General features: G+C 65.4%; 57 protein-coding genes (2 of these 57 cut by a window edge). 27 read left to right on the forward strand and 30 right to left on the reverse strand.

The annotated features are described in order from the left end of the window. Positions 1 to 779: the 3' portion of an MgtC/SapB family protein gene (locus tag GRS80_RS17710; RefSeq protein ID WP_160048704.1), read on the forward strand. 478 nt of this gene lie to the left of the window's left edge; only the last 779 of its 1,257 coding nucleotides appear in the window; its start codon lies off the left edge, out of view; the stop codon is at positions 777 to 779. Between the two features lie 175 nt (positions 780 to 954). Here the strand turns inward: GRS80_RS17710 and GRS80_RS17715 are convergent, their stop codons facing one another. Beyond that, entirely contained in the window at positions 955 to 1,710 is a 756-nt protein-coding gene (locus GRS80_RS17715) for a metallophosphoesterase (RefSeq protein ID WP_160048705.1), read from the reverse strand. A 258-nt stretch (positions 1,711 to 1,968) separates the two neighbouring features. Here GRS80_RS17715 and GRS80_RS17720 point away from each other — a divergent pair, with 258 nt between their 5' ends. The 3 genes from GRS80_RS17720 (at position 1,969) to GRS80_RS17730 (ending at position 5,057) form a co-directional block, all read left to right on the forward strand. Continuing rightward, the gene (locus GRS80_RS17720; protein WP_160048706.1) at positions 1,969 to 2,754 is read left to right on the forward strand and encodes an alpha/beta hydrolase; all 786 of its coding nucleotides are present in this window, start codon (positions 1,969 to 1,971) and stop codon (positions 2,752 to 2,754) included. Positions 2,755 to 2,853: 99 nt separating this feature from the next. Then, complete coding sequence (locus GRS80_RS17725; RefSeq protein WP_343161637.1) at positions 2,854 to 4,146, forward strand: AMP-binding protein; 1,293 nt, start codon at positions 2,854 to 2,856, stop codon at positions 4,144 to 4,146. Between the two features lie 131 nt (positions 4,147 to 4,277). Further along, positions 4,278 to 5,057 carry a type 1 glutamine amidotransferase gene (locus GRS80_RS17730; RefSeq protein ID WP_160048707.1) on the forward strand — a complete coding sequence of 260 codons (780 nt, stop codon included), beginning with the start codon at positions 4,278 to 4,280 and terminating at the stop codon, positions 5,055 to 5,057. A gap of 165 nt (positions 5,058 to 5,222) precedes the next feature. On the opposite strand, the gene GRS80_RS17735 is transcribed toward GRS80_RS17730, so the two are convergent. The 12 genes from GRS80_RS17735 to GRS80_RS17790 all read right to left on the reverse strand — a co-directional run bounded on the left by GRS80_RS17735 (position 5,223) and on the right by GRS80_RS17790 (position 18,235). Next, positions 5,223 to 5,582, reverse strand: a complete 360-nt coding sequence (locus GRS80_RS17735) for a hypothetical protein (protein ID WP_160048708.1) — start codon at positions 5,580 to 5,582, stop codon at positions 5,223 to 5,225. Between the two features lie 105 nt (positions 5,583 to 5,687). Continuing rightward, positions 5,688 to 6,947, reverse strand: coding sequence for a threonine synthase (thrC, locus tag GRS80_RS17740; protein WP_160048709.1), 1,260 nt, complete (start codon positions 6,945 to 6,947; stop codon positions 5,688 to 5,690). 470 nt (positions 6,948 to 7,417) lie between these two features. Further along, complete coding sequence (argF, locus tag GRS80_RS17745) at positions 7,418 to 8,329, reverse strand: ornithine carbamoyltransferase (RefSeq protein WP_160048710.1); 912 nt, start codon at positions 8,327 to 8,329, stop codon at positions 7,418 to 7,420. Beyond that, on the reverse strand, positions 8,326 to 9,396 hold the full coding sequence (locus GRS80_RS17750; RefSeq protein WP_160048711.1) for a [LysW]-lysine hydrolase: 1,071 nt from the start codon (positions 9,394 to 9,396) through the stop codon (positions 8,326 to 8,328). The genes argF and GRS80_RS17750 overlap by 4 nt, the downstream gene beginning before the upstream one ends. Next, positions 9,393 to 10,547 (reverse strand): aspartate aminotransferase family protein, encoded by a 1,155-nt coding sequence (locus tag GRS80_RS17755; RefSeq protein ID WP_160048712.1) that lies wholly within the window; start codon positions 10,545 to 10,547, stop codon positions 9,393 to 9,395. Before GRS80_RS17755 ends, GRS80_RS17750 begins: the two co-directional genes overlap by 4 nt. Further along, positions 10,544 to 11,398 (reverse strand): acetylglutamate/acetylaminoadipate kinase, encoded by an 855-nt coding sequence (locus GRS80_RS17760; RefSeq protein ID WP_343161638.1) that lies wholly within the window; start codon positions 11,396 to 11,398, stop codon positions 10,544 to 10,546. The genes GRS80_RS17755 and GRS80_RS17760 overlap by 4 nt, the downstream gene beginning before the upstream one ends. 114 nt (positions 11,399 to 11,512) lie before the next feature. Next, positions 11,513 to 12,595: an N-acetyl-gamma-glutamyl-phosphate reductase gene (gene argC / locus GRS80_RS17765; protein WP_160048713.1), complete on the reverse strand. Its 1,083-nt coding sequence runs from the start codon at positions 12,593 to 12,595 to the stop codon at positions 11,513 to 11,515. Then, positions 12,595 to 13,473 carry a lysine biosynthesis protein LysX gene (gene lysX, locus GRS80_RS17770; RefSeq protein ID WP_343161639.1) on the reverse strand — a complete coding sequence of 293 codons (879 nt, stop codon included), beginning with the start codon at positions 13,471 to 13,473 and terminating at the stop codon, positions 12,595 to 12,597. The genes argC and lysX overlap by 1 nt, the downstream gene beginning before the upstream one ends. A 61-nt stretch (positions 13,474 to 13,534) precedes the next feature. Beyond that, entirely contained in the window at positions 13,535 to 13,699 is a 165-nt protein-coding gene (gene lysW / locus GRS80_RS17775) for a lysine biosynthesis protein LysW (RefSeq protein WP_149079790.1), read from the reverse strand. Between the two features lie 183 nt (positions 13,700 to 13,882). Further along, positions 13,883 to 15,439: an argininosuccinate lyase gene (gene argH, locus GRS80_RS17780; RefSeq protein WP_160048714.1), complete on the reverse strand. Its 1,557-nt coding sequence runs from the start codon at positions 15,437 to 15,439 to the stop codon at positions 13,883 to 13,885. Positions 15,440 to 15,441: 2 nt separating this feature from the next. Then, the gene (locus GRS80_RS17785) at positions 15,442 to 16,626 is read right to left on the reverse strand and encodes an argininosuccinate synthase (protein WP_160048715.1); all 1,185 of its coding nucleotides are present in this window, start codon (positions 16,624 to 16,626) and stop codon (positions 15,442 to 15,444) included. Between the two features lie 352 nt (positions 16,627 to 16,978). After that, positions 16,979 to 18,235 carry a hypothetical protein gene (locus tag GRS80_RS17790; RefSeq protein ID WP_160048716.1) on the reverse strand — a complete coding sequence of 419 codons (1,257 nt, stop codon included), beginning with the start codon at positions 18,233 to 18,235 and terminating at the stop codon, positions 16,979 to 16,981. Positions 18,236 to 18,475: 240 nt separating this feature from the next. Between GRS80_RS17790 and GRS80_RS17795 the strand changes: the two genes are divergently transcribed. Further along, positions 18,476 to 18,976 (forward strand): 2'-5' RNA ligase family protein, encoded by a 501-nt coding sequence (locus GRS80_RS17795; protein ID WP_343161640.1) that lies wholly within the window; start codon positions 18,476 to 18,478, stop codon positions 18,974 to 18,976. 49 nt (positions 18,977 to 19,025) lie between these two features. On the opposite strand, the gene GRS80_RS17800 is transcribed toward GRS80_RS17795, so the two are convergent. After that, complete coding sequence (locus GRS80_RS17800) at positions 19,026 to 21,200, reverse strand: ATP-dependent DNA helicase (RefSeq protein ID WP_343161641.1); 2,175 nt, start codon at positions 21,198 to 21,200, stop codon at positions 19,026 to 19,028. A 135-nt stretch (positions 21,201 to 21,335) separates the two neighbouring features. On the opposite strand from GRS80_RS17800, the gene GRS80_RS17805 reads away from it, so the two are divergent. The 3 genes from GRS80_RS17805 to GRS80_RS20990 all read left to right on the forward strand — a co-directional run bounded on the left by GRS80_RS17805 (position 21,336) and on the right by GRS80_RS20990 (position 23,065). Next, on the forward strand, positions 21,336 to 21,743 hold the full coding sequence (locus GRS80_RS17805) for a hypothetical protein (protein WP_160048717.1): 408 nt from the start codon (positions 21,336 to 21,338) through the stop codon (positions 21,741 to 21,743). A gap of 181 nt (positions 21,744 to 21,924) precedes the next feature. Further along, positions 21,925 to 22,449, forward strand: coding sequence for a metallophosphoesterase (locus tag GRS80_RS17810; protein ID WP_160048718.1), 525 nt, complete (start codon positions 21,925 to 21,927; stop codon positions 22,447 to 22,449). A 484-nt stretch (positions 22,450 to 22,933) separates the two neighbouring features. Next, positions 22,934 to 23,065 (forward strand): hypothetical protein, encoded by a 132-nt coding sequence (locus tag GRS80_RS20990; RefSeq protein WP_255455301.1) that lies wholly within the window; start codon positions 22,934 to 22,936, stop codon positions 23,063 to 23,065. A 75-nt stretch (positions 23,066 to 23,140) separates the two neighbouring features. On the opposite strand, the gene GRS80_RS17815 is transcribed toward GRS80_RS20990, so the two are convergent. Beyond that, the gene (locus GRS80_RS17815) at positions 23,141 to 24,436 is read right to left on the reverse strand and encodes an MFS transporter (RefSeq protein ID WP_160048719.1); all 1,296 of its coding nucleotides are present in this window, start codon (positions 24,434 to 24,436) and stop codon (positions 23,141 to 23,143) included. A 180-nt stretch (positions 24,437 to 24,616) separates the two neighbouring features. Continuing rightward, a complete protein-coding gene (locus GRS80_RS17820; RefSeq protein WP_160048720.1) occupies positions 24,617 to 25,639 on the reverse strand; it encodes a GntG family PLP-dependent aldolase in 1,023 nt (340 codons plus the stop codon). 250 nt (positions 25,640 to 25,889) lie between these two features. Here GRS80_RS17820 and GRS80_RS17825 point away from each other — a divergent pair, with 250 nt between their 5' ends. Continuing rightward, positions 25,890 to 26,501, forward strand: a complete 612-nt coding sequence (locus GRS80_RS17825; RefSeq protein WP_235019801.1) for a class I SAM-dependent methyltransferase — start codon at positions 25,890 to 25,892, stop codon at positions 26,499 to 26,501. A gap of 39 nt (positions 26,502 to 26,540) precedes the next feature. On the opposite strand, the gene GRS80_RS17830 is transcribed toward GRS80_RS17825, so the two are convergent. Further along, entirely contained in the window at positions 26,541 to 27,188 is a 648-nt protein-coding gene (locus GRS80_RS17830; RefSeq protein WP_160048722.1) for a helix-turn-helix domain-containing protein, read from the reverse strand. 85 nt (positions 27,189 to 27,273) lie between these two features. On the opposite strand from GRS80_RS17830, the gene GRS80_RS17835 reads away from it, so the two are divergent. The 4 genes from GRS80_RS17835 to GRS80_RS17850 all read left to right on the forward strand — a co-directional run bounded on the left by GRS80_RS17835 (position 27,274) and on the right by GRS80_RS17850 (position 30,642). Further along, complete coding sequence (locus GRS80_RS17835) at positions 27,274 to 28,299, forward strand: DUF6176 family protein (protein ID WP_200840418.1); 1,026 nt, start codon at positions 27,274 to 27,276, stop codon at positions 28,297 to 28,299. Between the two features lie 76 nt (positions 28,300 to 28,375). Next, complete coding sequence (locus GRS80_RS17840) at positions 28,376 to 28,609, forward strand: hypothetical protein (protein WP_160048723.1); 234 nt, start codon at positions 28,376 to 28,378, stop codon at positions 28,607 to 28,609. Between the two features lie 100 nt (positions 28,610 to 28,709). After that, a complete protein-coding gene (locus GRS80_RS17845) occupies positions 28,710 to 29,819 on the forward strand; it encodes an aminopeptidase (RefSeq protein ID WP_160048724.1) in 1,110 nt (369 codons plus the stop codon). Between the two features lie 406 nt (positions 29,820 to 30,225). Next, positions 30,226 to 30,642, forward strand: a complete 417-nt coding sequence (locus GRS80_RS17850; RefSeq protein WP_160048725.1) for a universal stress protein — start codon at positions 30,226 to 30,228, stop codon at positions 30,640 to 30,642. Between the two features lie 33 nt (positions 30,643 to 30,675). Here GRS80_RS17850 and GRS80_RS17855 read toward each other — a convergent pair whose 3' ends face one another. The 4 genes from GRS80_RS17855 to GRS80_RS17870 are packed head-to-tail and all read right to left on the reverse strand — an operon-like array spanning position 30,676 to position 33,226. Then, entirely contained in the window at positions 30,676 to 31,203 is a 528-nt protein-coding gene (locus GRS80_RS17855) for a hypothetical protein (protein ID WP_343161642.1), read from the reverse strand. 57 nt (positions 31,204 to 31,260) lie between these two features. After that, positions 31,261 to 31,980, reverse strand: coding sequence for a dienelactone hydrolase family protein (locus tag GRS80_RS17860; protein WP_160048726.1), 720 nt, complete (start codon positions 31,978 to 31,980; stop codon positions 31,261 to 31,263). Next, the gene (locus GRS80_RS17865; RefSeq protein ID WP_160048727.1) at positions 31,977 to 32,600 is read right to left on the reverse strand and encodes a VOC family protein; all 624 of its coding nucleotides are present in this window, start codon (positions 32,598 to 32,600) and stop codon (positions 31,977 to 31,979) included. The genes GRS80_RS17860 and GRS80_RS17865 overlap by 4 nt, the downstream gene beginning before the upstream one ends. Positions 32,601 to 32,605: 5 nt before the next feature. Further along, a complete protein-coding gene (locus tag GRS80_RS17870; protein WP_149079773.1) occupies positions 32,606 to 33,226 on the reverse strand; it encodes an NAD(P)/FAD-dependent oxidoreductase in 621 nt (206 codons plus the stop codon). A 429-nt stretch (positions 33,227 to 33,655) separates the two neighbouring features. Here GRS80_RS17870 and GRS80_RS17875 point away from each other — a divergent pair, with 429 nt between their 5' ends. Next, complete coding sequence (locus GRS80_RS17875) at positions 33,656 to 34,792, forward strand: glutamate--cysteine ligase (RefSeq protein WP_160048728.1); 1,137 nt, start codon at positions 33,656 to 33,658, stop codon at positions 34,790 to 34,792. A 23-nt stretch (positions 34,793 to 34,815) separates the two neighbouring features. Here the strand turns inward: GRS80_RS17875 and GRS80_RS17880 are convergent, their stop codons facing one another. Next, complete coding sequence (locus GRS80_RS17880; protein WP_160048729.1) at positions 34,816 to 35,997, reverse strand: C45 family peptidase; 1,182 nt, start codon at positions 35,995 to 35,997, stop codon at positions 34,816 to 34,818. An 83-nt stretch (positions 35,998 to 36,080) separates the two neighbouring features. After that, positions 36,081 to 39,398, reverse strand: coding sequence for a thermonuclease family protein (locus GRS80_RS17885; protein ID WP_160048730.1), 3,318 nt, complete (start codon positions 39,396 to 39,398; stop codon positions 36,081 to 36,083). 247 nt (positions 39,399 to 39,645) lie between these two features. Between GRS80_RS17885 and GRS80_RS17890 the strand changes: the two genes are divergently transcribed. The 5 genes from GRS80_RS17890 (at position 39,646) to GRS80_RS20520 (ending at position 41,441) form a co-directional block, all read left to right on the forward strand. Further along, positions 39,646 to 40,098 (forward strand): DUF5810 domain-containing protein, encoded by a 453-nt coding sequence (locus tag GRS80_RS17890; RefSeq protein WP_160048731.1) that lies wholly within the window; start codon positions 39,646 to 39,648, stop codon positions 40,096 to 40,098. Between the two features lie 48 nt (positions 40,099 to 40,146). Continuing rightward, the gene (locus GRS80_RS17895) at positions 40,147 to 40,557 is read left to right on the forward strand and encodes a DUF5809 family protein (RefSeq protein ID WP_160048732.1); all 411 of its coding nucleotides are present in this window, start codon (positions 40,147 to 40,149) and stop codon (positions 40,555 to 40,557) included. A 142-nt stretch (positions 40,558 to 40,699) separates the two neighbouring features. Beyond that, positions 40,700 to 40,876, forward strand: coding sequence for a hypothetical protein (locus GRS80_RS17900; protein WP_160048733.1), 177 nt, complete (start codon positions 40,700 to 40,702; stop codon positions 40,874 to 40,876). Further along, positions 40,873 to 41,034: a hypothetical protein gene (locus tag GRS80_RS20515; protein ID WP_200840420.1), complete on the forward strand. Its 162-nt coding sequence runs from the start codon at positions 40,873 to 40,875 to the stop codon at positions 41,032 to 41,034. The genes GRS80_RS17900 and GRS80_RS20515 overlap by 4 nt, the downstream gene beginning before the upstream one ends. Positions 41,035 to 41,303: 269 nt before the next feature. Continuing rightward, a complete protein-coding gene (locus tag GRS80_RS20520; protein ID WP_200840421.1) occupies positions 41,304 to 41,441 on the forward strand; it encodes a hypothetical protein in 138 nt (45 codons plus the stop codon). Positions 41,442 to 41,524: 83 nt separating this feature from the next. On the opposite strand, the gene GRS80_RS17905 is transcribed toward GRS80_RS20520, so the two are convergent. Then, a complete protein-coding gene (locus tag GRS80_RS17905) occupies positions 41,525 to 42,010 on the reverse strand; it encodes a PaaI family thioesterase (RefSeq protein ID WP_160049072.1) in 486 nt (161 codons plus the stop codon). A gap of 370 nt (positions 42,011 to 42,380) precedes the next feature. Here GRS80_RS17905 and GRS80_RS17910 point away from each other — a divergent pair, with 370 nt between their 5' ends. Further along, a complete protein-coding gene (locus GRS80_RS17910; protein WP_160048734.1) occupies positions 42,381 to 43,835 on the forward strand; it encodes a serpin family protein in 1,455 nt (484 codons plus the stop codon). Positions 43,836 to 43,845: 10 nt separating this feature from the next. Here GRS80_RS17910 and GRS80_RS17915 read toward each other — a convergent pair whose 3' ends face one another. Beyond that, positions 43,846 to 44,775: a hypothetical protein gene (locus GRS80_RS17915; protein WP_160048735.1), complete on the reverse strand. Its 930-nt coding sequence runs from the start codon at positions 44,773 to 44,775 to the stop codon at positions 43,846 to 43,848. Positions 44,776 to 44,844: 69 nt separating this feature from the next. Here GRS80_RS17915 and GRS80_RS17920 point away from each other — a divergent pair, with 69 nt between their 5' ends. The 3 genes from GRS80_RS17920 (at position 44,845) to GRS80_RS17930 (ending at position 47,017) form a co-directional block, all read left to right on the forward strand. Then, positions 44,845 to 45,636 carry a lipoate--protein ligase family protein gene (locus GRS80_RS17920; protein ID WP_235019780.1) on the forward strand — a complete coding sequence of 264 codons (792 nt, stop codon included), beginning with the start codon at positions 44,845 to 44,847 and terminating at the stop codon, positions 45,634 to 45,636. A 48-nt stretch (positions 45,637 to 45,684) separates the two neighbouring features. Then, positions 45,685 to 46,281, forward strand: coding sequence for a hypothetical protein (locus GRS80_RS17925; RefSeq protein WP_160048736.1), 597 nt, complete (start codon positions 45,685 to 45,687; stop codon positions 46,279 to 46,281). Positions 46,282 to 46,369: 88 nt separating this feature from the next. Beyond that, complete coding sequence (locus GRS80_RS17930; RefSeq protein ID WP_160048737.1) at positions 46,370 to 47,017, forward strand: hypothetical protein; 648 nt, start codon at positions 46,370 to 46,372, stop codon at positions 47,015 to 47,017. Between the two features lie 19 nt (positions 47,018 to 47,036). On the opposite strand, the gene GRS80_RS17935 is transcribed toward GRS80_RS17930, so the two are convergent. Next, on the reverse strand, positions 47,037 to 47,795 hold the full coding sequence (locus GRS80_RS17935) for a DUF5806 family protein (RefSeq protein WP_160048738.1): 759 nt from the start codon (positions 47,793 to 47,795) through the stop codon (positions 47,037 to 47,039). Positions 47,796 to 47,937: 142 nt separating this feature from the next. On the opposite strand from GRS80_RS17935, the gene GRS80_RS17940 reads away from it, so the two are divergent. Both GRS80_RS17940 and GRS80_RS17945 read left to right on the forward strand, forming a co-directional pair. After that, entirely contained in the window at positions 47,938 to 49,074 is a 1,137-nt protein-coding gene (locus tag GRS80_RS17940; protein ID WP_160048739.1) for a thiolase family protein, read from the forward strand. Positions 49,075 to 49,147: 73 nt separating this feature from the next. Further along, entirely contained in the window at positions 49,148 to 49,486 is a 339-nt protein-coding gene (locus GRS80_RS17945; RefSeq protein ID WP_160048740.1) for a hypothetical protein, read from the forward strand. 15 nt (positions 49,487 to 49,501) lie between these two features. Here GRS80_RS17945 and GRS80_RS17950 read toward each other — a convergent pair whose 3' ends face one another. After that, positions 49,502 to 49,834 (reverse strand): hypothetical protein, encoded by a 333-nt coding sequence (locus GRS80_RS17950; protein WP_160048741.1) that lies wholly within the window; start codon positions 49,832 to 49,834, stop codon positions 49,502 to 49,504. 1 nt (position 49,835) lies between these two features. Continuing rightward, positions 49,836 to 50,177: a winged helix-turn-helix domain-containing protein gene (locus tag GRS80_RS17955; RefSeq protein ID WP_343161643.1), complete on the reverse strand. Its 342-nt coding sequence runs from the start codon at positions 50,175 to 50,177 to the stop codon at positions 49,836 to 49,838. A gap of 105 nt (positions 50,178 to 50,282) precedes the next feature. Here GRS80_RS17955 and GRS80_RS17960 point away from each other — a divergent pair, with 105 nt between their 5' ends. Then, positions 50,283 to 52,436 carry a serine hydrolase gene (locus tag GRS80_RS17960; RefSeq protein WP_160048742.1) on the forward strand — a complete coding sequence of 718 codons (2,154 nt, stop codon included), beginning with the start codon at positions 50,283 to 50,285 and terminating at the stop codon, positions 52,434 to 52,436. 62 nt (positions 52,437 to 52,498) lie between these two features. Here the strand turns inward: GRS80_RS17960 and GRS80_RS17965 are convergent, their stop codons facing one another. Further along, complete coding sequence (locus tag GRS80_RS17965) at positions 52,499 to 54,187, reverse strand: aldehyde ferredoxin oxidoreductase C-terminal domain-containing protein (protein ID WP_160048743.1); 1,689 nt, start codon at positions 54,185 to 54,187, stop codon at positions 52,499 to 52,501. 160 nt (positions 54,188 to 54,347) lie between these two features. Here GRS80_RS17965 and GRS80_RS17970 point away from each other — a divergent pair, with 160 nt between their 5' ends. Further along, on the forward strand, positions 54,348 to 54,917 hold the full coding sequence (locus GRS80_RS17970) for a DUF2391 domain-containing protein (protein WP_160048744.1): 570 nt from the start codon (positions 54,348 to 54,350) through the stop codon (positions 54,915 to 54,917). A 389-nt stretch (positions 54,918 to 55,306) separates the two neighbouring features. Here the strand turns inward: GRS80_RS17970 and GRS80_RS17975 are convergent, their stop codons facing one another. Further along, positions 55,307 to 55,585 carry the 3' portion of a PIN domain-containing protein gene (locus GRS80_RS17975; RefSeq protein ID WP_160048745.1) on the reverse strand. The gene runs 138 nt beyond the window's last position, so only the last 279 of its 417 coding nucleotides appear in the window; its start codon lies off the right edge, out of view; the stop codon is at positions 55,307 to 55,309.

Below are 55,585 nucleotides of genomic sequence, written 5' to 3' on the forward strand. Positions count from 1 at the left end.
TCTACCCCCTCCTGCCCGACGAGACGATGGGGCCATGGGACGCGATCCAGCCACGGGTCATCTGGACCCTGGTGATCGCGATCAGCGCCATCGGCTTCGTCAACTACATTCTCGTCAAACGCTACGAGGGACGAGGAATCGCATTCACCGGCTTCTTCGGCGGCCTCGTCAACTCGACGGCCGTCATCGCCGAGATGGCCAAACGCGCCACCCGTGATCCGTCGCTGACCGGTCTCGCCGTCGGCGCAATCTTGCTCGCGAACGCGGCGATGGCGCTTCGAAATGCCCTCGTCGTCGCCGTGTTCATCCCCTCGGAAATCGTGACCGTCGGCTTACCGCTCGGCGCGATCGCGGTCACCGGCGTCGTCCTCTCGATGATCACGAGCGACTGGGGGGCGGATCTCGAGACGGACCTTCAGTCACCCTTTAGTCTACGAAACGCGCTGACGTTCGGCGCGCTGTTTCTGGTCGTCCTCCTGGCGTCGGCGGGAGCCCAGGAGTTCCTGGGTGCGGGCGGATTTATCGCCACGACGTTCTTCGCCGGACTCGTCTCCTCCGGAACGGCGGCGACGACGGCGGTCACCCTCGTCAGCACCGGCCAGATAACTCCCGAGACAGGGGTGCTCGGCGTCATCGCCGGAACGACCGCCTCGATCTGCGTGAAAGTGTTTTTCGCCGCAACCATCGAACGGTCGCTGATCAAACCCGTCGTAATCTACAACTTCGTGCTCATCTGCGTCGGCGTCGGCTTCGGTGTCGTCTCGATTTTCGTCCTGTGATACGGTTTGCTGTACCGATTTACCGGTACAACCACAGGACGTGTCGCGATCGCATCGGAAATATCTTCAGCAGTCCGGATAACCGCTCGAGACCACACCGACTACCAGCCTCCGTATTTCGTCGTTTCGTCCGACCTGTGCCAGTTCTCCCTCGATTCGTTCGATAGAGTCGATCTCAGAACTCGTAGCGTCTGACGAGTTCGTCGTCGACCTTGACCGTGACGTCGACGGTGTCGTCGATCACGACCTCGGCGTACGTGCCGGTGATCGGCTTCTCCCTGGTCTCCTTGCTGAAGGCGTTGAGTGTGACGTGTTCGATCCCGCGATAGTTCGTGAGAACGTTCTCGTGGGTGTGACCGTTGATCGTTCCTTTGACCAGTTTCGGGTCCAGTGCGTCGGTCACCCGCTTTTTGTTTCCGCAAAACGCCCGTTCCGGATAGGTCGACCACCAGTAGGAGTTCGAAACGTCGTAGTAGTGGATCGGATGGTGGACGAAGATCGTAAACGGCTCTCCCTCAGCCGACTCCTCGCGGAGCATCGCGAGCTGGTCGTCGCTCACCTCGCCGCGCGCACCGTCGAGCCACGGCGACGACGTGTTCAGGAAGACCAGTTTCTCGTCGCCGATCCGCTGGGTTCCCCACAGTTCGTTGCCAAATACCTCCTCGAGCCGGTCGTGTGTGAGCGTCTCGGAGTCGTGGTTACCGGCGAGAAATCGGACAGGACAGTCGAACGCGAGCGTTTCGGCGACGAGTTCGATGTGTTCGACGTCGGTCCGCTCGTCTTCCTCCTCGATGACGTCGCCGAGGGCGACGACCAGGTCCGGATCGAACCGCCGGAGATGCGAGACGGTCGACTCGAGGAGATCTCGAATGTCGGATCGATGGGCGCTTCGCATGTGAATGTCGGGAATTACGCCAATACGCGCTGTCATGTCACATCGTGTCGTGGAGAGGAGGATCAACCCTTCGATCGATCTCTCCGATCGACGCCGGGAGTCCGGAGTCACGCCCCATGGAACGATTCCGAGCTCTTCGAACACTCGCATGGTTTCGCCCTCAAGCGACGGGGCTTCCCGCTTCTACGACACAAATACTCGCGGCGAGTGGCCGTCGTTCGTGCCGGTTCTGGGCGCGTTCTACGGTCGGACCAAACCGAAACCGTCGTCTCGCTCCGTCCGGTCGTCTCGAGTATGCCGACTGCCACGAACGGCTCCGTCTCGTTGTACTACGACCGCGAGGGAGACGGCGACCCCGTCGTTTTCGTTCCCGAGGCCGGCCTCGGCGGCTGGTCGTGGGGCTGGCAACACGCCGGTCTCGCCGGCCCCTACGAGGCGATCGTCTGGGATCTCCGGGGCACCGGTCGCTCCGACGCCCCGCGCGGCCCTTACTCCCTCGAAGACCTCGTCGCCGACCTCGAGGCGGTGCTTGCCGATTGCGGCGTCCGAAACGCCCACCTCGTCGGCTGCGGCCTCGGCGGTGCGATTGCCCTGCGGGCCGCCCGGACCTCGAGTCGCGTCGCGACGCTCTCGCTCTTTGGCACCGCGGCCGAGGAACCCGCGTTCGACCTCGAACCGCTGTTCGCACCGCCGGACGACCGCGAGGCGCTTCACGATTCGCTCTCGGCGGGGCTCTCGGCCGACTTCCGGGAGTCCCACCCCGACGTCTGTGAGGGAATCGTCGACTGGCGGGTCGACGGCGACGCCGACCGCGCGGGCTGGGAGGCCCAGGTCGCGGCGCTCGAGGGGGTCGACGCGACCGACTCGCTGACCGACGTGACGCAGCCGACCCGCGTCTTCCACGGCACCGAAGACGACCTCGTCCCCGTCTCCGCAGGCGAAGACCTCGCGAGAGGACTCCCACGGGGCGAGTTCGTTCCCCTCGAGGGGGCGGGCCACCTCGCGTTCGTCGAACAGTCGCGCGCGGTGAACGATCTACTCGCGGGCTTTCTCGAGGCCCAATCGGGGGATACCCCGTAGCGGTTCTGTTCGGTTCGTCACCAAAATGCGCTTGTATTCGGCCCCATCCTTGCGAGCGAGCGCCGACAGCCTACGGACTCGAGCGTCGTACCGCTCTTCGTGACCCTCTCGCTGGCTCGACGGGCCGAGCGGTTTCCCGACCGGACGGCGGTCGTCGACATCTCCGAGGAGCGGCTGGACGCGCCCGACGAGATCACCCACGAGGAGTCCGTCTCCTACGGCGAACTCTCCCGGCTGGCGGACGACCTCGCGAACCGCCTCTCGGCGCTCGGCGTCGACCCCGGCGACACCGTCTGTCTGGTGACGCGAAACCGGGTCGTCTCGCTCGGTCTGCTGTTCGCCTGCCGGCGCCTCGGCGCGACGTTCGTGCCGATTTCGCACCTGCTGACCCCGGTGACGGTCGAACGCCCGTTCGAGGTGCTCGAGCCCGCACTCGTGGTCGCCGAGTCCGCCCAGCGCGATCTCGTGCGATCGATTCCGTTCGACCGCCCCGTGACGCTCGAGCAGTTGGCGGACGTCGACCCCGGCGACGCTGGGGGCGATTCGACCGCCCCACGGTCCGAAGACGAATTGCGCCCAGGACTGGAATCCGACGCTCGAGACCGGCCTCTCCTGGCGCTCCACGCCGAGGAGGGACGGCCGATTGCGACGTTTACCGAGCGCACCCTCGAGTGGAACTGCATCTCGGCGCTCGTCGCGTGGGGGCTCTCGAGCGAGGACGTCGCACCGCTGGTTACGCCGCTTTCCGTCCCCGATAGCCTCCTCCGAGTCGCGCTCCCGATACTGTACGTCGGCGGGCGACTCCTGCTCGACCGAGCGTTCGACCCTGGTGATGCGCTAACCGCGATCGAAGGCGAGAACGCGACGGTGCTCGCCGGCCGAAAGATCGCGTTTCGAAATCTCGCCGCGGAGACGTCGTTCGCCACCGCCGTCGACTCGCTCGAGCTGGCGATTCCCGATCGATCCGTCTCGGCCGAAATTCTCGAGCCCTATCGCGATCGCGGGATCCATATCTCTCGAGCGTACGGCCGACTCGAGTGTCCGACCGGGCTCTGCCAGCCCACGGATGCGATCTCCTCGCTTCGGGACGATCTCCCTACCGATGCCGGAGAGATCGGACTCCCGCTTCCCGACTGCCGTGTCCGGCTGGTCGATGGGCACGGTGACGTCCTTGAGAGCGCTACGACGGGACGGCTTCAGGTGTCCGGACCGGTCGTCGCGGACGGCTACGTAAATGCTGCCGATTTTGTCGACGACGAGGTCGACGTCGCTGCTGACGCGGATCCGACCCGGGCGGACCCCGACGTCGAGGCCGGCCGGTTCGTCGACGGCTGGTTCGACACCGGTGAGACGGCCCATCGCGACGATCGAGGGTACTACACACTCGAGTAGGATCTCCGGATTCGCCAGCTCGAGCGCGCACTGGGATCGAACCGCCTCGACCGTGGGAGCGTCGTCCGCGCTCGCGGCAACGTCCGCGACGTGCGGAAAGGCTATCAGTCCGCGGTGGCCAGTAGCCGACGATGAGTCAACTGCGTATCGCCGTCCTGAACGCAACCCAGCGGGACGACAACACGACGCGGAACTTCCGGCGCGAACTCGACGCCTCGCTGTCGGAGTTCGACGTCACCGATGGCTCGCTTCCCGACGGATACGAGTTCGACGGTGCCGTCGTCACCGGTTCGCGGACGTCCGTCTACTGGGACGAGCCCTGGATCGAGACGACCAAGCAGTGGGTCGCCGAGGCGACCGACCGCGGGGTTCCGTTTCTCGGCGTCTGTTGGGGTCACCAGCTACTCGCCGACGTTCTCGGGGGGACGGTCGAGGACATGGGCGTCTACGAGGTCGGCTACAGCCAAATCGAGCGAACGGCAGTCGATTCCTCGCGGCTCCTCGAGGGCATCGCCGAGGAGTTTACTGCCTTTACGAGCCACTCCGACGCGGTAACGGAGCTTCCGCCCGGTTCGACGCCGCTGGCGGAAAACGAGTACTCGAACCACGGGTTTCGCAAGGACCGCGTCTTCGGCGTCCAGTTTCATCCCGAGTACGACCGCAAGACCGCCCGCGAACTCGTCCATCGGAAAGAGCTCACCGACGAGCGTCGCGACTCGATACTCGCGGCGATCACCGCGGAGAACTACCGTGCGGCCTGCGAGGCAAAGCTCGTCTTCGATAACTTCCTCGAGTTCGTCCGTGAGGATGGTGTGACTGCGCGCGCGACGAACGCGGATGCGGAGACGGCCACGAAGAGTACCGAGGGGGCTTCGACGGAGTCGCGTGCGAGCGTCGGCGGCTCGGACTGATACGGTCCGTTGTCGTTCTTTACCGGTGATCGACGTTCCCGTCGGAGCGATCACCGGTAAAACGCTACAACAATCCGTATGAGACGGGCTGTCGTAAACCGGTTTCCGCCCACCCGCGATACGTCCGCGGGCGGACCGGAAACTCACCGCAGTAACCCGTATAACTCAGCGCCAACCGTCGAGCAGTCGCCCGAGCGGGCCCTCGGACGGCTGGTCCCCGTCCTGACTGCTCGCGTCCGCTCGCCAGTTCTCGAGGATTCGTTCGTACTGCTCGATGACGTCCTGTCGTCGCCGTTCACTCGCCTCGAGTTCGGACTCGAGGGCGGCGACTCTGGTACGGAGATACGTTCGTTCGATCCGGGCGGGGAGCGACTCCCCCGAATCGGCGGCCTGGCCCGACGCCGCCGGTTCGGTGCTCGTGTTCGACGTGCTGGATTGGAATGCGAACTCGACGCCCGACCGCGGATCGAGTGTCTGTTCGGTCCTGGAGGGAGTATCGTCAGCGGGCTGTTGCTCGGCGGACATGAGCCGAAAACTGATACGACGTAGACGGGCAAAAAGCTCAGTCAGTCGGGCGTCAGACTGTCTGACGTGGGTCGTGCGTCCGTCGTTCGAGTTCGAATTCGGATTTCAGGATCGCAGGTGCTCGAGAACGCCCTCCGTATCGGCCGGCACCGGCTCCGGATCGTTGCCCGCGGCGGCGGCCGCGTCTGGGTCCTTGAGCAGGTGGCCCGTCGTCAGGCAGGCGACGCGCTCGTCGTCGCCGACGATTCCTTCGGTGCGTAGCTTTCGCAGGCCGGCGACGGACGCTGCGGAGGCCGGCTCGACGCCGATTCCTTCACCGGCGAGATCGCGCTGTGCGTCGGTGATCTCCTCGTCCGTGACCGAGATCGCGGTGCCGCCGGTCTCGCGGATGCCGGGGAGGGCCTTCGGCGCGTTGACCGGGTTGCCGATCCGGATCGCCGTCGCGCGCGTCTCGACATCGTCCCAGCGCCGTACCTCGTCTGCGCCGTTTTCGATCGCTTCGACCATCGGCGCGGCACCCTCGGCCTGGACACCGGTCAGTTTGGGCACCTCGCTCTCCGCGAGTTCGCCCGCCTGGACGAGTTCGCGAAACGCCTTGTACAGCGCCGAGGTGTTGCCCGCGTTGCCGACCGGGAGGACGATCCGGTCGGGAACGGCGTCGTAATCTGCGAGGAATCCTTCGAGGATCTCGAGGCCGATCGTCTTCTGGCCCTCGAGTCGGAACGGGTTCAGTGAGTTCAGCAGGTAGGCCTCGCCGCCTGCGGCGAGTTCCTGGACGATGTCCAGACAGGCGTCGAAGTTGCCGTCGACCTCGAGGATTCGCGCGCCATGCAAACTGGCCTGGGCGATCTTGCCCGCCGCAACCTTGCCGGCCGGTAACAGAACGAGCGTCTCCATCCCGCCGCGAGAGCCGTAGGCGGCGAGGGCGGCGCTCGTGTTTCCGGTCGATGCACAGGCGAGTCGGTCGACGCCGAGTTCCTTCGCGACGGCGACGCCGACGGTCATGCCCCGATCCTTGAACGACCCCGTCGGGTTCATTCCCTCGTGTTTGATCCGTAAGGCCTCGACGCCGACCGACTCCTCGAGTCGGGGAACTTCGTACAGCGGCGTCGCACCCTCCTGGGTCGTGACGCCTTCGGAGAGCGGGAGCGCGTCCGCGTAGCGCCAGACGCCCTCGCCCTCGAAGTCGTCGAACGTCGGGAGGTCGGTGTAGCGAACCTCGAGCAGTCCGTCACACTCGTCGCAGGTGTAGCGGACGTCCTCGAACGGTGGGAAGGTTTCGCCACACTCGATACACTCGAGCCAGACGCCGTCGTCGGCGTCGTCGGGGACCGCCGGTTTCTCGGCGGAGAGACTGAGACTCATTATCAGCCGAGAGGGAGGCGAGGGAGAAAAAGTGCGTGGATTGGGCGGCGAGCGCCGTCCCGTCTGATCTGCCCTGCCACGATTGTGTCCCACCCGATCCGCCCTGTCACGACTGTACCTCGCCCGTGATGGGGATCGACAGACCTGCGCGGCGATCCCTCTCATGCAGTTGTTGTCGGCGATTTTCAGCGATCGATACCCCCGTTTCGCTCGCTCACGCGACGATCAGCGCGATCATTGCCGCTGGCCCCGCCAACAGCAAGATTGCGGCGACGACGATTCTGAGCCACATGCGTTCGCCCCTATCCGAACGGGTCATATAACCACGAACGACCGTTCGGTTCGCTGAACGGAACCCGTCGAAACGAAATTGAGAATTTATGGGCGAAAGCTGCTGTTGGGTCGTGGTAGACGCCGTTTACCGTCGATATCGTCCCGCCGGATCAGCCGGTGAAGTTCTCGAGTGTAGGTTACTCGAGCAGCCAGCTCAAAAGCGCCTTCTGTGCGTGCAGTCGGTTCTCGGCCTGGTCGAAGACGATCGACCGATCGCCCTCGACGACGGCGTCGGTGATCTCCTCGCCGCGGTGGGCGGGTAGACAGTGCATAACCGACGCGTCGGGGACGTGTGAGAGCAGTTCGTCGTTTACCTGGAACCCCTCGAAATCGTTCATTCGAACGTCGCGTTCGTCCTCCTGGCCCATGCTGATCCAGACGTCGGTGTAGATGACGTCCGCACCGTCGACCGCCTCGACGGGGTCGGCCGTCGTCGCCGGCTCGCCGCCGAGTTCTCGAGCGCGCTCTCTGACGGCGTCGTCGACTTCGTAGCCCGCCGGCGTCGCCACGGTCAGGTCGATACCGGCGAGTGCGGCCCCGATCGCGAACGACTGGGCGACGTTGTTGCCGTCGCCAACCCAGGCGACCGACACATCTTCAAACCCGCCGTTGTGCTCGCGGATCGTCAGCAGATCCGCCAGCGTCTGGCAGGGGTGGGCGTCGTCGGTGAGCCCGTTAACGATCGGCACCGAGGCGTACTCGGCGAGCACCTCGATGTTGTGGTGTTTGAACACGCGGGCCATCACTGCGTCGACGTACCGCGAGAGCGTCCGCGAGGTGTCTTTCAGCGGCTCGCCGTGGCCGAGCTGGATGTCGTCCTCGCCGAGGAAGACCGCGTGGCCGCCGAGCTGGGTCATCCCCGTCTCGAAGGAGACGCGGGTCCGGGTGCTCGGCTTCTGGAATATCATTCCGAGGGTCTGACCCTCCAGATCCTCGTGATCCTCACCGTTTTCCTGTGCGTCCTTGTACGTCTCCGCGCGGTCTAGGACCGCGAACAGTTCGTCTCTCGAGAGGTCGTCGATCTCGAGGAAGTGGCGTGGCTGTGTCATGCGTCGTCACCTCGTAGCGTCTTCGCCACTCGCTCGAGGATCTCGACCGACCGGTCGAACTCCGCAAGCGAGAGGCGTTCGTCGGGAGCGTGGTCGAGCTCGGAGTTGCCCGGCCCGTAAGTCACCATCGGACAGTCCCACGCCCCGGCGTAGATGTTCATGTCGCTGGTGCCGGTCTTTCGGACCAGGCGCGGATCGTCGCCAACCGCTCGGATTGCGACGCGGAAGGCCCGTGCGACCTCCGTTCGCGGGCTCATCATCACGGGCGGGACCTTGTCCTTCCAGGTGACGGTCCCGACCTCGAGTTCGGCCTCCGCGGCCTCGCGGACGGTCTCGACGTCGAGAGTGGGCGGGACCCGAAGCTGGACGGCCATCGTCGTCTCGACGGAGAGCCCGTCCTCGCTGATGCCGCCTTCAATGTCGACGGGCTTGGTCGTCACCTGCTCGAAGACGGGTTCGTACTCGCCGGCTTCGAAGTGATCCTCGACGGCCGACCACCAGCTGACGGCGTGTTGAATCGCGTTCGGGTCCGGGCGAGAGGTGTGACCGGATTCGCTCGTCGCGACGTACGTGCCGGCGATCAGTCCACGATACCCCAGCGTAATCCCGTCGGCCCCGGAGGGTTCGCCGTTGACGACGGCCGCCGGCGCGGTGTCTCGATCGTCGACCAGATAGCGCGAGCCACGCGAGTCGATCTCCTCGCCGACGACGCCGACGAACGAGACGCCCGTGCGGACGGCAGCCGCTGCCATCGCGACGAGTGGCCCCGTCGCATCGACGCTGCCACGGCCCCAGAGGATCTCGTCGTCGCCCGTCTCTTCGACCTCGACGGGAATCTCACCCGGAACGGTGTCGACGTGTGAGGTAAGTAGGACGGAGTCGTCTGCCGGCGCGCGGACGTTTCCGACGGCGTCGATCCAGACCTTGCGGTCGTGGGCCTCGAAGAAGTCGACCAGCCGTTGTGCCGCCTCGCGTTCCTCGCCCGACGGCGAGGGGATCGAGACGAGATCGACGAGCAACTCGCGGGCGTCCTCGAGCGAAACCTCTCCTTCCATCGTCGCGCTCATTGGTCGGCGTTCGTGTCAGGTGCGATGACCGCACTCAGTGCCTCGATGAGCTGATCTGCGTGCGATTCGTCGATCACGAGCGGCGGGAGCAATCGCAGGACGGTCCGTCCCGCGGGCAGCGCCAGTACCTGGTGTTCGAGCGCCAGGTCGCGGGCGATGCGGTTCGCGCCGCGTTTCAGTTCGATGCCGATCAACAGCCCCTCACCGCGGACCTCGCGGATCTCGTCGCCGAGTGCAGCCTCGAGTTCCGTCGTGAGGTACTCGCCTATCTCGGCGGCGTTTGCGGGAACGTCCTCCTCGACGAGCGTCGAGATGGTCGCGTGGACGGCCGCGGTGACGACGGGCCCGCCGCTGAACGTGGCGTTGTGGGAAGCCGCGCCGTCGGCGATCCAATCCTGTACTGCGACCGCGCCGACGGGGAGGCCGTTACCCAGCCCCTTCGCCGTCGTGAGGATGTCGGGCGTGACACCCGCGTTCTCGCAGGCCCACATCGAACCCGTCCGGCCCATGCCGGTCTGGACCTCGTCCAAGACGAGCGCCGCGCCCGCCTCGTCGGTCAGTTCGCGGGCAGTCTCGAGGTAGCCCGTCGGCGGGACGTTGATCCCGCCTTCGCCTTGGATCGGCTCGAGGATGACCGCAGCCGTCTCCTCGTCCACCGCGTCGGCGAGTTCCTCGCTATCGCCGTAGGGGACAAACTCGACGTCGCCGGCCAGGGGCTCGAAGGGTTTCTTGTACGTGTCCTTCCAGGTGGCCGCGAGCGCACCCATCGTCCGCCCGTGGAACGAGCGGGTGGCGGCGACGATCTTCGACTCGCCGGTCGCCGAGCGCGCGAACTTCAGTGCAGCCTCGTTGGCCTCGGTCCCGGAGTTACAGAACCAGGCCGACTCGAGTTCGTCGGGCGTCGCTGCGACGAGGGAAGCGTAGGCGTTCTCGCGTGCCTCGACGGGGAACGAAGAGTCGACGAACGTCAGCTTCTCGACCTGTTCCTGGACGGTCTCTACGACCGCGGGATGGGAGTGACCCAGCGGCGTACAGGCGAAACTCGCCCCGGCGTCGACGTACTCGGTGCCGTCGCCGGTGTAGAGAGACGCCCCCTCGCCGCGTTCGATGGGAATGGGCTTGCCGCCGGAGACGAAATCGTGGTCGCTCATTGGGTTACCTCCGTTTCAGTATCTAACACGCCGGGCTCGAGCGTCGTTCCCTCGCCGGCGAGCGCGCTCGTGATCGGGTCGTCGGCGTTCGCCGTCGCGACGGTGACCGACGCCGCGCCGCCCTCGAGGGCTTCCTCGGCGGCCATGACCTTCTTCGTCATGAAGCCTTCTGCAGCCTCCTCGACGGCTGCGAACTCCTCGGGCGTCGCCGCCGAATCGATCTTCGTCGACTCGTCGTCGGGATCCTCGTAGATTCCCGAAACGTCCGTGAGGACGACCAGATCTGCCTCGAGCGCCCCTGCAATCGCCGCAGCGGCGCGGTCGGCGTCGGCGTTGACCGCGGTGTACTCGCCGTCTTTCTCTTGGCCCAACACGGGTACCGAGACGACGGGCGTGTACCCGCCCGCGAGGACGGTCTCGAGCAGGTCCGCGTTGACCGACTCGATCGTACCCGAGTGGTCGCCACGCTTGATCTTCTTCTTGCCGTCTTCTTTCACGCGAACGGCGGATTTGCGCTTGCCCTCGAGTAACTTTCCGTCCGTACCCGAGAGACCGACCGCGTTCACGCCCTCGTTCTGGAGCGACTCGACGAGGTCCGTGTTGAGTTTGCCCGGCATGACCATCTTGAAGACGTCCATCGTCTCCTCGTCGGTGAATCGCCCGACGACGCCGCCGGGGGTCTCGACGTAGGTCGGTTCCTGACCGAGCTCCTCGAGCGTCTCGTCGACAGCGGTCGAACCGCCGTGGGTCAACACGACGTCCTCGCCGTCTTCGACGAGGCTCGCGACGTCCGCGAGTGCACCTTCGGGGTCGACGGCGCGAGCGCCGCCGATCTTGACGACCACGGTCACTCCGGACACCTCCGTTCCCTGTCTGCTCGCGGGCGAAGCCCGCTCGCACGGCTCGAGGGACGCGTGCGTCCCTCGTTGCTTTCGATCGCGTTCGCTCTCGAAAAGACCGCCATTTCAGGGTGCCCCCACGGGGTGGAGTCCCGTAAACTCGAGTCCGGCTGTCTCCTCGAAACCGAGCGCGATGTTGGCGGCGTGGACCGCCTGCCCGGCCGACCCCTTCATCATGTTGTCGATCGCCGAGAAGACGACGACGCGCTTGTTGCTCGGGTCGAGTTCGAATCCGACCTCCGCTACGTTGGTCCCGGCGACTGCCTTCGGCTCCGGATAGCGGTAGACGCCGGATCCGCCGGCAGCCATGCGGACGAACGGTTCGTCCTCGTACGCGCCGCGGTAGGCTTTCCAGAGGTCGCCCTTCGAGACCGGCCCCGACGGGAAGACGTGGCTGGTCGCGCTCGCGCCGCGAACCATGTCTACGGCGTGGCACGTGAATGCCACCGAGGTGTCGAGGAACTGTTCGATCTCGGCCTCGTGGCGGTGGCCCGTCGGTGCGTAGGGGCGGACGACGCCCGACCGTTCCGGGTGCGAGGAGGCGTCGCCGCCGCCGGCCCCTCCTTCGGAGGAGCCGACTTTCACGTCGACGACGATCTGCTGGTCGCCGTCGACGATACCCGCCTCGACGAGCGGGTAGAGTCCGAGAATGGTCGCGGTAGCGTTACAGCCGCCACCGGCGACGAGCTCGGCACCCTCGAGGTTCTCTCGATTGATTTCGGGGAGCGCGTACTCCGCCTTCGCTAAGTACTCGGGTGCGTCGTGGCCGTCGTACCACTCCTCGTACTGCGCTTCGGTGTTCAGCCGGAAGTCCGCCGAGAGGTCGACGACCGTATCCGCAACGTCGAAGAAGTCGTCGATCTGGCTCATCGAGACGCCGTGGGGCGTCGCGGCGAACAGCACGTCGACGCTCTCAGGGTCGTCTGGTTCCGTAAACCGGAGGTCCGTCCCGCGAAGCGGCGGATGGACGGAGCCGACGCTCTTGCCGGCTTTCGACCGGCTCGTGACCTCGGCGATCTCGACGTTGGGGTGGCTCGCGAGGAGCCGAAGCAGTTCGCCGCCCACGAAGCCGGAGCCGCCGATGATGCTCGCGGTGACTGTCTCGCCGCCCGTAGCGTCGGACCCATCGGCGTCGGTGTCGACGGCCATCAGGTGGTCACCTCGAGTTCGCCGTCGGCCGCGGCGGTTGCTTTCTTCTCGAGCCAGTCGACGACGGTGGCCGCGACGTCGGTCTCGACGGCGCTATCCAGCGCTTTGAACTCGACGGTGTGGTTGACCTCGTGGACGGTGTAATCGTCGCCCGTCTCCATGAGGTCGATGCCGAGCAATCCGCCGCCGACGGCGTCGCTCGCCGTCTCGACGAGTTCCCTCGCGCGGTCGTCGAGTTCGAAGACGTCCGTCTCGGCGCCTTTCGCGGCGTTCGTGATCCAGTGGTCCGAGGATCGGACCATCGCGGCGATCGGCTCGCCGTCGGTCGCGACCACGCGGATGTCACGACCGGGCTTCTCGACGAACTCCTGGATGTAGAACACCTTGTGCTCGTAGTGGCCGAGCGTCGCCTTGTGCTCTAGGATCGCTTCGGCGGCGTCTGGCGAGTCGATTTTCGCCATCAGGCGTCCCCAGGAGCCGACGACGGGCTTGAGGACGCAGGGATACCCGAACTCCTCGATGGCGTCCATCGCGGTCTCTTTCGTGAACGCGACTTTCGTCGCGGGTGTCGGAACGCCGGCTCGCTCGAGCGCGAGGCTATTTTTCACCTTGTCCGCACAGATCTCCGCGGTCTCGTGGCTGTTGACCACGGGGATGCCGTACGCCTCGAGGAACTGCGTGGCGTAGAGGCTCCGACTCGTGGCGAGACAGCGGTCGACGACGACGTCGAGGTCGACGAACTCCTCGGGGACCTCGCCGATGTCGAAGCCGTGTTTGCGGACGTCGATCTTCTCGACCTCGTGGTCGCGCTCGCGAAGCTCGTTCAAAAGGAGCTTCTCGTCCTTGCGGATTCGGGAGTAGAGTATTCCTACCTTCACTCGAACCACCCCTGGTGTCCGGAGTGTCTACGGGGGATGTGTACTGTGACCGTCTGCAAGGTCACTCACCCCAGTCCTCTTCGAGCTCCGGGGCTCGCTCGAGGACTGGCGGCTCGGTATCGACGACTTCCAGCTCGGCGCCACACGTGGTACAGTCAACGATCTCTCCACTCTCCAGATCGTCGTGCAGGGACACCTCGGCCCCACACTCGACGCATTCGGTCATTGTACTCGCAACTGAGAGCCCGGTGTCCTTAAAGGCTTCGAACTTAACAGCAAAGTTATACTATCTGCACTCCGCTCTAACGGACCGCTGACGCCATTTCACCGCAGTTCTACTTTGACATATCATTTAGAATTTGTATTGTCCCCTCGCGGGGGTCGTCGCCGCGGTCGTGGACCGACGAACTCACACATAGCCGTTCACCTCGGCACGAAGCGTCTGATGGGCTGCCTCGAGTGCTTCGGCTCGCGTCTCGAGGGCGGTTTCGTCGGCCGTGAGATCCTCGCGGGTGCCGGCGAGTTGCGACTCGACCTCGTCGGGTGCTGGTCCGCCACGCGAGTTGCGACTCGCGACGCTCTCGACGGGATCGAGGGCGGTCTCGACCGCCTCGAGGTCGACGACCGACTCGAGCGGTTCCTCGAGGACCGTTCCCGCGGCCGCCGCGATGGCGTCGAGATCCGATTCGTCGGTGTCGTCGTCTTCGAGTCGTTCGGCCGCGCTCGCGACGATCTCGTGGGCCGTCCGGAACGGGAGTCCGTTCGCGGCCAGCAGGTCGGCGACGCCGGTCGCCGTCGAGAACCCGTCGCCGGCCTCGGCCGCGAGCGCCGCGTCTTCCCACTCGGCCGTGGCGACCGCGCCGGCCGCGACGGAACTCGCTTCCGCCACCTCGTCGACGGTCTTCCAGGCGTGGGGCGTCGCCCGCTGGAGGTCACGGTTGTACGCACGTGGGAGTCCCTTGAGCGTCGTCGTCAGCCCCTGGACCTCGCCCGCCGCATCGCCCGCGACGGCGCGGACGAGCTCAAGCGTGTCCGGATTCTTCTTCTGGGGCATGATCGACGACGTCGAGGAGTAGTCGTCCGAGAGGGAAACGAAGCCGCGGTTCGCGAAGACGATCACGTCCTCGGCGAGCCCCGACAGGGTCGTCGCGTGTGTCGACAGCGCCTGGGTCGTCTCGAGCAGGAAATCCCGGCTCGAGGCGGCGTCCATCGAGTTCTCGACGACCCCCTCGAAGCCGAGCAACTCGGCCGTGCGTTCGCGGTCGACGTCGAACGTCGTCCCCGCGAACGCGGCCGCGCCCAGCGGCGACTCGTTGATCCGCTCGTAGGCGTCAAGCAACCGTTCGGTATCGCGGCGAACCGCGGACTCGTAGGAACTGGCCCAGTGAGCGACCGTCGTCGGCTGGGCCGGCTGGAGGTGTGTGTAGCCGGGCATGATCGTCTCGGTGTGCGCTGTGGCGGTCTCGAGTAGCGCCTCGCGGAGCGCGAGCGTCGCCTCGATCGCCGCCAGGACGTCCTCGCGGAGGCGATACCGGATACACGCGGCGACCTCGTCGTTTCTCGAGCGTGCGGTGTGCATCTTCCCACCGTCGGCACCGATCCGTTCGATAACCCCGGTCTCGATCGCCTCGTGGACGTCCTCGCCGTCGGGCAACGAGCCGTGGCCGTCGACTTCGATCGCGTCGAGTGCGGTCAGGATCTCGCCGGCGACGTCGTCGTCGACGATCCCCTGCTCGGCGAGCATCACGACGTGTGCACGGTCGACCTCGAGGTCCGCCTCGAAAATTCGTTCGTCGGCTGCGAGCGAGGAGAGAAAGCTCCGAGCGGGGCCGCCGCTGAACCGGTCCCGACGGACGACGCCGTCGTGGTCTCCGCCGTCGGTCGCGATCCGACGGCTCGTCTCGCTGTCGGTCGCAGTTGTTGGTTCGAAACCGGCCCCTCCATCGTGAGCGCTCTCCTCGGTCATCGTTACTCGTCCCCGTCGATCACGCTGTTCGCGAGACGGCGCTGGAAGCCGTGGTACTTCGCGACGCCCGTCGCATCCTCCTGATCGATCTTGCCGACCGACTCCGTGTCGAAGGAGGCGTGTTCGGCCGAGTACGCGGCGTACTCGCTGTCGCGGGCGACCGCACGAGCCTGGCCGCCTTCGAAGCGGATCGTCACCGTGCCGGTGACGCGTTTCTGGGTCTCGTCGATGAACCCCTCGAGTGCGCTCACGAGCGGTGCGTCGACCAGTCCTTCGTAGCCTTTCTTCGACCAGCGCTGGTCGATCAGCTGTTTGAACTCGCGTTCCTCCTGGGTGAGGACGAGCCCCTCGAGTGCCTCGTGGGCGTTGAGCAGCGTCGTCGCCGCGGGGTGTTCGTAGTTCTCACGAACTTTGAGCCCGAGCATGCGGTCTTCCATCGAGTCGGTCCGACCGACGCCGTAAGCGCCAGCGACCTCGTTCAAGTGCTGGATGAGCGCGACCGGCTCCATCTCCTCGCCGTCGACGGCGATCGGATACCCCTCCTCGAAGCTGATCTCGATCTCCTCGGTCTCGCCGGATGGGTCCTGAGTCCACTCGTAGATCTCGGCCGGCGGGACGTAGTTCGGATCCTCGAGTTCGTCGCCCTCGACCGAGCGACTCCAGAGGTTGGTGTCGATCGACCAGTCGCCGCCGCTTCCCCCTTCGACGGGGAGGTCGCGCTCGTCGGCGTACTCCTGTTCCCACTCGCGGGTGAGACCGAGTTCGCGCACCGGCGCGATGACCTCGAGATCCGAGTCGCGCCAGACGGCCTCGAACCGGAGCTGGTCGTTTCCTTTGCCCGTACAGCCGTGAGCGATGCCGGTACAGTCCTGTTCCTCGGCGACCTCGAGGATCGCCTTCGCGATCACGGGACGTGCAAGCGCCGTGCCAAGTGGGTAACCCTGGTACGTCGCGTTCGCGCGCACGCCATCGAGACAGAGATCCGCGAACTCGTCTTTGGCGTCGACAACGTAGTGTTCCAGATCGAGTGCTGCCGCGGTCTCTTCGGCCTCGTCGAACTCTTCGGCTGGCTGTCCAACGTCCACCGTCACGCCGATAACCTCGTCGTATCCGTACTCCTCCTCGAGCAATGGGACACAGACCGTCGTATCCAGTCCGCCCGAGAACGCAAGTGCCACGCGTGTCATGTCGTACTCGAGTGAAACGCCAGGACGGTATTAAGTTCGTTGGTTTGAGTTTAGAATTTTAATGTTAGAGCGGTTGCTGGTTGAAAATTAGCCACTTTCCGAAATCGTGGAAACGATCGAACGAACGACGATGGAGAGGTATGTAGTACGGGCTCAACGAGCCCGCCGCCGCGGTCGCCGCGATCGCGGTGGAGAGACGGTCCCGTCGGTATCCACACCGGCAGATACGGTTCCGACGGGCCGGACCATTGTCGACGGGTTGTAAACGGGGCGTATTAAATCCTGTTATCCGGAGTCCACCAGGAGTTTCGATTCGGTGGTGGCCATTCGTGTGATGGCGAACGGGGTGAGGTCAGTTCACTTCCTCATCGTCCGGAAGCGAGAGGACGTTCTCCCGGCCGATCCGGAAGACCTCGACCTCGTCGTCCTCCCGAAGCCCGCTGACGACCTGGCTCGTTTTCGCCTCGGTCCAGTCAAGCTCGGCGACGATCTCCTGTTGTTTGATCCGCCCGCCACGTTGCTCGAGCAGCCGGAGCACGCGCTCTTCGTTGCTCAGCAGTTCGTCCGGCGGGCCGGCTGTTTGACTGCCGGGCTCGTCGGACTCGACCGGCACTCTCGCCTGCTGTGCTGGACCGTTGCCCGGTGAGTAGCTGACTCCGTCCGCCCGGTGTCTGATCGCCCAGCCAATCGCGGCGGCGGCCACCAACAGCGCGAGCGCACCCGCAACTGCGAGCCACGGCATCGATGGGCTCTCTTCGGGTTCGACCGGTTCCTCCGTTCCTTCCGCGTTCTCGATGAGCACGATCAGTGGCTGTTCGTCGGTGAATTCGGTGCCGTCGCCGTCCCAAAAGATCGACCCCTCCGGCGGATCGTCCGGCGAGGGATCGGCCTCTCGAACGACGTATCCGTCGGGCCAGAAGAACTGCAACGTCGTGTCGTCGACGAGCGTAAAGCCGGCGAGTGCGTCCCCCGCTTCGATACGGTTGATCTCGACGTGGGAGAACGACGACCACTCGAACGTAAACTCGACATGACCGAGGTTCCGCGGTGCCGAACTGGTATCCGTCTCGACCTCGACGTTCGAGATCTCCATCTCCCGGTCGGTCCGGTTTTGTCCTTCCTCGAGAATGTCGTTCCAATCGGAGTGTTCGTTCGACGCGTACTCCTCGGAATTCTCCTCGACGTCGTCCCGAAGGCGCTCCCAGTTCTGCGTCGAGTCGTTCTCGAAGCGGTAGTCGACGACGAACGTCGCCGAGGTGTTCTCGTGGAGGAAGACGTCGATGTGTACCTCCTCGGCACTATCGAGCTGGGCGCTCTCGTTGAGGCCGTCGTCGCTCCCCTCCTCGGGATCGGTTTCGTTGACTGGCGCGTCTCCGTCGTCGGTCTCGTTGGTCGGACCGTCCCCGTTTTCAGTCTCGTTATTCGGACTCTCGTCCCCGTCGTCGATTTCGTCGTCTGCGGCCTGTTGTTCGTCGTCTGCGGTCTCCTGAAACGCGGCGCTCCCCGTGCCGACGTCCGCCACCACAGCAGAAGACGCCGCCGGAACGGCCGCGATCAGGCACCCGACCACCACGAGCACGCCAAGGGCCCGTAGCCCCCTCACGTCCATTATGTGAGTATGTCGTAGCCGACTAAATAGGTCTTTCCGACGCCGACGGCTGGTGGTTTTTATCAGCTCGGATCCGTGCGAACGATTGGCAGTGGGTCGTGAACTACTCGCACCGAATACGTTCGTTCCAATCGAACGGAACCGGGTATCTGTCCGGAGATGATCGTCTCGAGGCGTCGCCCCGATACCTGTCACGACAGAGCGGAGGACTGATATCTCGGGCGGCCCTACCATAACCGAGTGTACAGCGTCAACGTACCGGTTCCGGGACGCGTCCGCACCCTGGCGAACGAACTCTATCCCGAACTCGTCGGATTCGAGACCGTCCGCGAGGACCACTCCTGTCTGCTCAAGCGCCTCGGTGACGCCGATCACGTCGCCCAGTTACAGCATCGCGCCCACCGCGCACTCGAGGGCACACCGGCCGTCGAGGCCCGGATCGCGCGTATCGACTACTTTTCGGACCCGCCGCTCGGATCGGCACCGGTCGTCTACCTCGCCGTCGAGAGCCCCGGCCTCGAGGCGATCCACGCCGATCTCGTCGACATCTTCGAGACGGTCGACGGACTCGAGGGCCCCGAGTACGTCCCACACGTCACGCTCGCCCGCGGTGGCGAGGAGTCCGCGGCCAGACGACTCGCGGATCGCGAGATCGAGCCGATCTCCTGGACGGTCACCGAACTCGAGTTCTGGGACGGGACGTACAAACTGCCCGTAAGTCGCGTCTCGCTGCCCGCTTGATACCTTCTCGAGACGGTCGTGAGTGCTGGCGTCGCGTGCGCGCGTCCGATCAGGGTGACGGCGGATCTCCGTCGTAGCCGTCGTGGTCGGCGTAGAAGTTCAACATCGCGAACTTGAGCTTGGTCGGATCGATGTCGAGTAACTCCTCGCGTTCCTCGTGGGGAAAGCTCCCGTTGACACTGTACTTGCCGAGATCGGACTTCGCCTCTCGAGAGTAGCGAGCGTCGAGGAGGGCGCGAACGCCGACGTCGTCGGGCGAGCGTATCACGCGTCCAAGCGCCTGTCTCGTCTTCCGGACGGTCGGAATCTCGACGGCGTAGCGCCACCCCGTCTCTGTTCCCTCGAACGCGGCGTCGTAGGCCTCCTGGACCGCCTCCGCGCGGTCGTCAAGATGCGGGTAGGGAACGCCGACGACGAGCACTGTGCGGGCGTCGTCGCCGTCGAAACTCACGCCCTCGGCGAGCGTTCCCCACAGCGACGTACAGAGAACGGCCCCGTCGTCGTCGACGAACTCCTGGCGAATCTCCTCGGCGGACGTTCCCGGCTCGTCCAGATAGACGGCTACGTCGCCGGCGCGACGCTCGAGGCGCTCTGCGTACCGACTCGCTTCGCCGTAGTTGGGAAAGAAGACGAGCGTGTTTCCGGGGGTCATCCGGACGGCGTCGTGGATCGTTCCGGTGACTTCCTCCTGGACTGCTGGATCGTCCCGATCCGAGGAGAAAAGCGGCGGCGTCTCGACGGCGTACGTCCGCCGGTTCTCCGGCGGGAACTGGAGCCCGTAGGCCATCGTCACTGCCTCCTCGAGTCCCAGGACGTCCTCGGTGACGTCGAACGGCTGGAGCGTCGCGCTCATCAACACTGTGGCGTACACCTCCTCGAAGAGCTCTCCCGTCACCTGTCGCGGCAGGCAGGTGTAGAGCTCCGCGCGGCCGTAGACCTCGTCCGTGCCGGCGTCGCGGGTCACCGAGACGACCGGGTACAGCCCTTCCTTCGAGCCCTCGTTCATCCAGGCGCTGACGAACGCCGCAGCCTGGAGGGTCTGACACTCCGTTCGCGTCGCCGTCTCCCCCTCGCGATAGGCCTCCTCGTACTCCTCGTCTAGGTCCTGACCGAGGTTCATCGCGGCCTCTAAGTCGGCGTCGATGCCCCGTCCCGAGTACCGTTGTAAGAACTCGAGGGTGAGGTCGTCCTTGCGGTTCTCGTTGGCGATGGGGACGTCCTCCCAGTTCTCGCCGATTCCCCCTCGATCACCGAAGCCGAACGATTCCTCGTAGGTCTCGACGAGCGCACGGTGGAACGCCGAAACGACGTTCGCGGCGTCTTCTGCACGTGGGTCGGCGGTCTCGGCGAGTTCGTCGAGCGCCGACTCGAACGTCCGCTCCGAGCACGTCCGCGTCGCGTGTTCGCGAGCGGCGTCCTCGACGTTGTGGGCCTCGTCGAAGACGGCGATCACGTCCTCGGGGTCGCGGCCGAGCCAGCGGAAGAACTGTTCTCGAATGGTGGAATCGAGCAGGTGGTGGTAGTTACAGACGACCAGGTCGACGCCCTCGATCCCCTCTTTCAGGAGCTCGTAGCCACAGAACTCGCTTCGCTCGGCCCGCTCGAAGATCTCCTCGGGCGTGCGGACGTCCTCGTAGAGCCAGGCGAAGAAGTCGTCCGTCCCCTCGGTCAGGTTGTTCCGGTAGTACTCACAGACGTTCTGTTCCTCGAGATCTGCGAGGCGCTCCTCGATCGACTCGAGTTCGTCCATCACCGCCGAGCGGGCGTCGGCCGCGCCGCCGTCGCCCTCCTGGCTCTCCGCTAGGAGTTCCCGCTGTCGGCGCTCGAGTTGGTCGCGGTCGCGTTCGGCGTCGACGACCGCACGGGTGTTGTCCCGCAGCGCCTGACACTCCTCGTAGCCGACGTCGATGTGACACATCGACGACTTCCCCTTGAAGACGATCGCACGGATCGACTCCTCGGCGGTGATCGCGCGGGCCTCGGCGACGAACTGGCGCATCTGTTGGTGGACGTCCGTCGTGATGACGACCGTCTTGTCCTGTTCGTGGGCGACCTCGAGTGCGGGGGCGAGCGACGAGAGGGTCTTTCCCGTCCCGCAGGCACCCTCGAAGAGAACGTCTTGGCCGCGAACCAGCGTGTTGTAGATCCGGTCCATCGCCTCGAGCTGGTTCTCGTAGGGCTGCTCGTAGGGGAAAAACCGCATGTAGCCGCTCGTCTCGGACACGATGGGTGAATTGGTTCCCGCTACGATAAAAGCGTTCGTCTCACTCGAGTCCTATGGTGGGCGCCGTGATACCGACGCGCACGGCCAGCACCTGCCCGGTCTATCGATTTATCCCTCGAGTGCTTCGCCCCGACTATGCCCATCCCCGGCTACGATTCCGGCACCGTCGCGGAGTTCACACTCGAGCGCGCGGGCGCACGATTGGACGTCGTCGCGGGCGTCGTCCCGGAGCACGTCGGCCTCGAGCCGGCCGCCGTCGATCCGCCGGCAGGCGCGCTGTCGAAACCAGTCGACCTCGTCGGTGTCGACGATTTGCGAGCGCTCGAGGCGATCCGCGTCGAACTCGTCTACGATCCGGCGGGGCTCCCGCCGGGAGCGAGTCCGACCGACGTCGCGGTGGGCGTCGAGACCGAGGAGGGTTGGTCACCGCTCAGGTCCGCAGTCGACCTCGAGGAAACGACGGTGACCGCGGTTTCGAACGACCGGCCGCCGGGAACGACGGTCGTCGCGATCCACGACGAGACCGCGGGTGAACCGGCCTAACCGTCGGATCCGTTTCCGTTCTGGGTAAACAGACCCCTTCGTTTCCGCTCGAGACCGGGTTCGTTTCTCCGTCGTGTTCCCGACGCGAGCGGCGTCAGCCCGGCGCGAACTCGGCGGTGTCAACGAACGCTGGCGAGTCGAAACGAAAAGGAACGTCACTACCGGGCCCCAAACCGAGAGCATGATCGCCATCTTCTCGGATACGCACAGTCCCCGCGGCCACGAACTCGAGGGCGAGGCACTTTCCGCCGCTCGAGAGGCCGACGTCGTGATCCACGCCGGCGATTTTACCAGTGTGTCGGCGCTCGAGGCGTTCCAGGCCGAGTGCGACCGGCTGTTCGCCGTCCACGGCAACGCCGACAGCGCGGCCGTCCGCGACCGCCTGCCGACGGCCCGGACCGTCGACGAGGAGGGAGTTCGGTTCGCCGTCACCCACCGACGCGAGGGTGGGGCGACCGGTCTGTCGATGTTCGGCCGCTCGCGCGATGCCGACGTCGTCGTCTCCGGACACACCCATCGCCCGACGCTGGTCGAGACCGACGACGTGGTGCTCGTCAACCCCGGCAGTCACGCCCAACCCCGCGGAAACAGGCTGGGTTTTGCCGTCCTCGAGAGCCGACCGGACGGGTTCGAGATCGAACTCCGCCAGCCCGGCGGGACGCCGATCGACGCAATCGACCGCTCCCGAAACGGGAGTTCCGACTGATGCGGTTTCCTGTCAGTCAGTGCCGCCCGGATCGTGGGTGCGCCGGCACATCGGTACAGGAATCCGTGTAAAACGATTCAGAACGAACGTGACCCGTGAGCAAACACCGGTTACTATACGCGGTAGAAAACCCGTCAGCAGCCTATAGGGAGGGCAAACGCGTCAGCGGGGTCCACAGGCGGGTGGGACGTCGACCGGGTCGAACGGGCGTGGAGGGCGTTTGGGTGGGTGATGGAGGGTACCCCGATCTCGGCGACCAGGGCCGCCGGGGACCGGACGACACCCACTCTCGGCTACGTCGTCGGTTTCAATATAAGCGACGTAAGCTCAAAAACCGGTTTTACCTATCGAGATCGACACCCACAGAGCGGTCGACATCTGTCCCGTCGAGTCGAACGTGGGCCGAGACGGGCCGGCCACGTCTCGTCCGATCGTTCGAGACGCGTCGAAACGATTTTGCACGCGGGGGCGGTACCAGTCTCCCATGTTCGAGTTCATCCCAGACGATCCGGTCATTATCGCGATCGTCCTGATCCTGCTCTCGCTCGTCTTCTTTTCGTACTTGCTGCTTCGGCGGACGATCCTCGAGTTTCGCGAAGGAATGGACGGTCGGTAGCGGGATCGGTCTCCGTTCGCCACGCAACGGTTGCGGATCCGGTCGCCGGTAACCCCTCAGGCGATGGGTCCCGTTCTACGCGCCGACGGCGCCGTCGTTACCCGGGCTGAACGCGACACCGAGTGCGACCATGAAGACGCCCACTGTCCCCAATGCGACGAACGCGGGGACGTAACTCCCGGTCACGTCCCTGATTCCGCCGACGACCGATGGGCCGATCGCCGCGACCATATATCCGATTCCCATCCCCATCGTCGCGAGTCGATCAGTGGTCGACCCGTCGGCCGCGAGGTCGATCGGGAGCGTGAGCGCGATCGTGAACAGTCCGCCGCTCCCGGAGCCGAGAACCGCCACGAGAAGCCAGGGATACGTCGAGGGGGCAACGCCGATCGCGACGAGGCTCGCAGCCGTTGCGCTTCCCATCCCGAAAATCCACGGTCGACGGTCGGAGACCCGGTCTCCGAACAGCATGAACAGGCCCATTCCGACGACTTGTGTCAGCGTAAACGTCGTCAGCAGAAAGCCGGCGAAGGACTCGTCCCAGCCGAGCGCGACGTATCGCGGCGCTAACCAGGTGAGCCCGGAGTAGAAAATCGTCGACGCGCAGACGAAAAAGAGCGTGACCGCCCACGCGATCGGACTCCGCCAGGGGAGACGTTGTGGCGCATCGACCCCGTTCCCGGAACCGCTTCGACTTCCGCGAACCAGTGGAACGAGAACGACGGCGGCAGCGACGGCGAGCACCGCCCAGCTCGCAAGCGCCATCGTCCACGAGCCGCCGATCTGGTAAACCGGAACAGTCAGTCCCGCGGCCAGGGTGGCCCCGACCGCCAGACTGATCGAGTAGACGCCGGTCGCGAACGCGGCCCGGTCCGGAAAGTACTCGTTGACGAGCGCCGGCAACAGCGTCTGCCCGACGGCGATTGCGATCCCCACGACGATCGTCGTCACGAACAGGATCGCAACGCTGTCTCCGGCGATCCGCGCGGCGGTCGCGAGTCCCACGAGGACGATCGCCCAGAACAGTCCACGTTCACGACCATATTGGGCGATCCGAGGCGTCAGAAACGCGAACAGTCCCATACAGAACATCGGGATCGTCGTCAGGAGGCTCACGGCCGTATACGACAGCGCCAGATCGGCTCGAATCACCTCGAGCACCGGCGGGACGGACGCGATCGCTGGCCGAAGGTTGAGTGCGGCCAGTACGAACGCGGTCAACACCAAGACGACAGACACGTCGTGATCGGCGGCTCCGCGATCGGTCATCGCCACCTCGCGACCGATCGTTGGGCTCTCGCCGACTCGAGTCTCCGACGCCGTCTCGCCCTCGTACGGAAGGGAACGGCGTCCACCGGACGATCGGTCCATACTCGGTGTTCGCTCATACGTTGGTATGAATAACCACCACACAAAAATATCGCGCAGACGTGTCGTTCTCGCTTCAGGAAATATCGTCTCCTCGGGGTATCGAACCGGATTTTACTCCAGGGATCTCCATTACACATCGGATCTCGGCTACATCTCACGTTCGATCTGCGTCTGACCGCTCTACGTTTCAACCGCCGCCTCGACGCGCTCTATCGCTCGTTCGACGTCGTCGTGGGAGACGTCCCGGTGCGTGCAAAACCGGATCGTTGTCGGGCCGAACGGCGTCGCCAGCACGTCGCGCTCGCGGAGACGGTCGAGGACGGCGTCGACGTCGAGTCCCGTCTCGGAGACGTCTCCGAGGACGATGTTCGTCTCCGGCGTCTGGACCTCGAGCCCATCGACATTCGCCAGCCCGTCGGCGAGGACGCGCGCGTTCTCGTGATCGGCCTCGAGGTCGTCGACGTTCTCGAGCGCGCGGAGGCCGGGGGCGGCGACGACGCCGACCTGTCGCATTCCGCCGCCGAACAGTTTCCGCGTCCGACGCGCCCGTTCGACGAATTCCGCGGGACCGGCGAGCATCGAGCCGATCGGCGCGCCGAGACCCTTCGAGAGACAGAACATGACGGAATCGACGTGTTGGGTGATCTCCGTGACCGAAACCTCGAGCGCGACGGCGGCGTTGAACACGCGCGCGCCGTCGAGATGAACCGGGACGTCGCGTTCGTGGGCCGCGTCGGCTGCGGTTTCGATCTGCTCGGGTGTGATCGCGACGCCGCCTCTCGCGTTGTGCGTGTTCTCGAGGCAGAGCAAGCCGGTTCCGGGCCGATGGAGGTCCTCCTCGACGTATGCCGATTCGATCTGTTGGGGTGTCGGAATCCCCCTGGCGCCGCCGTCGACGGTTCGCACCTGGAGGCCAGCGTGCTGGGCTAGACCGCCGAGTTCGTACTTGTAGACGTGACTCTCGCGCTCGACGAGCGCCTCCTGACCGGGCTCGGTGTGGACATGGGCCGCGATCTGATTGCCCATCGTACCGGTCGGGACGAACAGCGCGGCTTCCTTCCCGACCGCTTTTGCGGCCCGGCGCTCGAGGTCGTCGACGGTCGGGTCCTCGCCGTAGACGTCGTCGCCGACTGCGGCGTCCCGGGACGCCTCGCGCATCGCCTCGTCGGGTTTCGTCACCGTATCCGAACGCAGATCGATCATGGCCGCCGTAGCGGCCCGACGAGCAAATAGCCCGCGGTCGCCGGAGAGCGGACGGGGGTTCCAGTTGCTCGAGACGACCGCCGTTCGGTTGCCAGCGATCCCTATATAAATACACGATAGATTTCGTGAGTAGATACACCACGATTTCGACTCGAGTATCTGTATGGCCAGCCGAACATCGAACGCGACGACCGAGGGGGAACCGACCGACTCGACGGCGTACGACGACCACCTCGAGCGAAGTCGGACGATGTGGGACCGGTGGAGCGACTACTACCGTCTGAGCGAGCGGGACTTCGAACCGATGCGCGAGGCTGCGATCGACGAACTGGGACTCGAGCCGGGCGACCGGGTCCTCGATATCGGCTGCGGACCAGGGGTCAACTTCGAGCGGGTCCGTCAGGACATCGGCGACGACGGAACGCTCGTCGCCGTCGATTACAGCCCCGAGATGGTCGAGAAGGCACGAGATCGGATCGACCGTCACGGCTGGGAGAACGTCGAGGTCCGCCGTGCGGACGCAACGACGGTCGAGTTCGAGGAGCGCTTCGACGCGGCAATCGCCACGCTCTCGATGAGCGTGATGCCGGACGTTCGCGAGGCGGTCGAGAACGTTCACCGACACCTCACTCCCGGAGCCCCGTTGGCAGTAATCGACATCGGACCCATCCCCGAGGGGCCTGCACGGATCGCGAACCCGTTTCTCCGGCGGTTTCTCCGCTGGTACGCCAACTGGAATCCCGACGGCGACGTCCCCGCTTCCGTCGCCGCGGTGTTCGCGGTGAGCGAACTCGTCGACAGATTCTTCCTCGAGACGTGTTACACCCTCCTCGCTCGAAAAGCGGACGTCGGTGGTGACTGACGGTATCCAGACGCCGTGACCCACCCGAAGCGAACCGAATCACAGCTGCGTCTCGAGCGTTCGCCCGACAACGTTGGCCTCGCCGCGACGGACCAGTTCCGACGCCGTCGAGACCGCACAATCCAGTTTCGCCGCGACTGCCTCGATCCCGTTTCGTCGCGGAATCTCGTAGAAGCCGACGTCGCGGGCGGCCTCGAGTGCCTCGAGTTGGCGATCGGAGACGGGCGTCTCGGCGACCGTCACGGAGTCGCTCACCCAGAGGACGTCGGCGATCACGCCCGTCGACAGCTCCTCGAGGACGTCGGTGAGATCCGCCGGGTGGCCGACGACCGTCAGTCGGATCGTTCGATCGGCGCGAAGCTCGATCGGCGGCACGACGACGACCGTCTCCTGGGCGAGCGCGTTCAGTAACGACAGTCCTTCGGACTCGAGTTCCCGACGGAGATACACGAAAAAGCCGTCGTCCGTGGGCGTGATGTCGTACTCCCGGACGCCCTCGAGGTCCGCGAGGACCGACTCGTACGCGGATGGCTCGCCGGTGACGAACGAGGTGATCGTCTCGACGCCGTCGACCGACTGCCCGCCGAGGACGACCTCCCGCTCGAGTTCGGGGGAGTCACAGATCGCCGCGTGGATCGGCGAGAGCGTTTCCTCGTCGTGTGCGAGGGACACGTGCATCGACTTCATCGCCTCTCGAGATGGACTCTTAATATATAAAACACCGATGTGTTTCGTGATTAATCCGATTTCCGTTCGGTCTCTCCTCTCGGGTATGACGGAAAGCTCCCGAGGATGGCGGCGGTACGGACTCGTGGCTGGAATCGCGACACTTGCCGGTGTGTTCCTCTGGCGTCGGTTCCGATCGAGTGGGCGTGATTCGACGACGGCGGGCGACGATCTCGGTTCGGTCGCGGTCGATGACGGTGTCGGTTCGGAGGCGGTCGACGACGAGGTCGTCACGGAGCGCCACGCGGCCGCGTTCCTCGTCCGACGACGGCTCGATGCGGACGGACTCGATGCAGATGCGCTCGAGGGGATCGTCGCCGAGGTGCGGCGCCGGTGTGCCGAGGACGATCCCGACTGGTTGCTTGGCGTCGATGCGGCGACGACGGCGTCGTTGTTCGTCGATCGAACGGACCAGCCCGAACTCGTCTGGTACGTCGAGGTTCCACGTTCCGTGACCGCAACGTGGGACGACCCGGAGACGGTGCTCGCCGATGCGTTCCCCGTCGACCACGACGCGGTACGTCCGGAGACGGAACCGGTGGACCGGGAGATGATCGTTCACGCCGTCCACCCGAACCGGCCGCGAGCGATCGAACCGACCGACCGAGCGGTGCTCGCTGGCCCGGAACTCGCGTCGGAACGGACGGTCGACGTCGAACTGGTCCGGATGGACCTCAACTCGGGGCTCCCGGGGCGGTTCGCCGACTGGATGGCGTCGCTCTCGCGGCGGGTGATCGAGGGCGAACTGGAGCTTGGCCCGATCGAAACGTGGAGTCAGGCGATGATCGAGGCGGAGGAAATGTACACGGAGTCGGTCTTTCTCGAGCGACGACCGGACGGCTACTCACTTCTTCAGTACATGGAAACCGAAGAGATGGAACACGTCTACGACGTCTACTACGACACCTGGAACCCCGTCGCCCGAATCTCCGAGGTCGTCCTCGGTCGGATACTCGCGAACCCGGACGACGTCCTCAGCTATCCGCTCGAAACCGAGTTCGAGCCCCTGGCGCACGCGGTCGATCCGGACAGATTCCGCCGCCCGTCGAAGTCCGCGGAGTCGGTAGAGTAAGTGTGTCGACACCCGTTCGGCCGGGAATCGACCGCCGACCGAAAACTGGACGACGATCGGGACGGACGGTGAACTCGTGACCGAACCCGAATCCGGGGACTCGAGTGTGAACACCCCTCTCCGGGTCGTCTCCGTCCTCCGTCTCGCAGCGATCGCCCTGGTGATCGCCGGTTTCACCGGCTGGGTGCTCGAGGACGACGCGCTCGCCCTCGAGTCGCCGTACACCCTCGCCTTCGCTGCGGGAGTCGTCTGTGCGCTGGCCTCGATCTACCTCGGACTCTTCCTGGCGAACCGTGGCGAAAGCCGATAGCCGAGCCGTCGGGAGTCGCCTCGAGTGATCTCGCGTCCAGCCGGTCGCCGCGAGTCGCCGATTCGAAAACGGTATCCGCCCGCTCGAAGACCTGTGTGACATGGACCCGCGCATTCGCGAACATGCCGAGATCATTGCCACCCACTCGGTCGATCTCGAGGAGGGAGACAACGTCGTCGTCGACGCCCACCCCGTCGCCGAGGACCTGGTCGTCGCCCTCCACGAGGTGATCGGCGACCGGGGAGCGAACCCGGTGACGACGAGCCAGCGGACCGGCAAACGACAGCAGCGTGCGTACCTTCGGGCTGCGGGCGACGAAAGCGAGACTCCCGATTTCGATACCCCGGAACACGAACTCGCGCTCATCGAGCAGACGGACGTCTACATCGCGATCCGGGCGAGCGACAACGTGACCCAGACTGCGGACGTCGACCCAGAGACCAGCGCGGCGTACAGTCAGGCCCACCGACCGATCTTAGAGGAACGGCTCTCGAAGCGCTGGTGTCTGACCCAGTTCCCCGCGCCGGCGAACGCCCAGCTCGCCGAAATGAGCACGGAGGGCTACGAGAACTTCGTCTGGGACGCCGTCAACAAAGACTGGGAGGCCCAGCGCGACCACCAGGAAAACATGGTCGAGATCCTCGACCCGGCCGACGAGATTCGGATCAAAAGCGGCGACACGACCGACGTAACCATGTCACTGTCGGGCAATCCGACGATCAACGACCACGGCGAGCACAACCTCCCTGGTGGCGAGGTCTTCACTGCCCCCGTCCCCGACAGCGTCGAGGGCGAGGTGCTGTTCGACATGCCGCTCTATCACCAGGGTCGGGAGATCACGGACGTCTTCCTCGAGTTCGAGGGCGGCGAGGTCGTGAGCCACTCCGCGGCGAAAAACGAGGACGTCCTCACCGAGGTGCTGAACACCGACGACGGCGCTCGGCGGCTGGGCGAACTCGGCATCGGGATGAACCGCGACATCGACCAGTTCACGTACAACATGCTGTTCGACGAGAAGATGGGCGACACCGTCCACATGGCAGTCGGTCGTGCCTACGACGACACTGTCGGCGAGGACAATGAGCAAAACGACTCCGCCGTCCACGTCGACATGATCGTCGACATGAGCGAGGACTCGTTCATCGAGGTCGACGGCGAAGTGGTGCAACGCGACGGGACCTTCCAGTTCGAAGATGGATTCGAACGGTAATCGCGCGAGTACCGGAGTGATACGGACCGCCGTCCGTCAGTTTCGGCGCGACCGAGGCAGTCTTGCGGTCGCACCAAAAGTATAATATTTCTGATGTCAAAACCTCTCTGTGACAACCAGCAAACGGTTATACAGGTGGAGGCGTTACCGCGACGAGCATCCACGAGCGGAGCGAGTGGTTCACCGCCGGAGCGGGCATCGCCCGCGAAGGCGGCTTTTTAGCGTAGATTTTTGGAGGAGCGGTGAGCGAGTGACGCGAGCGAACCCGACGAGAAAAAGGTACTTGCGCAGGAATAGCTCTACGATACTCTCGTCACACCGACACACCGTCACAGCAGTCCGTCCGAATTGTCGAGCGACTGGATTCGTCGATATATTTTAGCCTCGAGCAGTGCTATCCGGTATCATGACAGTTCTCGTCGCGTTCGACGGCTCCACGCCGGCGCGGAAAGCGGCCGAACACGCGTTCGCGACCTATCCGGACGAAGATATCGTCCTGTTGCGCGTCGCCGAGGCAGCGAGCGGATCGACGACCGCAGGCATCGATCTCGCGAGGGAGTATCTCAAAGACCGTCGGGACGAGATCGCCGAGAAGGGGTTCGACGAGGTTCCCGAGTTCGAGAACCCCGACGACGTCGAGTTCAGGACCGAGGTAACGGTCGGCCAACCGGCCCGAGAGATCGTCGCGTTCGCCGAGGAGCACGACGTCGACCACGTTATCCTGGGTAGCCACGGCCGGAGCGGTGTCTCTCGCGTATTGCTCGGAAGCGTCGCCGAACGGGTCGTCCGGCGATCGCCGGTTCCGGTCACCGTCGTTCGCTGACCTGCCGGACCCATGGGTCTCACCATCGGGCGATCAGTGCGTCGCTGACCCGTCGGTGTCCTCGAGGACGACGACTTCGCCGTACTGAATCGCGGGCTGGTGCTCGCAGATGTAGGTCGCCATCTCGGGTCGTGCGACGAACTCGAGGGTCGCGGTCGCGCCGGTATCCTCGCTGACGCCGGTCGCGTACTCGTCGACCACTTCACCCTCGTCGTCGTGGATCGCCAGGTTGTGCTTGACGCCATCCTGGTTCGTCCAGGTGAGCTCGTACTCGCGGCCCTCGGTTAGCACCAGCGTCGGGTTCTCGATCCGATCGACGTGGTCGGGGGAGACGCCGACCCAGCCGCCGACGTAGCCGTCGAGTCGAATTTCGTCGACGTTCGCCCACGCGCCGGGGTCGGTCTCGCCTTCGCTCGCGGTCGCCTCGGCGACGTCGACGACCGGTTCCTCAGTGTCACCTCCGTCCTCACGCTCCTCGCTCAGACAGCCCGCGACGGCCGCGGCAAGCGCGAGGGTCGCAGTCGACAGGAACGCACGTCTGTCCGCCGGGTGTGAGGCCACGACACACCGTACGTGACCGAACGGCATAAGAGGGGGTTCGGTCTCGATGCGTGACAGTTAATCGTCTTCGTCCGTGAGCAGGTCGTCGACCATCCCCGACACGAACTCGAGTTCGTTCTCGTTGACGCCGTGGCCCATCCCCTCGTAGATGCGCTCGGTGACGTCGGCACCGAGGGATTCGAGGACGGACGTCGTCTCGCGGACGCGTTCGAGCGGAATGTGTGGGTCGACGTCGCTACAGCCGACGAACACGGGGGTCCCCTCGAGGTCGCCGTCGGCGCTTTGCTCCGACGAGCCCTCGTTCGTCTCGCTCGCGGAGACGCCGTCGGTCTCGAGGTAGTCGTCGTGGTCGATCGACTCGCCGATGAGACCGCCGCTAAGCGCAGCCACCCCGCCGTAGCGACGCGGGTTGCGCGCGACGAACTCGGTTCCGAGACAGCCGCCCTGCGAGAAGCCGACGACCATCGCGCGTTCGGCCGGAATCCCGGCGTCGTCTGCGTCCTCGAGCGCGCTGGCGATCGTCTGCAGCCCCGAGGTTCGCCCGGGTTCGTTCGTCTCGACGGGCTGGAGAAACGAGTTCGGGTACCACTGGCGACCCGCCGCCTGTGGCGCGAGCAACGCGACGCCCTCGCGGTGAATCTCGGTTCCCATCCCGAGGATGCTCTCTGCGGTCGCGCCGCGGCCGTGGACGAGCACGACCGCCGCCTCGGCCTCCTCGAGGGGCGTGCCGGCCGACAGGAGCGACTGGTCCTGGTGTGGCCTCTCGTCCGCGCTCATTCGACACCACCGACGCCGGCGCTGGCGTCGGGGAGGTCGTGTTCGATCACCTCGAGGCCGAGTTCTTCGATCGCCCCGCGGAGGTGTTCGTCTTTGGCGTAGTCGGCTCCGTCGGCCTCGCGGAGTTCCTGTGCCGTGGCGAGCACCTCGCCGCGGCGGTCGTCGGGAATCTCGTACTTGTCGGTGCTGAGTTCGATCACGAGCCCGTTGTTGTCGTTCGTGTAGATCGAGTGGAAGATCCCCCGATCGAAGACGTTGTAGCGGTGACCCGCGTGCTCGAGTGACTCCATGACGTCCTCGTACTCCTCGGGGTCGACGCTGAAACAGAGGTGGTGGACGGCCCCGACGCCGCCGCGCTGGCCGCGGCGATTGGAGGGGCGGTCGTCGCTGACGAAGAACGTCAGGATGCGCCCGTCGCCGGTGTCGAAGAAGAGATGGGTCTGGGATGGGTCGTCGAGGTTCGGCTGGCGCAACACGAGAGGCATCCCGAGGAGGTCGCGGTAGAACGCGACGGTGTCTTCCTCGTTGCTCCCCCAGATGGTGATGTGGTCAGTACCCGTCGTCTGGAAGGGGCTGTCGGGCGGTTCTGGCGTGACTGGGGTGGTAGATTCGTCGGACATCGTGGTTACTCCGCGACGACGTCGCCGAAAACGCGTTCGGCGTCTGCCGGGACGTCGAAGTCGTGGAAGTGCTCGCCGCGTACCTTCGAGAGGATGTTGAGTGCCGCGGCAGCGCCGTCGCCGACGGAAATGGCGGCCTGCCACTCCTCCGTGCGAACCATTGCACCCGTCGCGTAGACGTCCTCGACGCTCGTCTCCATCTCGACGCCGACGTCGACCACGTCGTCCGCGAACGCACACCCAAGCTCTTCGGCCAGGTCGCGGTTCGCGCCGGTCGCCAACACGACGTACGCCGCGTCGTACGTTCCGTCGTCGGTCTCGACAACGAAGCCTTCATCGGCTCGCTCTATGTCGGTTACCTCCTCGTCCTGCCGGCGCTCGGCGCCGAAGTCGTCGACCTGCTGGCGCGCCGTCGACATGAACTCGCTGCCGCCGACCGAGCCGATCCCCAGGTAGTTGAAGAGGTGGGCCTTGTGCATCCACGTCCCGTCGGCGTCGAAGACCGTCGTCTCGAGGCCGTTTTTCGCGGTAAACAGCGCGGCGCTCAGTCCGGCCGGCCCGCCGCCGACGACGATCACTGATGGCGAGTCCGCTTCGGTTTCGTCCGCACTCGTTTCGTCGCTCATACGTGGTATATCATATCCTCCCAGACGTATCAATCTAGCAGGGACCTCGAACCAACCACGTAACACTCGCGTCAGTAGTCGGCAAACCGACTCACTCCTCCGTGGACGGGAGCCGCAGCCGTGGTCGTCTCCGACGAACTCCGCTCGAGTGGCGTCGAGAGGACCCGCTCGAGTGACTCCGGAACGTCTCGTTGGACGGATCGGATCTCGGCCGTCTCGAGGGTCGTTCGTCACGTTCTCGCATTTCCCTTCGTACGCAGGCTCAATGGATTCACGCTGGTGTTTCCTACCACGGGCTACCACAGGAGAGGGAGATTGGACGACGGGACGAGTTCTCGACGCGACGTGAACTCGCATCTCGATCGTGCCCGTTTACGCCCCGGCGGTTCTCCGGGGTCGTCGTCCGACCGTCATCCAACAGAGATATCCATGAACACTAGCCTCGAGGTCGAGTACTGGGTCGTCGACGACGAGGGCGACCTGTGCTCGCCCGACACACTGCTCGACGTCGCCGAGTGGATCGATCCCGAGTTCGTCGAGCCGATGATCGAGATCAAAACGAGTCCGTGCGGATCGATGGCCGAACTCCGCGAGGAGTTCACGGAACGGATTCGAACGGTCGTCGACGCCGCATGCGACCAGGAGAAACGTCTCGTGCCACTTTCGACGCCGCTGTACGCGACGCCGTCGGAGATTCCCTATCGGGAGAAGCGAGGAACCGAACTCCAGCGTCAGATCGTGGGACCGACGTTCGACGACGCCCGCGTCTGTGCCGGGACCCACCTCCACTTCGAGCGGTCGAACGTCGCGGATCAACTCAACGCCGTGACGGCGATCGATCCCGCGTTCGCGCTCGTCAACAGTGCCTCACACTACCGCGGCGAGCACCTCCTCGAGTGTGCCCGCCCGTACCTCTACCGCCGGTCGTGTTACGGCCCCTGTCCCGGTCAGGGACAGCTCTGGTCGTACGTCGACAGCGTCACGGAGTGGGAACAACGGCTCGAGGGCGCCTACGAGCGGTTCCGCGAGCGCGCGATCGACCGCGGCGTCGACCCCGAAACGTTCGACGACGAGTTTACGCCCTACGACGCGGTGTGGACGCCGGTCCGGCTCCGGAAGGCGATGCCGACCGTGGAGTGGCGCTCACCCGACGCAGCCCTCCCGAGCCAGGTGCTCCGCCTCGCCGGGGAGGTCCGATCGGTCGTCACGCGAGCGGACGAGCGTGGCACCACCGTCCTCGACGCTGACTCGGCCAGTTCCGTTCTCGAGACTGATTCGTCCGTTCCAGCCGCCGATACCGAACCGACGGGGGGTATCGACGACGAGGTTCCACTGCCCGTCTTCGACACCGTCGAGGAGATCGCCGACACGGCGATCCACGAGGGGCTCGAGTCGGAGCGCGTCCGAAGCTACCTGCGGCGGTTCGGGTTCTCGCCGTCGGCGTACGATCCGTTGGCCGATCGGTTGCCCGACGCGCGACTCTCGAAACGGCGCGCAAAGCGGCTCCGTCTCGAGGCTGCAACGCGACTCGAGGCCGACCTCGACCGACACCGCGTTCGCGTCTGACGGTCGAACTTCGGTCGGTCGAATCAGTGCATCCGCTCGAGCCACCGCGCCCCCGTCCGCAGGTCGGCCGGAATCTCCTCGCCGAACGAACACCGCGCCCGCTCGGTTTCACAGGGGGTGCCCATCGCGAACTCGATCGTCGGCGATCCGCCCTCGAAGATCGCCGTGCTCGCGGTCGTCAGCTGGCCGAACGCGTGTGGCTCGTCCGTCTCGGGATCCGGATGGCGACAGATCGAGTCGTCGCCCGGCCCGTTCTCGTGATCCTGTGCGATCTCCCACAGATCGTCCCGGTCGAGTCGCCCCTTCTCTTCGAGCAACTCGAGCGCTCGCTCCCGCCGGATCGTCGAACTCTCGGTTTCCGTCGAGCGGGAGTTCACGAAGTGATTCGTCCGCGTCACGACCCGCTCGTCGTCGACCGCGATCCGCTCGGCGACGGGATCTATCTCGAGCAGGACGGCGTCGGTGTCGTCGGCGAGAAACAGCGTCTGGCCCATCAGCCGGCGCGTCGGGTACGACTCGAGTAGCGTCCGCGCCTCGGCGACGGTGGCACACTCCTCGAGGACGATCCGGATGACGGTTCCGTTCCGGAGCTGGTGTTCGGGGTCGACGTCGTCGCGCTCGCTGTCGATGTAGGTGTTCGCGGCCACGAGCCCCTGGTCGTTGACGCCCTTGAAGATCGAGATCGTTCCGCAGGTGTCGACTGTCAGGAAGCCGTGGTAGCCGTCGATCGGCGGCTGCTCGACGATCGATTTGGGACGGACGCCCCGTCCTGCGACGTCCCGGTTCTTGCACACGAGCGGCCCGTCGACGGCGTCGAGATCGGCCTTCGGACTCGAGACCAGCGCGTTCGTACACCCCTTCGGGTTCTTCTCCGATCGTCCCGTCCCCTCGGCCAGCTGCTCACAGAGGTCTGCAAACGCAAAGACGTACACCTCGTAGGTGTCGGAATCGACGTCGAATGCGGCGGCCATCGCCTCATAGGCTCGCCGGTGACGATCCGGGAGACTCTCACGACTCCGGCGGGCGTACTCGAGCAACGGCTCGAGGTCGACACCCTGTGTGGATACCTCCGACTCGAGTTCCTCGATTGCCCACTCGACGGCGTCGCGTTCGGTTTCGGCTCGCCGACGCGACTGCTCCGCGAACGTCTCCGCGCCGGCGATTTCGTCGCCGTACGCGCTCGTCTCGATGTCCGTCTCGTCCATACGGGCGTGAAGGGGCCCCGTCGGTTGTATCGCCGGCCTGAACTGTGAGAGTGGCTCCGGCTCGATTGCCGGTTAGCCGACCACTATTTGCCAGGCGGCCCGCCACCGCCGTTGCCAGCGTGCCCTGGTGGTCCACCGCCGTTGCCAGCGTGCCCTGGTGGTCCACCGCCGTTGCCAGCGTGTCCTGGCGGCCCACCGCCGTTGCCAGCGTGTCCTGGTGGCCCACCGCCGTTGCCGGGACCGCTCCCTCGAGGTGCCTTGCCGCTGTTTCCGGGACAGCCGTCACTGGCGGCGGGGGCGTCGCCGCTGTTGCCCGGACAGTCGCCCTGGTGGCCCGGCGCGTCGCCGCTGTTTCCGGGCGCTTCGTCTTCGTCTTCGTCGTGTGCCGATGGATCGTAGGCGTCGAACAGCGGGAACGCCTCGTCGAAGGCCGTCGTCTCGAGTACGGTCGGGTCGTCTGCTAGATTGTGCTCCTCGTCGACGACCGCGTCCGCGTTGAACCGGAGGTCGGTGTTCAGCGCGTCCGCGAGATCGTTCAGGTTCTCCGTGTGGTCGGCCGACGCCTCGGCACTGCCGAGCATGACGATGGCGCCGCCGTCGTTTCGGAACTCCCGAAGCGCGAGGACCTCGTCGAATCCGAGCTCTCGAGCCGGTGCCGTGACCAGGACGGCCCGTGGCGTCTCCGCTTCGGCCGGGAGCGTCTCCGGCAGGTCGTTGATCTGGCGGAGGCGAAGACCCACTCCCTCGAGATAGCGGAGATAGTACTGACAGCGCTCGAGCGAGAGCGAGCCGTCGGCGTTGAACTGTCCCTGTCCGCCGGCGACGAGGACGTCGCCCTCGGTCTCCGAGAGGTGATCGAGGAGATTCGAGAGGAACGGGAAGTTGCCGTAGCCGCTCGTGTCGACGCCGAACTCCTCGCTTTCCTCGTACTCTTCGTGGATCATCAACCCCCCGACGAGTGCGACGCGTTCGTCCTCGTCGACGCCGACCAGCGGAACCTCGTCGTCGTAGGCGACGCCACCGTCTTCGAGTTCCTGGTCGGCGCTCGAGGAGGCGGAGACCGCCACCCGGTCGTCCGAGAGCGGGCTCCCGCCCCAACCGTCGGCACTCCGGATGCTCCGTGCCGACGGAACGAACAGCTCCTCGACTGGGTCGTTGCGGATCGCCTCGAGCGCGTCGAAGTCGGCCGCCGACCAGATGCCACGCCCCTCGGCGAGGGCGTCTTCCTCGAGAGCAGACCACTCGTCGTGGTTCGAGAAACCGGAGGAGTAGACGCGGGCGTAGCCTTCCTCGATCGTCTCGCGGTTGTAGTTTCGCGAGAACGAGTCGGTCGCGAAATCGGCCGCAAACTCGTCGGGATCGTAGTACATATGAGTGAGCAATCGACCGTAGTTGCCCCGAAGCGGCTCGTTCTCGTCGAACGTCATCTTGACGTGACGGCCTTCGATATCGGTGTCGCCGGCCTCTGCGTCCTCGGGTGCCATGAGTTCGAGCGAGAACTCGGTGGCGTTTGCGCCCCACTCGTAGAGGTGTTCGTCCGCGTCGTCGGGGATGCCGAACCACTCTTCGGGCTCGTTCTCCGCGGGCGGCGTCTCGGCGGTGTCGAGCCCGATGTGGCGGACGACGTCGCGGTAGCCGTACTCCGTGTCGAACTCGACCTCGAAGGTGTCGCCGTCGAAGACGCGGACGACCCGTCCGTAGTACTCCTCGCCGCGTTCGAATTCGATGGCGACGCCCTCTCTGTCCGCGAAGTAGTCGAACGCCGGCGAGAACTCCGTCGACAGCGGCTCGTACTCCGGTCCGGCGTTGTAGACCTCGTCTTCGACCTGGCCGCCGTTGAACCGGAATGCGAGATCCAGGTGGTCGGCGATCTCGTTCAAATTCTCCGTTTGGTCGTTCCCGCCGAAATCGGACTGGTCGAACAGGAAGACGCTCCCCCCGTCGTCGACGAACGCCTCGAGCGCCTCGAGTTCGGAGTCCCAGAACTCCCACTCGGGCGTGGTGATCACGAGGCCGTCCGCCTCGTCGAGTCCGACCGAGACGTCTCCCTCGAGGTACTCCTCGGCGAAGTCGGTCGTCGTGAACACGAACTCAGCCCAGCCAGTCGCGTCGTCTTCGACCTGGTCCGCGTTGAACCGAAAGCCCAACTCGAGAGCGTCGGCGATCTCGTTTACGTTGTCGGTCTCGTCGTGGCCGCCGAAGTCCGACTGGTCGTGGAGGAAGACCGCACCGCCGTCGTCGACGAACGCCGCGAGCGCCGTGAGTTCCGCGTCCGAAAACGCCTCCGCGGGGGTGGTGATGACCACCGCGTCGGCGTCCGTGACTCCGTCACCGTCGCTCGAGTCGTCGGTGTCGCCGTCACTGCTCGAGTCGTCGGCGTCGCCGGTCTCGTCATCGTCCGAACTCCCACCGAGAACCGCGAGCAGATCGTCGGTCGGTTCGACGGTGTACCCTGCCGCCTCGGCACCCGAGACGAGGCCTTCGAACTGCGAGGCGTCGTAGTACTGGCCGTGACTCTCGTCCCAGTAGACCGTCTCGCCGTCGATCACGTCGTCCCAGACGTTGAGAACGAACTCCCTGTTCTCGTCCCGGTCGCTCTCGTCCTCGGCGAACGGCGCACCGAAGCCGACGACGTTGCCGTCCCGCGTGATCAGCGGGATTCGCTCGTCGTCGCCGTAGATGTACGCGCCCTCGTCGGTTCCGTCGACGTTCGTCGCCGTCGTCCCGGCCCACGCCAGCACCGAGCGGTCGTCGTCGCCCGCGAGGTCGTCTTCGGTGAGCGCATCGCCGTCGGCTGCGATCTGACTCGCCGTCGAGTAGAACTCGAGGACGGTCCCGTCGGCGTCGAACTCCTCGAGTGCCTGTAGCTCGTAGCCGTGGTCTTCCGCGTAGCGCCGGAAGACGTGGTGACTCTCGAGGTCCCAGTACTGCTGGTGGCTCTCGTCCCACAGGACCGTGCTGTTGGGTCCCATCAGCTCGTCCCAGACGTTGAGAACGAACTGCTCGTTTCCGTGGTGAAAGCCGCCGCGTTCGTCGCTCAGAAAGCCGGCGCTGCCGATCCCCATCACGTTGCCGTCCTGGCTGATCAGCGGAATACGCTCGTCGTCGTAGAAGACGACGTCGTCCTCGTCGGTCCCCTCTTCGTCCGCGATCATCACGGACGCCTCCTCGGAGGCCCAGGCGACGACGTGGTCGTCGTCCGTCAGCGGCCCGTAGTCGGCGCTCACCTGCGACGCCGTCGAGTAAAACGACAGCGCCTCGAGTCCGTCGCTCGCGGTCGATTCACCGGCCGTCGCGCCCGTCGATCCCGACAGCGCGAACGCTCCTGCCGTCGCCCCGAGTAACGAGACGAACGACCGTCGCCCGAGTCGGTTATCACCGATCGTGTCGTGCGTGCCCATGCTGTCTCCTGTTCTTTCCCATCACATAAGTATTGGTGTTAGATAATTCAATAAATCATAACGTTCGTTCTCACGGGAAATTCACTGGATAGAAAAGAAGCAGGCGACTGACGGGGTCGTGTGGACGGTTCGGCCTCGCTCTGGAGGGAGAAGTGTACCATATTTAACACCAGGTTCGGGGGAAGGGACCCGACCGCTCGTCCCGTGGTGCGTGGACGTTTTACCCGTCCGCGGTCACGGGTCCCGTATGGGATACGCCTGTCCGGTCTGTGACGTCGAACAGGCCGACGCCGAACACCTCGCGAACCACCTCGCGGTCACCGCTTCACTCGGCCGTCGGGACCACCTCGAGTGGCTCGAGAAGCACGCGCCCGAGTGGAGCGACTGCTCGCCGACGGAACTCGGCGAGATCGTCGCCGAACACGCCCCGGAGATCGAGACGCCGGCGTTCGAGGGCGCGAGCCACGGCACCGAGCCGGGTCGTCCGCCGGGATTCGAGGCCGGACTCGCAGAACAGAGTCGCCGGTCAGGACGCGGCGAGTTGACGGACGAGGCGGCGGGCGTTCTCGAGGAGGCCCGTGAACTGACCCGCCGAATGGAGGCGGGCGGAGACGCCGACGAAGACGACGGAGACGGGAGCGACGCCGGCGAGTCGGACGACGACGACCAGCCATCCGACGACGCGGACGAACCCGCGTAATCGGATCGAACGAAAACGCGTAACTATCCGACGCCCGACGGTTCGCGTATGCACACGGTCGGGACCTTCGAGTTCGAGTCGTCCGCCGAGGCACGCGAAGCGTACGAATCGGTCGGTCCCGCGGCCCAGACGGTCGTTCGCGAGGTCGCCAAGGCGATGTCGTTCGACCGCGCGGAGTACGACGACCGCGTCACGGGCGACGTCGTCGAAACGGCTCGAGACGCACTGTTCGCGAGCCTTCTGTCGGTCGCCGTCGGCTCCCGCGAAGAGTACGACGAGTGGCGCGACGAGTACGACGGCGAGGTCACCGAGATCGGCAACGAGAACGTCGACAACGTCGTCTGGCACGCGGGACCCGAGGGGGAGGCCGTCGCTGCGACCTTCCAGAACGAGGAGGAAGCGGCGGTCGCGACGCTGCGCCGACAGTCGTTCGGCCGGATCTACCGTGAGCTGGTCTGATTCGGAACGCTGTCGCGGTGGGATCGCAGGGTTGGTCGCGGACCGACCGGCGCTGACGGACACCGTATGAGACGGTCCGCTGTGACTGTCCGACCACCAGCCGTAGTACGAGGGTTTTTATCGACGCCTTCGAAGGTTCCGTATGGACAGGGTCGGTAGGATCGTGACAGGCTGGACGCTCGAGGGGACGAATTCGTGGTGGACGTTCGAGGAGGCGGAGACGAATCGAGTGCTCGAAGGGACGGAGACGAATCGGGACGGGTCCCTCGAAATTCGCGGACCGGCGACCATCGTCAACGAGGGAGGTGAACGCCGATGAACCGTCGTCGACTCAGTTTGATGTACGTCTTCGGGATCGCGCTCAACGGCGCCGCACTGGTCGTCGCGGCAACGGCCGGTTCGACGCTGTACGCCGTCACGTTCGGCCTCGTCATGGTCTATCTCGGTATCCGGTACGTGATGGTCTCTCGAGAGTAGCCGATCCGATTGTTCTCGAAAGTGATCGATTCTTGTCCTCGAGAGGAGTCGAGCCGATTCCGGTTGGCGTCTGCAACTCGACCGCTGTACCCGCCGTCTCAGACGGATTGCTGTCTCTGTGTGCCGCCGCATCCGCGACCCGTTCTCCGGGTGCGGCGGTACTGACGGACAGCAGACCGTCTCGCCGTCGTCGCCCGTGGCCGGTGGCCCTCATAGTAGACGAACCAGTTCAGCCGTACTCGTATGCACCGTCGGATCAGTCCGTGGATATGGACGTGGTTCCCGCACACCTCGAGGTGGCTATCTACCTCTACTTCCTCGTCGTCGCGACGGCCGGATTCCTCCTCTACGCACGGGTCTGGTTCGGCCGACACGATGGCGATTCCGCCGCTTCGAGTACAAACTGATCGTCTGGTGTCCGTCAGATCCGTGGGACGAACTCCGTCCCGGTCGGACACAGGGACAGTACGCCACTCCGTCCACTACGACATTACCGATCGCGAAAGAGCCGATACGCTCCCTGTCCGGTCGCGACCTCGCGCGTCTCGCCGTCGGGCGTCGTACTCTCGACGACGACCTCGCTGACGCCGACGCTCGAGCCGGCTCGAACGACCTCCGCCCGCGCGGTGAGGTCGCCGGTCGCCGGCCGGAGGTAGTTGACGTTCAGGTTGATCGTCGCAACCTCGCCGCCGAACGGGTCCTCGAGTTCAGTTCGAAGCGCGAGGCCGCCGGCGGTGTCGACGAGCGTCGCCGCGACGCCGCCGTTGATGTCCGGCCGCCGGTCCGTCGGGCCGTTCGGGCGCGCATTCGTCAGCTTCTCGTCGTAGGGAATCGAGAGCGTCATCGTTCCGTCGCCGACGCCGTCGACAGTCGTCCCGATCCACGAGAGGAACTCGTGGTGTTCCTCGACGACGTAGCCAACGGCCTCCTCGAGGTCGTCGAACTCCGCCATCGCGGCTTGCAGATCGTCGGTCATGGAACGCCGTCCGACGGGGAGGCCCTTGACGGCACCGCTTCTCTCGTCGTCGGTTGCCGAGCGTTTATTCATCCTGGCCGTCGGCCACGACGATGTGCCCGTCCAAATCGGGCTGAGAGACACCACCCAAGACACGTTCACGAGCGTTCGATAGCACCTGTAGACATCGGCGTCTCCCACGTCGTCCCGGAACGGCTCGTCGGGCTCCGTGGGCTGATCGGCCATACCCGTAATTGGTGCGCTCGGAGTGAAAGTTCACTGCCGGGAACCGCCCCAGCCACATCGCCCGTCGCCCGTTCGGGCGCGTTTCGCTCAAACGTCCCCTTCACCTATCACAAAGCGTTTACTCGTTCCCCACGGCGGGTCGTGTATGACGCCCGATAGGCGGTCCCTGCTCGCGCTCACCGGTGCCCTCCTCGCCGGCGGCGCGGGGTGTACGAGCGACGGCGCTAACGGCGGATCGGACGACACCGACGGAGACGACGACCCCGATCCCGACGGTACCGACACCGGCGACGCCGACGGCGACGATGGCCCGTTCGGCCGGGAGGCTCCCGACTTCCCACGGATCGACCCCGTCACCGACCCCGATATCGAGATCGACGCCCTCGCCCAGCAGGTGCGTGGAAACGTCGCGTTCTCGCTCGAGGCGCTCGCTCAACTTCGAGCGGACGAGCCCGACAACAATCTCTTCTTCTCGCCGTACAGCATCTCCGTCGCGCTGGCGATGACGTACGCCGGCGCACGCGGCGAGACCGCCGAGGAGATGGCCGACGCGCTGCGCTACGACCTCGAGGGCGAAGAGCTCCACGCCGCCTTCGGCGCGCTCGAAGACGAGTTCGAGCGGCGCAACGAGGACGGTGCCGAAGTCGAGACGCCGGAGTGGACGGACGACGGGGAGAATGACGACGACGAAGACGAGGACGACCTCGGCTTCCAGCTCTCGAGTGCCAACGCCGTCTGGGCAGAACAGACCTACCCGTTCGACGACGACTACCTCGACCTGCTCGAGGCCTACTACGGAGCCGGCGAGCACGTCGTCGACTTCAGGGACAGCCCCGAGCAAGCCCGCCAAGAGATAAACGAGTGGGTCGAAAGTCGGACGAACGACCGAATCGAGGATCTCCTTCCGGAGGGATCGATCGACGAGGCGACCCGGCTCGTGCTGACGAACGCGGTCTACTTCCTCGCGGCCTGGGAGTACGAGTTCGACCAGGCAGGGACCGAACCGAAACCCTTCACGAGCCTCGACGGCACCGAGAGCGAGGTCCGGATGATGTCCCAGGTCGAGGAGTTTCGGTACGCCGAGGTCGATGGCCACCAGCTGGTCGAGTTGCCCTACGCCAACGGCGAGACAAGCATGATCGTCGTCTGTCCTGCCGAGGGCGAGTTCGAGGCCTTCGAGGAGTCGTTCTCGGTCGACCGGCTCGCGATCATGCTCGAGGAGACCTGGCGTCCCGAGGTCGACCTCGAGCTTCCGAAATTCGGAATCGAATCGTCGTTCAGCCTCGTCGACGTCATGCAGGAGTTAGGAATGGAGCGAGCGTTCGCCGGCTCCGCTGACTTTACGGGGATGGTCGACGGCGACGACGAACTGCTGGCCATCGACGACATCCTCCACGAGAGTTTCCTCGAGGTCGACGAGGACGGCACCGAGGCGGCCGCCGCCACGGCGGTCGTCGTCGAGGACACTGCGGAGTCCCAGACCGAGCGCGTCGAGATGACCGTCGATCGCCCGTTTCTCTTTTACGTCCGGGATCAGCCGACGGAGACGCCGCTGTTCGTCGGTCGTGTCGTCGACGGCGAGACCCTGGAAGCGGAGTAGCCGAGCCGGCTCACCCGCGACGAACGCCCACCCGAACTCGCTCGCCGACTGCGAGCCCGTGATCGCTCCCGACGAGTTTCGCGCCGAAGCCGCCGTCTCGAGCGCAGAACGTCGAGAGGCCGGTGACGGGGTCGCCGTTTGCCGTCACGACGACGTCGTCCCAGCTGATCGTCCGACCGTCCGCCTCGAGGGTGCCGATTCGTTCGCCGGCGAGCGTGAGCGGCCCCTCGGGCGTCCCGTGATCGGACACACCCCGCGTTCGCCGGTGGTTCGTCTCGAGGAGGCCGCCGCCGTCGTAGTGGGGGAGCCCGCCGTCGAGAACGCCCGCCAACCCGTCGGCGTGGTCGCCGTTCCCACGACCGACTCCGATCCCGACGAACTCCGGTCCCGGATTCGGGTGGGTAGGCGCGTCGAGAACGGCGTACGTCTCGCCGGTCGCGACCACCGTTCCGGTTCCATCCCACGCAAGCGGTCGGATCTCGACGTCCGGCTCGAGCCGGAGCGACCCCGTCGCCCGCCGGAGGTTCTGGTCGGGACGGCGAACGCCGACGTGGAGGTGGTTGTCGACCCAGGGGGCGAAAAAGCCCGCGCGGACGAGTTCGCCGAGCGAGTCGCCCATCTCGACGCGGTCGCCGGCCTCGACCGCCGGCTCGACGTGGAGGATACGCGCGATCAGCCCCTCGAGTTCGGGCGGCTCGTCGCAGTCGACGAGAAGGAGGTGATCGTGCGTGGGTGCGTAGGGTTTCGGCGGCGCGCGGACCGTCCGCGTCTCGCGGACGACGCCGGAGACGGGACTCGGGGCGGCCGTGGTGCGCCCGTCCTCGAGCGTCCCCGGGTAGAGGTCGATCGCACAGCCGCGGTCGTGTGCGGGGTACGGCGAGTTGTACAGCGAGAAACGAGCGTAGCGAGAGAGTACCGAATCGGGGACTCCGACCGTCATTCTGTCGACTCCACTCTCGTGAATCGAGGGGACGGGAGCGTTTAGGGTCGTCGACCCGAATCCGTGCGTATGCGGCTGTATCGCGGACGCCCGTCGACGATCGAAACGGACCGAGCAGCGAGTACTCGTCTCCTCGAGGTAGCCGCCGCTGGCGATCCCGCGGCTCGCGTCTGGGTTCCCCATCGACAGGTCGCCTTCGGCCGTCGAGACGCCGGGACCGACGGCTACTCCCGTGCGCTGGAGGCGGCTCGAGCCCGCGGATTCCCGGCGGTCGAGCGCGCCGTCGGCGGTCGAGCCGTCGCCTACGACGGCGAGACGACGATCGCGTTCGCCCGCGCTGAGCCGGTCGCGGACTTTCGACGGGGGATCGACGATCGCTACGAGCGGACGACCGCGGCCATCGAACGCGCGCTCGGCGACGTCGGCCTCGAGCCCCGCCGAGGCGAACCCGACGGCGCGTTCTGTCCGGGCTCGCACTCGCTGTCGATCGCTGCCCCGTCCGGTGCCGGCGACGGGAACTCGCGATCGGCAAAGGTCGTCGGTATCGCCCAGCGCGTCCGACAGCAGGCCGCGGTCACTGCCGGTATCGTCGTCGTCGACGGAGGGAACGAACTGGTGGGCGTCCTCGAGGACGTCTACGGCGCGCTCGGACTGACGTTCGATCCGGACGCCGTGGGCGCGCTCGCCGACGCCGGCGTCGACGTCGGGCCGGAAACGGTCCGGGCGGCGCTCGAGACCGCGCTCGCCGGCGACGACGAGCCCGAACCGCGCCCGATTGCCGACCTCGTCGACGGCAAACCGGGGAACGCGTCGCGTCCCTCGGAGACCGACGACGGCCCGTCGGTTCCCGAGGATTTGTGAGAGGGTTCGTGGTAACGTTTTCGAGGCTCGACCACGTCAGACTCGAGTATGTCGCCACGATCCGGCCCGGACCACTCCCCCTCGACCGACGACGCACCCACGACCGATCCGTCCTGGACCGAACTGCTCGAGGACGCGGCGTCGATCGCCGACGAGTACCGCGAAGACGGCTGGGACGCCGCCCTCCTCGAGCCGATCGACGTCTCGCCGAGCGAACGGGAGGATCGGTTCGGCTTCGACGTTCTGGTGTCGGACGCCGAGTACGGCCTGCTCGAGACGCTCGTCGAGAACGAGGACGTCACGTTCGCGGACGCCGAGGTGTACTACCGGCCGGCGGCGGGGACGGACCGTCGACTCGCCCTCGCGGTCGAACGCGACGCGACGAGCGAGACCGCGGTCTGCGTACCGCTTACGTACGCCGTCGACGAGGCGCGTCCGGTACTCGAAACGGCGGTGCTCGAGGGAGAGTTACTCGTTCACGTCCGATCCGCGGGTTCGGAGGACTCGGACGACACCGAGGATTCTGACGTCGACACGTCCGCGAAAGACGACGGCGACGATTCCGACCAGTGGGTGACGTTCTCCCACGGCGACCCGTCGCTGTTTCTCGAGGAGTCGGACCTCGAGACCGGGCCGACCGAGTAGACTCGAAGCCGAACCGATCCAGCGCCCGAACTCGACTATTTAATCTCCGTCTCGATGGTTTTATTTTACAGATTTTTCTCCGAACCGTATGAAGCGACGAACGATGCTTACAGCTGTCGGCGGTGGCGTGGTCGCGACGGCGGGCTGTCTGGCCTCGATTCCGGCCGGTGACGACGACAGCGAGCCCGAATACGGAATCGAGATCGAAACCGACGACGCACTCGAGGCGCTCGACATCGGCTTCGGCGTCGAAGTCGAGGAGGGGGCGACGCCGGAGTCGCCGGCGAAGCTGAACATCACGATGTACAATCACGCTGGCGACGGTGCGACGAGCTTCGCTCAGACGGTCGAAGCCGGCCCAGAACCGCCGTTTTCCGGCCGCATCGGCGAGAACGAAAACGGCGATCGACTCGTCCTCGAACCGATCCTCATCGAAGGCGACGACACGAGAGGCGAACACGTCGACGGCAACTGCTGGCGGGCGTCGTCCTGGCTCCTCGAGTCGATACTCGAGTACGCCGAGGGGGAGGGAGGGTCGGTCACGCTCGACGCGAGTGGGGGTCTCTACCTCACCTACTACCTACTCGCCCATCCCGACGCGGATGGCTGTATGCCCGCAGGAACGTACCGGTTCGAATCGGACCAGTACGGCGTGGACGACCACACCTGGGGGTTCGACCTGACGCTTCTCGAGGCGATCACGGCGACAGCCTCGGCGGACGCCGAGTCCGACTGATACGGTTCGCTGTCGTCCGTTACTCCTCGTCCGCTTGCTCCCTGAGTTCCTCGCTGGCCTCGCGGACCTCCCGCATCACGCTCGAGATGCGCTCTTCGGCCTCGAGTTCGTCCTCGACGGAGAGGTCGACGCCTTCGACCTCGAGGAGGAACTTGGCGACCTCGGTCGATTCGTACATCACGTCGTCGAGTTCCTCGGCGGTGAAGAAATCACACATCGCGCCGTAGAGGAAGGTTGCACCGGCCGTCCGGACCTTGTCCTCGAAGGAGGATCGGGCCTGGTTCACTGCCTGGGGCGTGTAGGTGTCGGTCATAAAGGGGACGAGTTCGGGCAGGTTCTCGCCGATCTTGGTCATCTCGACGCCCGTTTCCGTGCGAAAATCGGAACAGAGGCGGGCGATGGCCCACTCGCGGGCGGTGATATAGGTTCGGTCCCGCAGGAACTCGTTGACCCGGTCGTACTGGGCGCCGTCCATCTTCGTGAACCGGGCGTACTTCTGGACGTCTTCGGGAACGTCGGACTCTTCCGACTCGGGGTCCGGAACGTCCGGCATCGGCCCGTCGTCGTTCGAGTCACCGTCGCCGGTCGCGCCCGCCGCGTCGTCGGCTCGTTCGGCGACTCCACCGGCACCGTCGTCGACGTCGTCCGTTTTTTCGCCGACTCCACCGGCCCCCTCCTCGACGTCGTTTTCCGTTGCCCTTCGACTCTCGTCGTCGTCCGCACTCGAGTCGGACGAGGCGGTTCGTTCCGACTCCGGTGCGTCCGGTCCGTGGCTCATGGAGGCCTATTCCGAGACGCGTGGGATAAGGATTGTTCTCGGGTTCGACCGGGGACGCGGCGGTCGCTGTTGAACTGTAAACTGGACTCGAGTTTCGTGAGGTTCTCCCGGATTTAAGTCCGTGAGCGGCGTTCGGTAGGGTATGGCACAGAAACCGGTCGTGGTCGAGGCGGTACGGACGCCACAGGGCAAAGAGGACGGCGCGTTCGCGGACGTGAGGAGCGAAGATCTCTCCGTGCCGTTGATCGACGAGATTCTCGCCGAAACCGGACTCGATGGGGGGGAGATCGACGACCTGATGTGGGGCTGTGCACAGCAACGCGGCGAGCAAGGCAACAACCTCGCCCGCGTTATCGCGTTGCTCTCGGAACTCGGCGAGGGCGTCCCCGCGACGACGATCAACCGCTGGTGTGCGTCCTCGATGCAGGCGTTGATGTCGGCGTCAGACGCCATCGCGGCGGGCAACCGCGACGCCATCGTCGCCGGCGGCGTCGAGAACATGAGCCGCGTGCCGATGGGCGAGAACACGCACAACGTCCATCCCCGGATGGCCGAACTCTACAACATCGGCGAACTCCAGATGGGAATGACCGCGGAGACGGTCTCCGAACGGCACGACGTCAGCCGCGAGGCCCAAGACGAGTACGCCGCACGGAGCCAACAGCGTGCGGTCGAGGCGACCGAGTCAGGCCGCTTCGACGACGAGATCGTCCCGATCGAGACCGAGGACGGCACCGTCTCGGAGGACGAGGGACTCCGACCCGGAACGACCGCCGAGAAACTCGCCGAACTGCCGACCGTCTTCAAATCCGACGGAACCGTCACCCCCGGCAACGCCTCCCAGATCTCCGACGGCGCGGCCGCGTTGCTCGTCACAAGCGAGACCTTCGCCGACGAACACGGCCTCGAGATTCTGGCCGAAGTCGGCTCCAACAACGTCGCTGGCGTCGATCCGCGGGTGATGGGGATCGGTCCCGTTCCCGCCACGAAGGGCTTACTCGAGCGGACCGGCCGCGAGATCGCCGACTACGATCTCGTCGAACTCAACGAGGCCTTCGCGAGCCAGGCGATCTACTCGCGGGACGAACTCGGTATCGATCCAGACGTCTTCAACGTCAACGGCGGCGCGATCGCGATCGGCCATCCGCTCGGTGCCTCCGGCGCGCGTCTGCCGGTGACGCTGATCCACGAACTCGAAAAGCGCGGCGGCGGCCGCGGACTGGCGACGCTCTGTGTTGGCTTCGGCCAGGGGGCGGCGATCGAACTCGAGGTCGAGTAAGCGGTCGGCGACGTCGTTCCAGACCGGTCGGTGATGGGCCGTTAGTTTAGTACGCTCGAGCCCTAGGGCCGGTATGGACGCAATCTTGCTCGCGGTGATCGTGGGCGTTCCGATTGCCTGGCACCTCGGCCTGACGGCGTTTGCCTACTACGACGCCGGCCGCGTCGGGCTCGAGCCGCCGTGGAAGTGGGCGGCGATCACGTTCTGTATCCCTCTGTTCGGGTTTTTCGTCTACATCTTCGAGCGAAGCGAGCTGTCGTACGACCCGGAGACCGATCCGTACAGGGGGCACAACTTCAACATTCACCCCTCGCGTGCCGACGACGCGCCGCTGCGGTCGCGCGGGGACGATCGCAACACGTCGACGAAGACGCCCGAAGACGGGACGAAACAGGTCGATAAGAGACGATGAAAGAGCTGGCGAACGTCACATCCGAAGTGCGTAGACGATAACGAGCAGACCGATCACCTGACTGAGTTCGGAGGCCGCGACGACCCCCTGTTCTACGACCGGCGACGGGCCAATCGCCGCAACGAGCGAGATCGCGACGACGAAGAAGACGAACGGAACGCCGAGGACGAGGACGAACCCGGTCGAGAGATAGAGCATCGGGCGACTCTCGTTTCGCCGGTAGCCCCGGTAGGCGATGTAGGCGATCACGAACCCGAGGATCCCCTTCAGGACGTTGATCCCGAGCATCGCCAGTTCGAACTGATCCGCACGAAACACCTCGTGTACCTGCAGTGGAGTCTCGAGCATCTCACATCCCCTCGATCAGGCGGGTGAATCGATCCGCCATGTTCTCCCGTCGATCGATTCGGAACTCGATGCCGTCGTCGTCGATCTCGACGACGATCCGCGCTAAGTTCGTCGCGTACACCGTGTGGTGGTGGCCGCCCTCGGGATCCGGACGCGTCCGCTCTTCGAGGAGATCACACCGACGGAGATCCTCGAGCCGACGGTACACGGTCGGTTTCGACGCGCCACACCGTTCGCTCAACGTGTTCGCTGACATGGGTTCTCGGTACGTTTCGGTAAGGATGCGCCGTGCCGTCTCGTCTTCGAGCAGGGCGGCGACTTCCTCGAGACGCTCCTCACTCACGATAGCTACGTGCAGGGTGAGTGGATATATAGGCGTGACGACGGTTTCATCCTCTGAAGTCGTGCTCGAGGCGCTTTGACGGTCCCGTCCGATGGAACGAACGAGATGAGACGTTCACCCGCACACCGATCCGATCGGATTCGCGCTGCCGGCCGGTCGATGCTTTCGTCCGTGCTGCTGGCTGTCGTCGTGGTCTCGCTTCTGATCGCAGGCGTTTCGGGTCCGGTACTGGCTTCCGGTCCGGTGCTGGCCGCGGATACTTCCGCCGGGACGCAGGAAACCGACGCGCCGTCCGACGGCGACGCGGTGTTCGACGACGAGGAGGAACTCGAGGCGCTGGTCGACGACCTGATCGCCGAGGAGATGGCCGAACACGACGTTCCCGGCGCGACCGTTGCCGTTGTCGAGGGCGACGAGACGGTCCTCGCGACGGGCTACGGCGAGGCCGACGTCGAGACGGGAGAGCCGGTCCGCGCGAACGAGACGGCGTTTATGATCGGCTCCGTCGGCAAACTCGTCACGTGGACCGCCGTGATGCAGGGCGTCGAGGACGGGACGCTCGACCTCGACGAGGACGTCAACACCTACCTCGAGGATTCGGCGGTCGAGATTCCGGAGACGTACGACGAGCCCGTGACGCTTCGTCACCTCGGCACGCACACCGCCGGCTTCGACACGAAGCTCAACCCGGGAATGGTCGACGATCCGGAGGAGGTGACCAGCCTCGAGACGGCGCTGGTCGAAACCCAGCCCGAACGGGTCAGCCCGCCCGGCGAGGAGCCCCGCTACTCGAACTGGGGAACGATGCTCGCCGGCCACGTCGTCGCCGAGGCCCACGACACCACCTTCGAGGAGCACGTCCAGTCGGAGATCTTCGAGCCACTCGAGATGGACCACAGCACGTTCGCCCAGCCCGTTCCCGACGATCAGCCGGGCGAACTCGCGGCGCCGCATATGCCGACCGCCGACGGCGTCGAGCGCGACGATCGGGTCTACATCAACTGGCGACCCGCCGGCTCGATGAGCGCGACCGCGACCGATATGGCGGCGTTCACGAGCGCCCACCTCGGCGACGGTGCCGCGGGCGACGCCCGGATCCTCGAGCCGGAGACGGCCGCGACGATGCACGACGTCCACCACGAGCGCCACCCCGCGCTCACCGACTGGCGGTACGGCTTCTACGAGTACGGCCCGCCCGAGGACGACCTGATCGCCCACTCCGGCGGCACGCTCCACGAGACCACCAAACTCGTCCTCGCGCCGGAGGAGGACGTCGGCGTCTTCGTGTCGTACAACGTCCGAAACGAGGGGGCTCCCCCGTCGGACGTCGCCGACGAGATCCTGGGGGCGTACGATCTCACGTCCACACCGACGGCACCCGAAGAACCGATCGAGAGCACCGATGACGGCGACGGAACCCCACTCGAGCGCGCGGAGACGGTCGACGGCGAGTACGAACTCTCGATGGTGCCAGACGACGGGCCCGAGCAGGCACTCGGCGTCGTCACCCGGCTGTCGATCGACGCGACCGACGACGGCCGCCTCGAGAGCCACACGCTCGGGTTCGACGAGCAAGAGTGGGTCGAGACCGAGCCGTACGTCTATCAGGAGGTCGACGGCGACGACACCCTCGTCGCCGAGGTCGACGACGGGACGGTCGAGGCGGTCCACCTGAACAGCGCGCCGATGGCGACGTTCGATCCGGTCGCGGCCCACGAGCGGACGACCGTCGTCGGTGGGACCGTCGGCGCGGCACTCGCCGGCTTCGCCCTGTCGATCCTGGGCTGGATCGGCCTCGCGATCTGGCGCGGCTGGGGCCGGTATCGAACGCGAGCGCGCGGCGACGGGAACGAGAGTGTGGGCGCCAAGGCGGACGGAAGCGCAGGCGGCGAGGGGGACGGCACTACCGCGAGAGCGATCCGACGCCGACTCGAGTCGCGGTTCCGCAGTCGCTCGTGGCTCGCTCGAGCCGCCGGAGTCGCGCTCTCTGTCGTCTCGCTCGCGTTCGTCGTGCTGTTCGTGGCGTCATTCGGGACTGCGGGCGAACTCGCGTTCGTCACAATGCCGCTTTCGCTCCGCGTCGCGCTCGCACTCCCGCCGTTCGTCGCGGCGCTCGCGGTCGCGACAACGATCGGAACCGCCCTCGCGTGGGACCACGGCTACTGGAGCAGACGGGGGCGCATCCACCAGACGGCGCTCGCCGTCCTCGGACTCGCGTTCACGTGGCAGCTGTTCCAGCTCGGCCTTCTGGGCCTGTGAACTTGACAGCGGCCAGATATGAAAAGACCGAACTGACGGCCGAAAACCGAGTCGACCGACGATCAGTCGTCGGCCGGAACGCCGCCTCCGTCGACCGCTCCGTCGGGAACCGTCCCGTCGTCGTTCCAGCCGCGTTCCGCGTAGTACTCCTCGAGTCCCTCCTCGAAGCCGGGGATCTGGTCGTCGTAGGGGAGCGCGTCGTCGCTTCGGTCGAAGCCGCGCTGGTTGTTGAAGTGGCGCTCGAGGGCGACGATCTCGCTGCCGATCTCGAGTAGTTCGTCGTAGTCGGCGTCGAGCAGCGTCGCGAGTCGCTCCTCGTCGACGAAGCTCCGCGAGAACTTACAGAGGACGGCGCTGTCTTTGATCACGTTGACGTTCTCGAGCTCGACGATCTTCGGCGGTTTGCCCTCCACACCCTCCTTCTCGAAGGCATCCTCGGCGTCAACCAGCGGGTACTCGTAGGGGTAGAACTCGGCGTACATGTGATCGGCGCCGCGATTCGAGGTGGCGAAGGCGAGCCCCTGTCCGTTCAGGGTACGGCCGTCGTGGGCCGAAAACTCCATTCCCTTCACGGTCCAGTTCTCGACGCCGAGTTCGTCGTGGACCCGGTCGACGCCCTCCGCGAGCGTGTCGCCGATCCCCTCGCGGTAGGCGATCTTCTCGACAGTTTCGTGAATCAACTCGGCGTTGCCGAACTCGTCCTCGCTGGCGAGGTAGGCCGCGACGACGTCGCCCGCGGAGATCGTATCGAGCCCGAGTTCGTCACAGAGCTTGTTCGATTTCATCACGTCGACGATGTCGTCGACACCCGAATTCGAGCCGAAGGCCATCAGCGTCTCGTACTCCGGCCCCTCGGTCTCGAGACCGGTTTCGTCGTCTTTCGTCGGGAGTTTGCAGGCGAACGCACAGGCCGAACAGGTCCCTTTCTTGTACTTTTTCTCCTCGATCCGGTCGCCGTCGATGTCGTCGATATGTTCGAACGAGAGTTCGGAAAAGTACCGCGTCGGCAGGGCCTCGACGCTGTCGGCGTAGGACGCGACCGACGACGTGCCCTGGCGTTTCATGATGTGATCGGACTGGGCGGCCTCGCCGTGGATCTCCATCTGGATCGGCGGAATCTCGACCTCGTTCGTCGAGTCGCCATCGAACGTGATCGCCTTGATCCCCTTCGATCCCAGGACAGCGCCGAGTCCGCCGCGGCCGAACGCTCGTTCTTTCGACGTCATGATCGAAGCGAATCGCACCTCGTTCTCGCCGGCGGGACCGACGACGACGGTGTGTTCGGCACCGAGACCGTGTTCGTCCTCGATGTACTCGCACGTCTCGAAGACGGTCGCCTCCGCCAGGTCGGGGACGGATTCGAACTCGACGCCCTCGTCGGTGACGTGGACGACGAGGAGTTCGTCGCTCGAGCCGGTGACCTCGAGGGCGCTGTAGCCCGTCCCGGTGAAGTTTCGCGAGAGGAACCCACCCGCGTTCGAGGAGAGCAACCCGTCGGTCAGCGGCGACAGCGCGGTCGCCGACATCCGGCCCGTAAAGCTCATCGTCGAGTGCTGGAGCGGCCCCGTCGCGAGGTAGAGCCGGTTCTCCGGTCCGAGCGGGTCGGCGTCGAACGGGATCCGATCGTGGGCGAGTCTGGTTCCCAGCGCCCGGCCGCCGACCGAGCGCTCGAGGAGACCGTCGACCGATTCGGTTTCGACGGAACGTTCGCCGACGTCGATCGTACACAGCGGCCCCTGGACGTGTTTCATATCCGGACGAATGACACCCGTAGGCGCAAAACGATGTCGGTTTCAGACGTTCGATTGTGTGGATTTTCGACCGAACGGCGCTGACGATCGCGCTTGCGATCCAACAGCACACCGGACCCGAGTCCAACAGTATATCGTTCGGGAGCGAGAGCGACCGTGCATGTTCGGGTCAGACGACGGGCCAGGGGATGTGACGATGACCGACCTCTACGATCAACTCGAGACGCTCGAGGAGACGGTCGACGATCCGGCGGAACGGACGGAGGTTCGCCGAACGAAGACGGTGGTCGATCGACTCTCACACAACGGGACGGTCAGCCGGGTCATCACCGAGTTCACCGGCAGGGACAAAGCGGAGGCGTTCGTCGGGAGCGTCGTCATCGGGATGCCGCTGCTGGTCGAGGACGGCGTCATCGAGATCGGCGAGTTCCTCGCGGAGACGCCCGCGTTCTTCGCCGTGAACGTCGGACTCGCCGTCGCGATGGTCGTCGGCATCCTCTACGTCGCGGACTTTCGCGACGTCCGCATCACGGATCCGTATCTCGGCGTGATTCCACGGCGTCCGGTGTGGGTCCTCGCCATCGCGTTCGCGACTGCCGCGGCGATGATGACGCTGTGGGGACGGGTCGACTGGACCGACCTCTGGGTGAGTCTCTGTCAGGTGTCGGTGATCTTCACCGCGATGGCCGTCGGCGGTTCGCTAGGTGACATTCTTCCCGGCGAGCACTGAGACGGATTGCTGTCCCGATCTGTCGGCTCGACCACCGCGACCCGCCGCCAACCCGCTGGCCCCAGGATCAGGATCTCGATGATTGCGACGCGCTACCGACGGAACGCACACATGCGTGTCCCTCCGCGCTGAGCCCCCTGTCCTGTCCGTCGGGGCGCGATTACTCATTTCTCAAATCGGACGTTCCTGAAAACGTGGTCAGTGATAGGGACGCAGGCGAGACGGTACTTGACCGTCATTACGATCAATGATTGGAACGCGAAAGAGTTCGGCAGCGACGGCGAGATCTTCCTGGCAGCGAAGAACACTGACGAAGTAGGCGTGCTGTCTGCTGAACTCTCTTGAACTACCCCTCTCTGCGTTGCGCCCTGAGAAACAAATTTGTCGAGCTAGAGCGTGTCGAATGACTCGATCACGTCACTCGTCGAGTACGTCTCGACCAGATTCTGCTCGTCGAAGTCAGAATCGTCGCTCCAGATGCCCCCATCGCTGGCGATCGCACACGCGAGGTACAGCACGTCGTCGGGGTCGGTGTCTCCGATTGCTGCGTCCGCTGTCTCGATAGCCGGATAGAAGTCGTCGGCAGGAACGACCTCGATGTACTGAAACAGGAGGTCGATAAACTGTGCCACTCGGTCCGGCTCCATTCCGGACTTCTCCACGATCAG

Source organism: Natrialba sp. INN-245, assembly GCF_009807105.1.
GTDB classification, from domain to species: Archaea; Halobacteriota; Halobacteria; order Halobacteriales; family Natrialbaceae; genus Natrarchaeobius; species Natrarchaeobius swarupiae.

Bases quoted from the DNA above. Each gene is read 5' to 3' on its own strand.
- GRS80_RS17715 (WP_160048705.1), bottom strand. From the start codon at position 1,710: ATGACAGCGCGTATTGGCGTAATTCCCGACATTCACATGCGAAGCGCC.
- GRS80_RS17720 (WP_160048706.1), top strand. From the start codon at position 1,969: ATGCCGACTGCCACGAACGGCTCCGTCTCGTTGTACTACGACCGCGAG.
- GRS80_RS17730 (WP_160048707.1), top strand. From the start codon at position 4,278: ATGAGTCAACTGCGTATCGCCGTCCTGAACGCAACCCAGCGGGACGAC.
- GRS80_RS17735 (WP_160048708.1), bottom strand. From the start codon at position 5,582: ATGTCCGCCGAGCAACAGCCCGCTGACGATACTCCCTCCAGGACCGAA.
- thrC (WP_160048709.1), bottom strand. From the start codon at position 6,947: ATGAGTCTCAGTCTCTCCGCCGAGAAACCGGCGGTCCCCGACGACGCC.
- argF (WP_160048710.1), bottom strand. From the start codon at position 8,329: ATGACACAGCCACGCCACTTCCTCGAGATCGACGACCTCTCGAGAGAC.
- GRS80_RS17750 (WP_160048711.1), bottom strand. From the start codon at position 9,396: ATGAGCGCGACGATGGAAGGAGAGGTTTCGCTCGAGGACGCCCGCGAG.
- GRS80_RS17755 (WP_160048712.1), bottom strand. From the start codon at position 10,547: ATGAGCGACCACGATTTCGTCTCCGGCGGCAAGCCCATTCCCATCGAA.
- argC (WP_160048713.1), bottom strand. From the start codon at position 12,595: ATGGCCGTCGACACCGACGCCGATGGGTCCGACGCTACGGGCGGCGAG.
- lysW (WP_149079790.1), bottom strand. From the start codon at position 13,699: ATGACCGAATGCGTCGAGTGTGGGGCCGAGGTGTCCCTGCACGACGAT.
- argH (WP_160048714.1), bottom strand. From the start codon at position 15,439: ATGACCGAGGAGAGCGCTCACGATGGAGGGGCCGGTTTCGAACCAACA.
- GRS80_RS17785 (WP_160048715.1), bottom strand. From the start codon at position 16,626: ATGACACGCGTGGCACTTGCGTTCTCGGGCGGACTGGATACGACGGTC.
- GRS80_RS17790 (WP_160048716.1), bottom strand. From the start codon at position 18,235: ATGGACGTGAGGGGGCTACGGGCCCTTGGCGTGCTCGTGGTGGTCGGG.
- GRS80_RS17805 (WP_160048717.1), top strand. From the start codon at position 21,336: ATGCCCATCCCCGGCTACGATTCCGGCACCGTCGCGGAGTTCACACTC.
- GRS80_RS17810 (WP_160048718.1), top strand. From the start codon at position 21,925: ATGATCGCCATCTTCTCGGATACGCACAGTCCCCGCGGCCACGAACTC.
- GRS80_RS20990 (WP_255455301.1), top strand. From the start codon at position 22,934: ATGTTCGAGTTCATCCCAGACGATCCGGTCATTATCGCGATCGTCCTG.
- GRS80_RS17815 (WP_160048719.1), bottom strand. From the start codon at position 24,436: ATGGACCGATCGTCCGGTGGACGCCGTTCCCTTCCGTACGAGGGCGAG.
- GRS80_RS17820 (WP_160048720.1), bottom strand. From the start codon at position 25,639: ATGATCGATCTGCGTTCGGATACGGTGACGAAACCCGACGAGGCGATG.
- GRS80_RS17825 (WP_235019801.1), top strand. From the start codon at position 25,890: ATGTGGGACCGGTGGAGCGACTACTACCGTCTGAGCGAGCGGGACTTC.
- GRS80_RS17830 (WP_160048722.1), bottom strand. From the start codon at position 27,188: ATGAAGTCGATGCACGTGTCCCTCGCACACGACGAGGAAACGCTCTCG.
- GRS80_RS17835 (WP_200840418.1), top strand. From the start codon at position 27,274: ATGACGGAAAGCTCCCGAGGATGGCGGCGGTACGGACTCGTGGCTGGA.
- GRS80_RS17845 (WP_160048724.1), top strand. From the start codon at position 28,710: ATGGACCCGCGCATTCGCGAACATGCCGAGATCATTGCCACCCACTCG.
- GRS80_RS17850 (WP_160048725.1), top strand. From the start codon at position 30,226: ATGACAGTTCTCGTCGCGTTCGACGGCTCCACGCCGGCGCGGAAAGCG.
- GRS80_RS17860 (WP_160048726.1), bottom strand. From the start codon at position 31,980: ATGAGCGCGGACGAGAGGCCACACCAGGACCAGTCGCTCCTGTCGGCC.
- GRS80_RS17865 (WP_160048727.1), bottom strand. From the start codon at position 32,600: ATGTCCGACGAATCTACCACCCCAGTCACGCCAGAACCGCCCGACAGC.
- GRS80_RS17870 (WP_149079773.1), bottom strand. From the start codon at position 33,226: ATGAGCGACGAAACGAGTGCGGACGAAACCGAAGCGGACTCGCCATCA.
- GRS80_RS17875 (WP_160048728.1), top strand. From the start codon at position 33,656: ATGAACACTAGCCTCGAGGTCGAGTACTGGGTCGTCGACGACGAGGGC.
- GRS80_RS17880 (WP_160048729.1), bottom strand. From the start codon at position 35,997: ATGGACGAGACGGACATCGAGACGAGCGCGTACGGCGACGAAATCGCC.
- GRS80_RS17885 (WP_160048730.1), bottom strand. From the start codon at position 39,398: ATGGGCACGCACGACACGATCGGTGATAACCGACTCGGGCGACGGTCG.
- GRS80_RS17890 (WP_160048731.1), top strand. From the start codon at position 39,646: ATGGGATACGCCTGTCCGGTCTGTGACGTCGAACAGGCCGACGCCGAA.
- GRS80_RS17895 (WP_160048732.1), top strand. From the start codon at position 40,147: ATGCACACGGTCGGGACCTTCGAGTTCGAGTCGTCCGCCGAGGCACGC.
- GRS80_RS17900 (WP_160048733.1), top strand. From the start codon at position 40,700: ATGGACAGGGTCGGTAGGATCGTGACAGGCTGGACGCTCGAGGGGACG.
- GRS80_RS20515 (WP_200840420.1), top strand. From the start codon at position 40,873: ATGAACCGTCGTCGACTCAGTTTGATGTACGTCTTCGGGATCGCGCTC.
- GRS80_RS20520 (WP_200840421.1), top strand. From the start codon at position 41,304: ATGGACGTGGTTCCCGCACACCTCGAGGTGGCTATCTACCTCTACTTC.
- GRS80_RS17905 (WP_160049072.1), bottom strand. From the start codon at position 42,010: ATGACCGACGATCTGCAAGCCGCGATGGCGGAGTTCGACGACCTCGAG.
- GRS80_RS17910 (WP_160048734.1), top strand. From the start codon at position 42,381: ATGACGCCCGATAGGCGGTCCCTGCTCGCGCTCACCGGTGCCCTCCTC.
- GRS80_RS17915 (WP_160048735.1), bottom strand. From the start codon at position 44,775: ATGACGGTCGGAGTCCCCGATTCGGTACTCTCTCGCTACGCTCGTTTC.
- GRS80_RS17920 (WP_235019780.1), top strand. From the start codon at position 44,845: ATGCGGCTGTATCGCGGACGCCCGTCGACGATCGAAACGGACCGAGCA.
- GRS80_RS17925 (WP_160048736.1), top strand. From the start codon at position 45,685: ATGTCGCCACGATCCGGCCCGGACCACTCCCCCTCGACCGACGACGCA.
- GRS80_RS17930 (WP_160048737.1), top strand. From the start codon at position 46,370: ATGAAGCGACGAACGATGCTTACAGCTGTCGGCGGTGGCGTGGTCGCG.
- GRS80_RS17935 (WP_160048738.1), bottom strand. From the start codon at position 47,795: ATGAGCCACGGACCGGACGCACCGGAGTCGGAACGAACCGCCTCGTCC.
- GRS80_RS17940 (WP_160048739.1), top strand. From the start codon at position 47,938: ATGGCACAGAAACCGGTCGTGGTCGAGGCGGTACGGACGCCACAGGGC.
- GRS80_RS17945 (WP_160048740.1), top strand. From the start codon at position 49,148: ATGGACGCAATCTTGCTCGCGGTGATCGTGGGCGTTCCGATTGCCTGG.
- GRS80_RS17950 (WP_160048741.1), bottom strand. From the start codon at position 49,834: ATGCTCGAGACTCCACTGCAGGTACACGAGGTGTTTCGTGCGGATCAG.
- GRS80_RS17960 (WP_160048742.1), top strand. From the start codon at position 50,283: ATGAGACGTTCACCCGCACACCGATCCGATCGGATTCGCGCTGCCGGC.
- GRS80_RS17965 (WP_160048743.1), bottom strand. From the start codon at position 54,187: ATGAAACACGTCCAGGGGCCGCTGTGTACGATCGACGTCGGCGAACGT.
- GRS80_RS17970 (WP_160048744.1), top strand. From the start codon at position 54,348: ATGTTCGGGTCAGACGACGGGCCAGGGGATGTGACGATGACCGACCTC.